This window comes from Methylosarcina fibrata AML-C10, from assembly GCF_000372865.1.
Lineage (GTDB): Bacteria > Pseudomonadota > Gammaproteobacteria > Methylococcales > Methylomonadaceae > Methylosarcina > Methylosarcina fibrata.
Map to the genome: position 1 here is coordinate 1528910 of NZ_KB889965.1, position 57671 is coordinate 1586580.

A 57671-nucleotide genomic window follows, 5' to 3' on the forward strand; every position below is an offset into this window, starting at 1 on the left:
CCATCGCGAACATCACCACGTGATCGCCCTCCTCGAAGATCAGATCGTGGTGTATCGGAACCACTTCCTGGTTGCGGATCAATGCCCCCATGACGATGCCCGACGGAAAATGGATGCTGTCTACCCGTCGTCCGACCACCGAATCGAAATTCTGATCGCTGCTGTAATGGGCGATCGCCTCGATCGCCTCGGCCGTGCCGCCGCATAACGAACAAACCTGGGCCACGTCGCCGCTGCGCACGTGCTTGAGGATGCTGCCCAGGGTTTCCTGATTGGGCATCACGGCGACGTCGATGTCGCTGTCTTTCAATAATTTATTGTAAGATTTATGGTTGAGCAGACAGATGGCCTTGCGCGCGCCCAGGCTTTTCGCCAGCGATGCCGAAATGATGTTGACTCCGTCGTTGTCGGTCACGGCGCAAAACAGATCGGCGCTGCCGATCGATTCGTCGAGCAGCAAGGTCTCATCGGCGCAGTCGCCGACCAATACGACCGTCTTCGCCAGGTCATTGGCGATTTTGTTCGCCCGTTTCGGATCTTTCTCGATGATCTTGACCTGGTGGTCCTGTTCCAGAGCCAGGGCCAGACGCTTGCCGACGTGACCGCCGCCGGCGATGATCACCCGTTTTATCGGCGCTTCGAGTTTATGCAGCGCTTTCAAGACCCGCCGGACTTCTTCGCGCGGCGCCACTAGAAACACTTCGTCGCCCGCCTCGATCACGGCGGAGCCGTTGACGATCAACGGTTTGCCGCTGCGGAAAATGGCCACGACGCGAATTTTGGCGTCGGCCAGGCGTTCTTTGATCGACCGGATCTTTTTGCCGGTCAGAAAGCCGTAGGACGTCACTTTCACCGAAAACAAGCGGACCAGGCCGCCGGCGAAATCGGAAATGTGCTGAACTCCCGGAAATTCGACCAGCTTGTGAATGGCTTCCATGACGATCTGCTCCGGGCTGATAACGAAATCGACCGGAATGCCCTTGGGTCCGAACAGATCGGGATTTTTCAGATAATCGATGGCCCGCACCCTGGCTATCGTCTTGGGACGGCTGTACAAGGCATTGATGATCATGCAGGCCAGCATGTTGGTTTCATCGCTGTCGGTTACCGCGATGACGATGTCGGTATCATGGACTCCGGCCTGCTCGAGCACGCTCGGATGCGCCGCATTCCCGGCCAGCGTGCCGATGTCGAAGCGCTGTTTCAACCCATCCAGGAGTTCCGGCTTGAAATCGATGACCATGATGTCGTTCTCTTCGCTCGCCAAGGCCTCGGCAACCGCCGAACCGGTAACGCCCGCACCCAGAATAAGTATTTTCATTAAAACAAAGGCCGCATTAAAGAAAAAAAGAAAACCGTGCCACTTTATCGCCGGCAAATCGTAATATTCTAACCTAAAAGAAAAAATCCACAAATCAGGAAAAAGGCGGCCTTATCACCTATCACTTCGTTCAATGAGTTAGCGCCCTATGCCGGATGCTCTTCGCTTATCCGGCCTACGAAGTAATCCGTGCCGGAACGGCAAAGCCTTATGACTTGGCGCGTCTTCATTTTTTTATTACAAAAATCAAACGTCGAAAACAAGTGGAAATGGCGAATAGTCCGTGGCGCCGACTATAATTGCAGTTTTCCATAATGTTTCTTCCCGCTCCGGAGAATTCCATGAAGCAGTATAAAGTTGTGATTTATCAGGAAGGCCTGCTCGGCTCGCTTTTGCTGGGCTCATCCAAGGTCGATCCGATCAAGTTTTCGGAATTTTTGAACGCGAACGCCAAACAAGGCTGGCGCGTGGTCACCATGGAGAAAGACATCCGGAGAATGCTGCTGCTGTGGAGCCGCGAGGCCTATCTGGTCATTATGGAGCGGGACCAATGAGAATCGGCGCCTTCATTTGCCTGGCCATCTTTGTGGCCTGGGTATTCATGGCCTTGCTCCAGTTGTGGTTCGGTTTAATGAGCGGGGCAATGTTCTGGAAACTGACGATCACGGCGGGCGCGCTTTTCATCGTCGTGCTCGGAATCGCACTGGTGGCGCGCGAATATCTGACCGAAAAAAAATTGAAGGACGGCGGCTACATCGACAGTTAGCGGCTTTTGCCGGAAGACGCCTCTTCGCACGACAAGGGACGGCCGGGCGCCGTCGATGGTCCAGGATCAGTAATGCGGAGGAATTTCCGGAGCGGACGGCTCCGCGCTCCCGATTTCGGCGGATAGGCTTTTGATCCGCTCGTTCAGCAGATGGCAGGTGGCTTCCAGGCGGTCGATCTGCTGCTGTTGCCGGCTGACGGTCTCGTTCAACGCCTGCAGCAGATCGTCCTGATAAGCAGCCTTGATTTCCAGCTCGATGATGCGTTCGTCGCTCATGGTAATCGAATCCTCAACGTTTAAATAACCTTGGAAAACTGCTGTTGTTTTTGCGCCAGATAACGGTCGAAAACCATGCAGATGTTACGGATTAAAAGACGCCCCGCCGGCGACACCGAAATGCCGTCGGCCGACAAAAGCAACAGACCGTCGGCCTGCATCGGCTTTAAAGCTTCGAGTTCTTTGGCGAAGTAATCGGCAAAGCCCAGCGAAAACCGTTGTTCGATCATGGCAAAATCCAGAGCAAAATGGCAGATCAACTGCGTGATCACCGCGCGGCGAATCTTGTCGTCGGCATCCAGATCGACGCCCTTGAACACCGGCAGTTTGTGGTGAGCGATCAGCCTGGCGTAGGAATCCAGGTCCTTGACGTTCTGGATGTAGGCATCCCCGACCCGGCCGATCGACGTGATGCCGAGACCGATCAGGTCGCAGTCCGAATGGGTCGAATAGCCCTGAAAATTCCGGTACAGCTTGCCTTCGCGCTGAGCGACAGCGAGCTCGTCTTCAGGCTTGGCGAAATGATCCATACCGATATAGACGTAGCCGGCCTCGGTCAGCCTGAGTCCGACCATTTGCAGAATCGCCAGCTTGACCTCCGGCGAAGGCAGATCGGCGTCATTGATCTGCCGCTGGGTTTTGAAGCGCGCCGGCATGTGCGCATAATTGAAGACCGAAAGCCGGTCGGGCTCAGCCTCGATAATTTTATCGAGCGTTTGTGCAAAACTTGTCACCGTCTGCAGCGGCAAACCGTAGATCAGATCGATGTTGGTCGAGCGGAAGCCCTCGCTGCGGGCGGATTCCAGCACGGCGAACGTCTGCGCCTCGCTCTGCAGACGATTGACGGCCTTCTGCACGCGGGGATCGAAGTCCTGCACGCCCAGGCTGATGCGGTTGAAACCGAGGCGGCGCAGCAAATGGATCGTATGCGCATGAGTTTCCCTGGGATCGACTTCGATCGAATATTCGCCGGCATCGTCGTCCCTCAAACGAAAGTGCTCCCGAGTCGTCTGCATCAGCCTGGTCATCTGCGCGTCGTTTAAAAAGGTCGGCGTGCCTCCGCCCCAATGCAGTTGATTCACCACCCGGCTCGAATCGAACAGCGCGCCCTGCATCGCGATTTCCCTGCACAGATTGTCCAGATAGGGTTCGGCGTGGCCGCGGTTTTTGGTAACGATTTTGTTACAGGCGCAATAAAAGCAGACGGTGTCGCAAAAAGGAAGATGCACGTACAGCGACAAGGGGCCGCCGGCGGCGTTGGATTTGGCGATATGCCAGCGGTAATCGGTATCGCCGAAGCCTTCGTGCAGCTCGAGCGCGGTCGGGTAAGAGGTATAACGCGGGCCGGCTTTGTCGTAGCGATTGATCAGCTCGGCATCGAAGATGATTGATTGATCCATGAGGTTGCGGGAAAAAATGGAACGGTAAGGAAGGATCGGCCGACCAACCGACCGAAAAATAACCCTTGAAAATTGACGTTATTGTATCGTCAGTACCCGCTCGTCGTCCATTTCGAATACTCTAACACATGAATTTAGCCGCACGATACCTCCGACTCAACCGCGTCAAAAAGCTCCGATAAACACCCGGCCGATCGTTCCGTCCCCAATGACCACGGTTTTACGGCCCGGTCCAGCAACCTCGGAACATTCCTGATTAACGCAGAGGTCCGGCGCGGGCTTTTCACCGGTCGGCTTCGGCAATTCCCGGCTGACTTCGAAAGGCGATTCCACCCTATAAACCCGTTTCTGCGGCGCCGGATATTGCATCCCTTTTCCGGTTGACTCCGCTGTTTTCAAGAAAGGACCGCCGCAGTGGCAATCGTATAGAATCGAACGCTGAATCAGGCGCAGGCGCATGTCCAGCAGATTCAACTGACTGAGTTTGTTATTCAATTGTCCCAGAATAAAAAGCGGAACTCCAATCGCAACACCCAGGACAACGGCCATCACAACATGTCTGGCATTCATATTTTTATCCTTGAAGGACGATGCATTATCCGGATAAGCTTGAATATAGGGACTTCCGAATTCCTCACTGAATCACGGCCGAGATCGGCGCAACATCCGCTTCAATCATCCGTTTTCATTTGCCGATTTCGAGCGGCCGGCTCAGGCATTTTTTATTTTTGGGCAAGACGACGGTCAGCACTTCCGCTTTGAGAGAAGCAGTTACACGATCGTTGCCCGCATGATCCGGTAAAAACAGGATCTGACCGGGCAATGCAACGGTACGCTTGAATTCATCCCCCGTCCGGTCCGGATTCAACGTCTCTTGCGCAAGACTTTTCCTGCGACGGATGCCCCGGATCGTGATCGCCCGAGTGCTGATCGACACATACAGATCGGCGATATCGACGCCGGGCAGCGCTGCCCTGACTTCGATGTCCTGATCGTGGTCGGTAACATGGATGATGGGAAATTCGCTATCCGAATCTTCGGTGACGGCCCAGTCTATGAAAGAAGGCCAAATGCGGGATAAAATATCGTCAAAGGAACTGTCCGGTTCTTCATCCGGAGGCTCGTTATCGTCCGTCATGGGAAGAGCCTCGGCACCGCTTCTCTTCGTTTGTTTTTCATCGGAATTCATGATTTTCAGCCCGCGCATCGTCGACTCCATCCGATATTTACGAAAAAAAACCAATGCCGTCAGGTACGGCGAATATATTTTTCCCCCATCAAAAAGCCAGGATTGAGATGAATCACAAGTAATTTATCATTATTATTATCCTTCTCCATTCTCATCCCTACCGCCCTCCAACCGAAGGTATAGTTCTTAACCTGACGACACTGGGTTATTTGAAAAAACCCGAATGCCGAAGATAAAACGAGCAGCCGCACCCATGCGCTTCACTTTGTTCGGCACATCCTATCCTAGAGTTCCGGATAGAAAATTATTTTTGACCGTATCCTAAAGACGGGCACTGTCGGAAGGTCGTCCTCGAGTAAAATCGATTTCCTGCGCCGCCTCGAACCAGTCGGCCAGTTCATAGCCGGGTTCGAATCCTCTTTTTTCCGCCTTGAAATAAGCCAGCTCGGCAATTCGGGCCTCGCGGTCGTCGGCGGCATTCAAGGTTTCTTGCTGAGCCTCGGGCTCGTTTTCAATAGGAAAGGATTCGGAAACTTTGCTTTCTTCCGGAGCCGGACCGGTTTCCGTTCTCAATTTTTTAACGGTTGCAGCAGCCATTTTCCATACCTCATTTGCATAAAGTCATAGGGGATTGCCGCGAATTCACTTTCATTTCCAATAAAAAGAATCGCAACGCTTCGTCTCTTTCGGCCAATAGCATCGCTCACAAAAATAAACCATTACGATGGTCCGCCATCATTGCGGCGACACGGCCAAGGACGCTTCAAATTCCTCATTCTGGAGGCTTAATTGTATAAGGAATTAAAAAATAAGATATGATTTGAAATAAAGTAGGAGAAGGTAGGAAATGGATATGAAATTTATCCATTATGAGAAGACATATCGATCAGTGAGAGTTTTTTTCCGCCAGAGACACCAGATAACTGTACAAGTTGAGCGATTTTTTGTCCAGACCGAGTTTTTTGCGGATGTGCTTGCGGTGAATGCTGACCGTTCCCGGAGCAAGCCTCAGGGAGTCGGCAATGACTTTGGTCGGCAATCCCTGGCGCACCAGCGTCGCCACCTGAATCTCGACCGGCGTCAGTTTCTGATAGGCCGAGGTCAGGCTGGCCGAACTGCCGTAGGATTCCAGAAGATGTTTCAGATTGGTTTCGAGTATGTCGATCAGCCGCAGCTCGTTTCTGTCGCGCGTTCCTTTTTTCAGCATGGTCAGAAAAGGCAGAACGGTCCTTTCCGCTTCAAAGGAAAGAGCGGCCTTCGTTTGGGCCAGATCGTTATTGCGCTGTTTGAGCAGCACGTTCAACGCGGTCGTTACGTCGGCGGCCTCCAGCTTGGATTGTTCCAGTTCCGTCAGGGTAACATTCACCTGTTGCTGCAGATACTGATGATGACTCATCAGGATTTTCTCGGCCAGCTTCTGTTGGGTGACGTCGATGAAGCAGCCGACATAATGGGAAATTTCTCCGTCTTCCCCCAGAACCTTGGAAAAGTTCAGCAACAAGGCAAAGCGTTCGCCGTTTTTACGCTGGTTCCAGATTTCTCCCTGCCAGTAACCGTCATCGGCAACAGCGTTCCAAAACGCTTCGTGAAAGGGTTTGTCGCTCAGGTTGTCTGCCAGAAAGAACGGCACTTTGCCGATGATTTCTTCGCCGGTAAAGCCGGTGATCCGGCCACAGGCGCTGTTGGCGCGCAGCACGGTCATATGGGCGTCGGTCACGAAAATGCCTTCCTGCGTTTCAAAAGCCACGGCCGCAATGCGCAAGGCCTGCTCGGACTGCTTCCGTTCGGTTATGTCGGTGAGCGCGATACGCCAACCCAAAGAGGCGTCTTCGCCCCGGACGCAGAGACTGTCGAGCAGAACCGGAACCTCAATGCCGTCGGGGCGGCAGACGACCCATTCATGAGTTTGCCTGGTCTGAGGATTAGTATGATGTCTGCAATGCAGATACCATTCGTCCCGGTCTTCCTCGGCGATGAATTCCGTAAAAGGCTGACGAATCAGCGCCGCACGTTTCCGTCCCAAGAGATCGGCGGCGGTCAGATTGCAATCGTCGATCATGCCTTTCCCGTTGACGATCAGATATCCGACCGGAGCAAAGTCGTACAGATCGATGTAACGATCCCGCGCCTTTTCCAGTTCGATCTGGGTCCTTCGCAATTCCTCGTTTTGCATTTCCAGTTCGATCTGATGGACATGCAGCTCGTGCAGGATTTTGTCGACGGACATCAAAGGCCCTTTTGTTTTTCCCTTCGACGCCAGTTGCGCCTCGGCTTTGTCCCGCAATTGTTGCTGCAGGCGATCGAATATTTTTTCGCTGGAAGACGTCATGGATTAATCTCCATCGATAAAAGGATCATCTGCGGCGTGCCCGCCTTGCCCAGAAGGTGGCTGATGTTGATTTCCACTCTGCGCCGGCCGACGCCGGGGACATCGCGTTCCATCATGTAAGCATCGGATGTACCACCGTTCGCCAAAATAGCCTCCAGTATTTTACGCAGCTCAACAATATTCCAGAGACCGTCTTTTAACTGAAAGAGTTCATGGTCTAAAGTTTCTTCCGAAGCCATTTTGAATTCCTGGTAAAACGACTGGCTGGCGGATACGACCTTGAGCGCGCTGTTAAGCACCAAAAAAGGGTGGTGTATCGTATTGACGATGCCTTCGGCCAGCGTCAGCGCCTGTTGTACGGCCATCGCCTTGATTCTCGAGGTAATATCGGTAAAGGTCAGCACGACGCCGTCGATCATGTTGTCCAGAGTCCGGTAAGGTTGAATGCGCGCCAATACCCAGGTATCTTCCCCGATGTACAGCTCGCGCTCATAAGGAATCAGCGTTTCGAGCACGTTCTCCGTAGCATTGAGCAAGTCGTCGCCGTCCGCCAGGGATTTGATGTCGTTCAAGGACCGGCCTACATCCGAAGCCACAAGCCGGTAAATGCGCATCGCCTCGCGGGTGAACCTTCGAATGATCAGGTGCCGATCGAGGAAAATGAGGCCGACGTTGATATTGTCCAGCAGATTTTTCATGTCGTTCTGCATGCCGGCCAGTTGCTCGATTTTGGCCTGAAGCTCCGAATTGACGGTGACCAGCTCTTCGTTGAGCGATTGCAGCTCTTCCTTGGAGGTTTCCAGCTCTTCGTTGGTCGATTGCAGCTCTTCATTGGTCGATTGCAGTTCCTCATTGGCGGACTTCAGCTCTTCATTGGACGCCTGCTGCTCTTCCAGACTGGTCTGATAGTTCAGCTTCAATTGTTCGAGTTCGATTTCCAATTCTTCGAGACGCTTTTTTTCGCCGATTTTGCCGGAGCGTTTACGCAACGATTTCACGGGATTTTCGGCCACCTCCTGAAAACTGACCAACAGCAGATTCTGTTTCCCGTCAGGATCGTCCAAAGGGCGTACGCTCAGATTGACCGAACTGAATCCGCCGTTGGTCTTCACCTGAACGCACCGGTTCACAATCGACATTTTCTCGGTCGCAGCCGCGTATAATGCGTTGCGTAACTCCATGGCCAAACCTTCTCGCGCCATTTCGATGATGTTGTGCGTCGGCTGGCCCGGAGCCGGGCGCAGGAATTTGCCGGTTTCGCCATGGATAAAAAGAATCTCGCCTTTACTGTCGGTGATGATCGAGGCCGGGGCAAAATACTGCACCAGAAGGCGCCGGGTCAAATCGGCGAAATTGGTTTCCTTGTAGGCGGATTTGTCTTCCGGTGCCTTGACGCCGGCGCCGGCGCTCCAGGCCAGCCCGTGGCTGAGCATCGTCCGGGAAGACAGAACGGAATGAGTGGTGCGGTAAAATTTCCATTTCCGGTTGAGAACCTTGAACAGATCGCCATGGTTGCCGATGCTTTCCGACGGCGACAGAAACAACACCCCCTCCGGCTTGAGCGCATAATGAAACTCGGGGATCAACCGATCCTGCAGTTCCGGCTTCAGGTAGATCAGAAGATTTCGGCAGCATAAAAGATCGAGCTTGGTGAACGGCGGATCCTTGATCAGGTTCTGCACGGCGAAAACCACCATTTCCCGAAGCTCCTTGCGGACGCGGTAACCGGCCTCTTCCTTGATAAAAAAGCGGCGCAGCCTCTCCGGCGTAATATCCTGAATGATATTGGGCGGATAACAGCCGGTTCGGGCCATTGCGATGGCTTCGTCGTCCAGATCGGTGGCATAAATCTGCACCTTGAAATCCCGATGCATCGTGTCCATCAATTCGCGCAGCAGGATGGCGATGGAATAGGCTTCTTCGCCCGAAGCACAGCCGGCCACCCAGACGCGGAACACGTAATCGTCCGGCTTGTCTTTCAGTATGGGGGGCAGAATTTTGTCTTCAAGCACACTGAATGCTTCGGGATCGCGGAAAAAGCTGGTGACGTTGATCAGTAACTCCTTGAACAGCGAATGCACTTCGGCCGGATTTTCCTTGAGATAGCGCACATAGTCGTCGGTATTCTCGATGGCGTGCTGAAGCATCCGGCGGGCGATGCGGCGGCTGATCGTGCTCTGCTTGTACAAGGCAAAGTCATGGCCGGTAATGGCGCGCAACTGCATCAGAATGCGGGCGATGGTGCTTTCGACTTTCGCTTTGGCGGGCGCAACCTCGGCATCCAAGAGCACTTTTCCCTTCTCCGCCAACAGGGCTTCCGGCATTTTATCGGGAGGCAACACCAGCGTGGCGTAGCCCGACCGGATGGCGCTGGACGGCATGCCGTCGTATTTGGCTGTCGACGGCACCTGCACCAGCGTCAATCCGCCCATGCCGAGAATGGCGCGCAAACCCAGCGTGCCGTCGGTGCCGGTGCCGGAAAGAATGATGCCGACGGCATTTTCCTGCCGGTCGTCGGCCAACGACCGCAGAAAACCGTCGATCGGCAGACGCTGTCCGCGCGGCACGGTCAGCACGCTGAGTTGAAGTTTGCCCTGATAGATTTCCATATTGTGATTGGGCGGTATGACGTAAATGCAATTGGGACAAACCTTGACCTGGTCCTTCGCTTCGACCACTTCCATCGTGGTCGAACGTTGCAGAATTTCAGTGAGCAGGCTGCCGTGGCTGGGATCCAGGTGCGGCACCAGAACGAAAGCGATGCCGCTGTCCACAGGCATGTGGCGGAAAAACTCTTCGAATGCCTCGAGGCCCCCGGCGGAGGCACCGATGCCGACAATGCGGAAATCGGAAGGATTTGTTGAGGATTTAGCAGCCGGCTCGGCGGTGACGGTGGACGTTGAATTTTGCTCTTTGGGACTCACAATGGTCTCTGTACAGTGCTAAAGGGGTTATCTTGGCCGTTCTGTCATTATATGCTATGGGCATGTCGAGCGTAACGCCGAATTTTTCGGACAGTAAAGACTAAAAACAGGCTTCGACAGCCATGACGTTCTTTCCGTGGCCATTTCAAGCGGAATCATGCGATTACCCGGCAGAGCAAAAGTGCGTCGAAGGGAGACGGCCATCCTGCAGCTAAAGATCCGCCGGTAAAACCGGATAACCGGTGCGTAAGAGAAGACCTGCCGGGTTTTTTAAACCCGGCAGGTCTTGCGTTCAGTCCGGACGTCCCGGTTTGACGCTATTGATCAGGCCGCCGGCAAGCACCGCATCGATTTGCCGCCTGCTCAGTCCGTGCCGCATTTCATAACGCCGGCCGCGAGTGACGTTTTCAACCACAACCGAAGCTCCTCCGGCGAGGGCACTGCGCAGCGATTCGATGCGCAGCACGTCTTCCTGCCCGATGTCGCCCCAGTTTTCCGGATCAAGAAACACCAGGGGAACGATGCCGAAATTGACCAGATTGCCGTGGTGAATCCGCGCGAAGCTCTTGGCCAGCACCGCCCTGAGCCCCAGATAGCGGGGCGCCAGAGCCGCGTGCTCCCGGCTCGAACCCTGGCCGTAGTTTTCGCCGCCGACTACGAAGAATCCCTGTTCCCGGTACGGCAGCGTCCGTTGATAAAAACCGGTGTCGATCTGAGCGAATACGAATTCGCTGATCGCCGGAATATTGCTGCGGAACGGCAGGACCTTGGCGCCGGCGGGCATGATTTCATCGGTGGAAACGTTGTCGCCCACTTTCAGCAGCACCGGTCCTTCCTGGGTCTCTTCCAGCGCCGGAAAGCGCGGCAAGGGCCGGATGTTGGGACCGGTATCGAGCGCGATGCCGGCATCCTGAGGATTCGGTCCGACCAGCATGTCCTTGTTGACCAGCACGGCCTGCGGTTCCTTGAAGATCGGATAAGGCATCGGCAGATCCCTGGGATCGGTGATCGTGCCCATCAGCGCCGAAGCGGTGGCGGTCTCGGGGCTGCACAGATACACCAGATCGTCGTGGGTTCCGGAGCGTCCCGGAAAATTGCGCGGCACCGTGCGCAGGCTGATCCGGTGGGTCGCCGGCGCCTGGCCCATGCCGATGCAGCCGTTGCAGCCGGCCTGGTGCAGACGGGCGCCGGCGCGGATCAGCTTCGCCAGCAGACGGAGATCGATCAGGTTTTCCAGGATCTGCCTCGACGTGGGATTCACGTCGAAGGACACGCGCGGATGCACCTGCCGGCCTTCCACCATCAGCGCCGGAATCGCAAAATCCCTGAGCCCCGGATTGGCCGAGGAACCGATGTAGGCCTGATAAATTTCGCGCCCGGCAATTTCGCGCACCGGCACCACGTTGCCGGGACTGCCGGGCATCGCGATCAGGGGTTCGAGGCCGGACAGATCGATTTCCTCTTCCTCGTCGTATTGCGCTTCCGGATCGGCGATCAATTCCCGGAAATAATGCTCCCTGCCCTGCGACTTCAGAAAAATCCGGACCGCATCGTCCGCGGGAAACACCGTGGTGGTCGCGCCGAGTTCCGCGCCCATGTTGGCGATGACGTGGCGGTCCATCGCCGTCAGTTGCTCCAGGCCGGGGCCGTGGTATTCGACGATCTTGCCGAGCCCGCCGCTGACGCCGTGGCGGCGCAGCATTTCCAGGATGACGTCTTTTGCGCTCACCCAGTCGGGCAGTTTGCCGACCAAACGCACGCCCCATATTTTCGGCATGCGCAGCCGGAAAGGTTCTCCCGCCATCGCCAGCGCCACTTCGAGCCCTCCCGTGCCGATCGCCAGCATGCCCAGGGCGCCGGCGGCACAGGTATGGCTGTCGCAACCGAGCAGCGTCTTGCCGGGAACGCCGAAGCGTTCCATATGCACCGGATGACTGACGCCGTTGCCCGGCCGGCTGTACCATAAACCGAACTTTCGGCAGGCGCTGTAAAGAAACAGATGATCATCCGGATTCTTGAAGTCTTCCTGCAGCAGATTGTGATCGACGTACTGCACCGACAATTCGGTCCGGACTCTGGGCACCGACATGGCTTCGAACTCCAGCATGGCCAGCGTGCCGGTGGCGTCCTGGGCCAGCGTCTGATCGATTTTCAGAGCGATCTCGCTGCCGACGTCCATCGTTCCGTCCATCAGATGATCCGCAATGAGTTTCCGGCTGACGTTCGTATTCATCCTCGACCTCCTTCTGTAGACAACAGAATTTCGCGCTCTCTCGAGCGAGGGTGGTTAATTGTACTGATGGTTAGTTATTTTCAGACAATTTCCGGAGGAATTAACTCAAAGATTATTTGAAAAGAAGGCGAATCTTCTCTTGAGATGCAGGCAGAGGTGTAAGGCATTTTTTAGCCGTTCGGATTTTGTTAAGGTACGCGGTGCGTACTACGGTTCTATTATCCGCCGATAAACACCGCAAACCAAAAAACCCAGCAGAATGCCGACCACATCCGCGCCGATATCGCCCATGCTGAAATGCCTTTGCGGCAGATAAGCCGCTTGATACCATTCCGAAAATCCGGCAAGAAAAAACAACGGCAATTGAGTAACGGAAGGATGCGTCGTCAGGAAGACAAAACTGCCGCCAAAAGCTAACGCAAAGAACAAAGCGAAATGGGCCAGCTTGTCCAGATTCTGCACCGTTTCGAGTATTGTCAAGGACTCCTGCCGGAAAAGCACATAGACAGCGAATAAGCATAACAAGACAAAGACTAACCGGAACAATTTCAGCATGTGTAAGAAAAATATAGGCAAGAGCTTATCTGTTACATTTTACAAGTCAAGCGTTCCGGCGGCTTGACGGAAATCCGGAAAGAATTCGATATTTTCCTATTAGGCCACTATTTTTGCAGGATTGGCGGTGACCAATTCGAATGTCCGTTCATCGCCGATTAAAGATTTCAATACCTCCACGGCCCGCACCATCGTCGGCTGCCTTTTATGAAGATTATGGGCATCGCTGGCCAGTACGGTCACGTGATTATCCTGAATCAGTTGCAAAGCGCATTTTTGACTGGCCGCACCGAACAATCCGCTGACGGAACTGGCGGTAACCTGCAACAAACAGCCCATCGCGATGAAAGGCATAATTCTATCGGGCTGACGGACAATCGCCTGATTGCGCTCCGGATGGGCTATCAACGGAACGATGTCTTTGGTGAGAAGCCACTGTACCAGTTTATCGACGCCGACCGGGATATGGTCGTGAGGAAATTCCAGTAGCATGACCCGTTTGTTATCCCATTGCCCGAGAAACGGGATCTTGTTCTGGCCGACCATCAGGGGCAGTTCGGCGCATACCCTCACCTCCGCCGCCATTCCGACTTCCAGAGGAATGTTGTGTTTTGCCAATTGATCCCTGAAAGCCTCGTATACCAACCTTATGTTCTCAATCGTGTTGTCATAACAGCCGGGCTGAATATGAGGCGTGACCACGCATCGGCGGATACCCTGATCAATCGCATATTTTGCCATATTGAGCGCATCTTCCATGGTTTTTGCGCCGTCGTCGATACCCGGCAACATATGACAATGCAAGTCGATCATTTGAACTCCTCCTTCCTAAGAAATTTCCGCTTCCAGGGCCGTCTCTTCGTCGCCATAGGAAGATTGATAATAATAACTTTGATAATAGCCGCCATAGCTGGTGCTTTTCTCCAGATCCACCTGACTTAGAACGACTCCGGCCAAAGGCGCGCCGAAACGCTGCAAATGCTTCAACCCTTCCTGGATAATCTTGGTAGGCGTCTGGTCCGCCTTGACGACATACACCACCGAACGCACGTGCTGGGCCAGAAAGTGGGCATCGCTGACGCTATGGATCGGCGGGGAATCGATCATGACAATGCTGTAACGGCTTTCCAGTTCTTCGAGCAGACTGGCGAATACTGACGAGGATAACAACTCCAGCGGATTCGGAGGAATCATGCCGGCAGGCATCAAATCGATGTTATCGCCGATCGGATGAATGCAGTCTTCCAGTTTGGCGGTTTTGGTTAAGGCATGGGCCAGACCCAAACTGCCGGGCGGCAGACTGCGCAGGCGCTTCATCAGCGTGGGCCTGCGCAAGTCGGCATCGATCAGCAGGACTCTGCCCGATTCCATCTGCGACATCGAAAAAGCCAGATTGATCGACAACGTACTTTTACCTTCGCCGCTGAGCGAAGAAGTAACGAGCCAAGTATTTTTCGGACTCCCCAGCGCAGATAAAATCAACCCGGTGCGCACGGTGCGAACCGCTTCGGCAAAAGGCGACTTCGGATACACCACGACCATTTTGCCGACATCGCTCAGCTTGCCCGACTCCTCTTTTTTGATCTTGTAATGAGGGATCAATCCCAACATGGGCACGCCCAGTTTGTTTTCCACGTCTTCCGGCGTTTTGATGGTCATGTCCAGATATTCCAGCAGGAAAGCCAGCATGACTCCGCCGAATAATGCCGCAAAAAAAGCAAGCACTACGATAAGTAATTTTTTGGGCCTGACCGGCTCGTAAGGATAACTGGCGCGGTCGACGAAACGAATGGTCGCTTCCTTCAGAGCCGCGGCTTCCGAAGCTTCCTTGTACCGGGTAAAAAAGGTTTCATACAGATTGCGGTTGGACTCGACCTCTCTTTGCAGTTCTCCCAGTTGAGTCTGCTTGTATCCTATGGCCTGCACCTGAGCCTTGTTGCTTTCCAGACTGCCGGCAACGGCGCGTTCGTTGGCCAGGGCGATCTCGTAACGGCTGCGGATACCGCTGACACTGCTGGCGATATTATCCTTGAGCTGCTTTTTGACGCTGGCAAGCTCCGACCGGGCCGCAATCATCGTCGGATGTTCGGAACCGTAGCGTTGGGACAATTCGGAAATCTTGCGGATGATTTCCTCTTCTTTCTGCTTTAAGGCCTGCACGACAGGATCGGAAAACACTTCCGGAACGATTTCGACGCTGCTGTACAGCCGATCGCCCAACGATCGCACCTTGTTGTACAAACTTTCCGCTTCTATTCTGGCTTTACGGGCTTCGGTCAAACGATTCGAGTTTTGTTCGATTTCTCCCTTGGTCAGGGTCAACACGCCTTCCAGATCGACCAGATGTTCCTTATTAAGATAAGCTTGCAACTGCTTTTCGGATGTGGTCAGTTTCTCCTTCAGAAACTGCAACCTTTCCGCCAACCAGTCGGCAGCTTTGCGTGTCTCTCCCAAGCGAGCCGACATGCTGGATTCAATAAATGTATCGCCCAGGGTATCCACCACCAACCGCGCCAGTTCGGGGTCGTATGCTTCGAAAGAAATATCCACCAACTGGGTCATTTTTCTTGGCTTTACCGATAGCTTCTTCAAGAAAACTTCCAGCAGTTCCTCCCGTTGAACATATTCGACAGCCGCGTTTTTTTGAGATTTTGCTTCGTCGGCTTGCTCGAACAGTGCGGGCAGCGCCGAGAGCCATTTCTGCCATAAGGAGGGTTCTTCTTTTAAATCCTCAAGATCCTCTGTAAATTCCGGGTTGTCTTTCAATTTCAGTTTATCGATAACCTGCTGCGCCAGATCTCTGGATTTCAGTATCTCGTATTGCGTTTGAAAATATTCGTCATTCATGGACTGCATCTCGTACGCATCGCCCATAAGCAACACCTTCGACTGCTGCGACTCCACCATGAGCGTCGCGGAAGAAAGATAAACCGGTCGAACGGCATAAACGATCAGAATGGCCAATAAGACCGCCATCACCGACAAACCCAGTATAACCCGGAGATGTCTCTGAATAACTTGCCAGTAACCTCTTAAATCGATCGATTCATCCTGATCTTCAATAAGCTCGGGAACAGTCAAATTTCTTTGCACGAGGGCATTATGAGATACGCTCGTATTTATTGAGTCGTTAAAATGATTCATCAAAAAAAGCTCTCTTCAACAGTGATGACGTCGCCCGGGGCAATAGGCGTATCCAATTCTACATCCTGAGGAGTGTGCGAAGCGTCTTTATCGGCTACCACAGTAATACTGGTCCTCGAAGCACGCTCAGTAAACCCGCCCGCTATCGAGACGGCTTTATGGACCGTCAATCCGGGCTCATAATGATAGGCGCCCGGCTTTTCGACTTCCCCGCTTACGTAATAGTCTCTGTATTCCGTTACGTTGATGGTTACCTTGGGATCTGTCAGATAGCGTCCTTTAAGACTATCGGTGATAAATTCGGTCAACTCCCCGATGGTCAGACCCGAGGCCTTGATTTCGCCCAGAAGCGGATAGGTGATGGTGCCGGCATCGGTCAATTCGGTCTCGAGCCCCAATTCTTCTTCTCCATACACGTGGATTTTTACTTTATCTCCGACACCTAATTGATAATTGGAAAAACTGCTGTTAACGGAATGTTCATTTTGTTGATTCGCGAAGAGCGGCGGGGTTGACCCCAGCAAGCACAAAACGATCAGCATACAATTCGACTTATTTTTCATCAAAAAACCATTTTTAAACATCGTGAAGCTCTATCAACTATTGTAATTACGCAACAGCGCAGCAATAACGGTGGAAATACGCTTCCACGTAACAATTCTTATCGTTTCGTGGTCCCCAACCTATGAATCTTACCGTCCATTTTCGACTGGAGAAGATTGCAGATGAGAATAAATCAAAAATTTAAAATCCGAATCTTGCCCTTTCCGAAGCTCATCATGACCATTCTTTAAGACTCGGAAAGACACACTAGCAGTGTAGTTGGACTACCTGCTTTTGCAAGCCGATCAATCAGCGGTTTTTTTCAGATTCGGCAGGAATTGCCGGAATCCCGATGTCATGATGACACTCCGAAGAGATTTGGGATGTTTCAGGAAAAGCTATCTGCTCTTTTTTCGAGAGTTTTACCACCCTTCCGGCAATTCCGTTGCGCTCTTTGAGTATGCCGGAATGACGGCTTTTTATTTTCCATATAGCGCGACCGCTCCGTCTTTCGGATCTAATCGGCTGCAACTGCTTGCGGAGTAGCCGTTATATAGAACATAAAAATATTCAGGGTGCTGTTGGCGTCGTTCGTATCGTATTGAAAATCCGAATACGAATATTTCATCCCCAAATTAAGCCAGGGTTTCATCTCGTATTTTGCGTCCAGACTGAACGATACGCCATTCGACTTTTGCGCACTGCCCTGATTCTTCGCTTCCTGGTAGGATCCGTTCAATTGAGTGGTTACGCGCCATGGCCATTCATGTTTCCAGCCAGCTCTGTAAACCTGAACCTGTCTTAAATATCCGGCGCCTATCGAGGGCTGTATATCTCTCAGCATACCGAAATTAAACGTGGAGTAAGTCATAGGCGACCATAAAATTTTTCCGTCCCAGGTAAGCGCGTTGGTCCCTTCCAAATTGGAATCGGTGAATTCCTGCTGCTGGTAGCCGGCACGAAATATGCCTTTCGTTTTTGACGACTGATCCCAGGTCATGCCCAGCAAATATCGGCGTGTTACATAATCCACTCCGAAAAACTGCGACGAATTCGTTTGAGTATTGTCCGGCTGATTCATATACTCAATCACGCTGGTTTCCACTTCGGAAGTCAAATAAGTTTTAGGCATTACCCGGAAATAAAAACCGGGCGTTATTTCAAACCGCGTCCTGTCCCATTGGGCCGTTCTTTCCGGATGATTATCGAACTCCAGTTGCGACCAGCCGAATTGCAAGCCCAGATTTCCTTTCGCATCGACTCTTCCATAGCGGTACTTCATTTCGGCAGTGTATTCATGAAACTGATCCGGCTCCTTGAGATCGGTCGCCAGATCGCCCTGGCTGAAAAGCGTCCCCCGCATGTAATGCCCATAAGTAACGCCGGCATTAAAATCAAACCGGTTTCGGCGAGTCATTTCGACATGCGCGTTGGCATTCAGGAAATGGTCGTCGTAGTTATCCGCCGGGCTGGAATGGTATTGTGAATGGAGGATGGAATAACCCACGGCGTACCGATCCAGTTTGCGCCGTAACGCCAATTCGCCCCCGCCCTGTATTTGCGTGACAAACGACGATTTCCGGTTATTATCGTTATGAAAGATATTGTCGTTATAGCTCTCTTTAAAACCGAGATAAGGCACCAGATCGAAAGGCCCGATCGGTATCATGCCTGGATAAGTCTCTTTGTCTCTGGCCTGGACATTTAAAGCTTGCACGAAGGCAAACAACATCAACACAACCTTAATTTTCGGTTTCACTGCGGTATTCCGCCCGATGGTGATCAACAGATAAAGCGATAGTCGGAATCGCCAGCATTGCAATAAACAGCATGGCATTGGCCGGTATCTGCAAATTAAAATCGACGGAAGAATGAATCAATATACTCAACGTGCCCATAAAACCGGCGAACCCCATGCCGCGCACGAAACTGCTGCGGCGATACCGTATGGCTTTTACCGCCTGCCACAGACCGATCAACACCACAACGGCCAGACAGGCAAAGCCGATCATCCCCGAATCGCTTAGAATTTCGAGATAGTCGTTGTGAGCGTGATCATAACCGCCGAAATTGCCGTTCAGATAGCCGGGAAATACAGAGATAAAAGTTCCGGCACCGCTCCCCATCCAACTGAAATCGGCAATCATCGGCAGAATATACTGCACGATTTCATCGCGCGATTCGGATACTAAAGCCGTCTGTTCGATACGGTTGACTACCTTTTCCAGCCCAAACCAGCTCCCTAACAACAACACATCGACGGCAACGATGCTCATCAGCAGGAAATACACACGCGGTTTACGAAACGACCGGGAAGAAGCGATCGCAATCAGGCCGGTAACCAACAGGCTATTGAAAAACGCGGCATTGCCCATTCGTGAATGGCTCAGGATCAACCCGGTGACCATAATAATCAGCATCAAACGCAATACCGCCTTGCCGCTCAGCAAAAGCTCCAATGCACTGCGCAGCCTCGAACGCCAAAGGCGGCCTGCTTCGGCTTTACGGTTATTCCGATCCACCATCAGCAAGCCCATGCCGATGGCCAGAGCCATTTCCAGATAACCGGCAAAGTGGTTGCGATTAACAAAAGTACCGGTGGCGTTTCCCAAATAAGCGGTTTTTTTCATACCGATCAGATATTCGATCCCCGATAACGTCATAAAGCTGCCGTAAACCGCCTGAAACACTCCCGACACGACAATAACGTAGCACAACGTGCGCAATCGGCTGCGAGTGTTGCAAACCAATAGCAGTAATAAATAAAGTGAAAAATACGCCGCGCTACGCAATGCCAGTTCGCGGGTAACGCTTGAGTCGACCGACAAAGGAATTGCTTCCGGCCTTTCCTGTGGAGAAACAGCGAAAGCCGCCTTGCTGTAAAACGTTGCAGTCGGCACAGGCAAGGCTTCAACCCAAGCAGAAGGGAATGAACAAGATTGCAAGAAAACCCAAATCAGGCCGCCGAAAAAAAATCCTCCGGCCATTCTGACAAGTCCCGAATACAAGGAACGGGGAACTTGCGCATTTCCTTTCAGGTACATTACCAACCAGGCCGCCACCATCAGAAAACACAGGCCGGACATCATCAGCCATGCCCAGGGGCGATTCGTCCCGATAGGCAAAGGGGAAAGCGCAAACACACAAAATAAAACAGTGGCAAGGACGCGCACTTTAAATTCCTTTAAAAACCCAGAAGAAAAAACAAGTATTACTTTAGCAAAAAATAAATATTCTTCTGAAAAATCTCAAAAATATCCTTTTATTACAGGAAAATTTTAAAGTAATACAATAAATAATAATCCAACCTCCAGATTTTTCCTGGAGAGGCTAAAAAAGGGGGAAATGAAATAAGTATGAAACTTATGCTCGAAGAGAGCCTGAGGCAAGTATCAGCAAAATTGCTAAATGATTATTTAAAAAGATAAATAATCTCCATCCGCAGAGGAATGGAGATTATAAAAAATTAAGCTTCCACCTAATCTATAGCTGTAGTTTCCCATTAATGGGGAGAAGGACCACAGTTTCTCCTGCACACGGGCGGCCGATGAAATGGCGGCCGATGAAATGGCGGCCGATGAAGCGGTCTTCTCAACTTTAGATTCACAGAAGTATCGGGCAAATCAACAAGCGCCGATTTTGCCGAAGCATCCGAGGAATCTGCCGTTGCCGATTTCGCCCACACATTCGAGGAACCAACAAATGCAGCCAGCAAAATAAAATGGAGCAGTGGTTTCCAATGTTTTTTCATTTTGGAACTCCTTTAAATTGTTTGTAATGTAAATACTGGATAAATTCTTTCATTCTTTAATACCTTTAACTCCCATGCTAAATTTAGTTCAACATGGTCAAATTGCAACATCAACCAATCATTGATTCTAGAAAATGATTGCTGCAAAACTCTAAAAAGCGCAGCCCCGAAAAATTGCACCTTAGCCTGCAAGATAAGACAATTCAATAGAATGAGCTGATTGATATCAGATCACAGTTAAATGCCCGTGACCGATGTAAATTACCATGATGCGATCTTCGTTTTCCTAACTATTCTTCAAATATTAGACAAAAATCACAAAAATTCTAAACTTGTAGAAATCCTCATTGCCATTCACTTTCTAGAAATGATAAAAGCATCACATAAATTTTCATGGCCGGCGGTAAGACGATACTTGCTGGTAACGCTTGCGCTCCTTCTGATAGGACTAGCTTATCTCAGTTTCCGCTGGGCGCTAGCGGATGTGTTAGCGCAGCAAGTCTGGCATCAACTGGACAAAAGTCAAATGCCCGGCCACGAGCTTGACGCCGCCCAGTGGCAGCAGACCCGGGACTGGCTTGAAGACTCGGTTCGGTTGCATCCGAATTATTCGGCAAACCTGGAACTGGCGGAAATTTTCTACCTCTCCGCAGGCAACCAGCCGGCCGGATTACAGGATGAACTTGGATGGCACGACAGCAACGAACTGGCCCTGAGTTACACTCGCCGAGCCCTGATGATCAAACCCACCTGGCCTTACCTGTGGAACGATCTGTTTCTGATTAAAGTCGCTCTTCGTCAATTCGACCGTGAGTTAACAAACGGCATCGAACGCGCCGTCACTCTGGGTCCATGGGAAAAATCGGTGCAATACGATATCGCTTTGACCGGCCTCGACTATTGGGACAACCTAGAACCTGCTGCACATCAATGGGTAGCCATAGCGATGGATAAGGCCTTAGTCATGCAAAAAAATCCGCAGCCATTGGCAGACGACATACTTGTTCACCCCAACATCGGCAAGTTGTGCATGAGCGTCAATGAAATGCCTGAAAACAATCTCAAAATGCTTGCTCGTTATTGCAAACAACCGCAAGACGGTTAGAGTTGTATTTTAAAACCGAACCTCTAAAAAAATTCGTTTCAAGTTAAGACAGCTCCACTCGATTTCTCCGATTCTATTCGCAAGATTGTGTATCATGTATTCTTGGCAATCAGGCATCCTTGGAGAAAGCGAGGGGCGGCAATCCAACGATGGCGCCCTTCCCTTTTATGTCCGATTAGGAGATAACTTATGACCATACTCGATTGGGAAGATTTGCCCCGTTACACCTATGATGACTATGTGCAATGGGAAGGCCGTTGGGAACTGATCCACGGTTTGGCTTACGCCATGACACCTCCACCCAGCATCAGGCATCAGTCCATAAGCCAGCACATTGCCAGTCAACTGGAACGCGCTCTGGAAAACTGTCCGGAATGTCATGCCCTGCTCCCTGTGGACTGGAAAATCGACGAAGAAACTACGGTCCAGCCCGACAATCTGGTGATATGCGGGGAAGTGGAAAATTTGGCTTACCTGAGTAAGACCCCAACGCTCATTTTCGAAATAATTTCCAAGTCTACCGCACATAAAGACCGTACCACCAAATTCAAACTCTATGAAAAAGAAGGCGTTCGCCATTATGTTATCGTCGATCCTTTCGAAAACATTGCCAAAATCTATCAATTGCAGGAGGACCGCTATAGCGAAGTACTGGATGCCGGCAACGACACCGTGGAATTCGACCTAGGAAAATGCCGCCTTCTCTTCGAATTCGCTAAAATCTGGGTTTAAGAAATTACTCCAAAATAACTTCCGCTTATAGATCCAATCCTCCGGGCCGCGACCATTCGGTTATCCCCCTTCCCTATCGAGCCATGCATTCTTCTGATAAAATCCAGTCATTCATTATTAGCGCCATAACTTCATCACTACCTCATGAGTATTGAGCCTAATTTTCACCAGCCAAACCCGAACCTCAAGCAAGCCATCCTGTCCGCTCTTGCCAAGCAAGAAGATGTTCGGCTAGTCATCCTGTTCGGTTCCTTGGCGACAGATCGGGAACGCGCAGACAGCGATCTTGACTTGGCAGTGGATGCCGGCCATCGGCTCGACCCGGCCGAGAAAATAAAAATGATCGACGCGTTATCAATAGCCACCGGCCGTCCTATCGACCTGGTGGATCTTCAGTCTGTAGGCGAGCCGCTTTTGGGCCAGATTCTTCGGCATGGAAAAAGGCTTATCGGCAGCGACACTCGCTACGCCGAACTGATCCGTAAACATCTTTTCGATCAAGCGGATTTTCTGCCTTATCGTAACCGAATTCTTGCCGAAAGGAAGAAAGCATGGATCGGTAAGTCATAGAGCAGAAACTGGAATCCTTGCGTCGCTGCCTGATGCGTGCGGCGCAAAAATGTCCTACCGATCCGGAAACGCTGGAACGAGACCCCAATCTCCAGGACATCATGACGCTCAATCTAACGCGAGCCATACAACTATGCGTGGATATCGGCGATCACCTGATAGCCGGAATGGAAGACGTGCCGCCACCGGAGACTATGGAAAAAACCTTCGACCTCTTGGCCGAAGCAGGCGTTATTTCGGAAGAATTGAAGTTCCGCCTCCAGAAAGCGGTCGGCTTTCGGAATATTGCAGTGCATAACTACGAGGCAATCGATTGGAATATCGTGCATGCCATCGCCAGCCGGCACCTTGACGATTTTGCCGAATTCGCCAAAGTCGTCGTTGCCAATCTCGAGAATTAAACATTTTCCAGGACTTGCCGAGGTTGTTATATTTTACCTTCCATTGTTTTTTTTAGAGGTTCCCATATGCAAATTAGAAAAATTGGACCTAATTCAAATTTAAATCTGAACTCTCTGCTATATTTATAAACAGATTCGATAATAGGATTGTAAGGAGAAGCCTCTTAAAATCTAGCGATTGTCCCTTCAATAAACAAGGCGACTCAAATTTCGACCGATACTCTTAATCATATAAGAATCGGCCATCTCTTAAAGCCCCTCAAGCTGCTTGTTGTCTAACATTGGCACATCTTTATGTGGCGCAAGTTAGCGATTGGATATCGAAAAAGACGATTTATCTGACACTAATGTAGAACAGTAATGAGTAAATATGCATAGCCGTTTTTAAAACTTTTAGCGACAAAGCTAAAGCTCGTTGAATGGTGGATCGGAGCGGGGTTGTGAGTCGGTTTTAAAATCAGTTAAGCGCTTTTACTTAAAAGTAAGTATTGCCAAACAGATTTCAAAATAACAACATTGAAAACCCTTAGCAGATTATGGTCGAAGAAACTACCTCATTAAATTTCAGACACGTACATATTGCCGGCTGGCCCATAGTACGACTTAACCGTGAAAATTTTGCCAAACTAATGGTCGCCGACTTTTTCGCAGTCAACAAATCCTCTATTAAACCGCCACCTAAATTGGTTTTCGACGCCAACGGACAGGGGCTTTCTATGGCTCAAACCGATAAAAAATACATGGCATCACTGCAAGAAGCGGATTATATCCATACGGACGGCCAGCCTTTGGTTTTTGCATCCCGGTATTTAACATCGACTCCTTTGCCCGAGCGGATTGCGACAACTGATTTTTTTCACGATGCGGCATCAGTCGCCCAAGAAAAAGCCATCAAGTTTTTTATACTAGGAGCATCTGAAGAAATAAATCGTCTGGCTTGTGAAAATATTCTAAAACTATACCCCAACCTACAAATCGTAGGCCGACGAAACGGCTATTTCAATGAGGCGGACGAAGAAGCCATATGCAAAGAGATTGTTGAATCTGGAGCCGATGTGCTTTGGGTCGGTATGGGCAAACCTCGCGAGCAATTGTTCTGTGTCCGTAATCGTGAGCGGCTTCGGGGATTGACCTGGCTCAAAACCTGTGGAGGCTTATTTGATTTTCTTGCTGGCCGCAACAAACGCGCCCCACAGTGGATGCAGAATATCGGATTGGAATGGCTGCACCGAATGCTGCTCGATCCGCGCAGATTTTTCTGGCGCTATTTGACAACCAATTTTCATGCCGTATATCTGCTTTTGGCTCATCGAAATAAACGGCATGCCAACTAGAGTTAAGAAAAATAAAACAATTTAGCTAAAACAAGGACTATTAGTGTTTAGGCGTTTCATCCTTGCGATCGGCGGTTCCGCAGGCGTCGCGTTATCCGGTTTTATTTTATCGGTATTATTGCTGCGAACCGTTACTCCTGCCCAATTTGGCGTATACGGCTTTATGCAAGTCGTTGTCGCGCTGGGGTATGGCGTATCCAATGCCTTGTTTGGCTCGCCTTTAACTGTCGCATTAAACCGTACTGAACCCCCCAAATCGGATACGGCCGAAAGCTACTTTAAAGCAAGCTTTCTTATCAGCCTTATAACTTCGCTATTGCTTGCCCCGCTCACGATCGGTTTTGGCGAATTACCCGAAACCGGAGCCGCTTTTTCTGTTTCGGCCATGCTGATGTGGACACGCTGGTTTGGCCGATCTTATGCCAATGCTGTTCATCAGCACAAGAGGGTTGCAGTATCGGATGCCTGTTATACGGTCATTACCTTAATTGGTGCAGCCTTTATTTTTGTACTGAATGAAGTATCCATTAAAAATGTAGTGAGTTTGCAATCGCTGGGGGCCGGATTAGGGGTGCTGGCATTGGGATTCAAGCCCTTGGCAGTTCAGCTCCGCGGTATTTGGAATGGCCCTGCCGCTCCGTTTCGCCAAGGGTTCAAAGAGCAAGGCAGACACGCTTTACTAGGAGTAATCACTACTGAAGCTACCGCCAACGTTCACTCGTATCTGGTTACGCTAATGCTCGGCCCTGCCGCCTTCGCACCATTAGCCGCTTCGGTTTTGCTATTCAGACCGGTTCCGCTCGCGATCCTCTCGCTTACGCAATTGGAGCGCCCCCGTCTCGCCCAACTATTACGGGATACTCAAATGGAGGCCGCATGGCGCGCTATTCGTTTCTTTCGGGGAACCGTGCTCACATTTTGGATCTTTAATTTGGCGCTAATTTACTGGATAGTGACCCATTACCTGAATGTCGTTACGCGCGGCCATTACGATTCACAAATTATTATTCAGGCCACCTATTTCTGGGCGGCCATCATGGGATTGCGCTGTCTGCGGGGACCGGAAAGCGCTTTATTGCAGGCCAATGGCGATTTCAAGCCACTGGCTCGCGTCACTGTAATCTCCAGTTTAGTAACGATACCTCTTGTAATAACTCTCATATATTATTTCGGTGCTATTTGGTCTCTTGCAGGGATTTGTATTGGTGAATTCATAGCCACAACATTATGCACCCTCCTCGCAGGTAAAAAATTGCGGGTATTAAAGATTAAAAACGCATCAGAAACAAAATTAATGAAAGGAACGTAATGAAATTATTTGATCATTTTATCCGAAGTATTGATACCTTTGTTGACGAATATAAAAGTTTAAATCTTGTTAAGGCTGGAATAAATGGACCACATCATCATCAAGAAACACCTGTACGGAACACATGCCATTGGGCATTATCACTTTGTCGTGCCTATGAACTAACTGGAAAACCAGAATATAAAGAGATAGCGATACAATTAGGTGATTATCTTTTGAGCGAGGAAGCGAGGCCCTTTGGCAGTTCTTTTCATCATAGAAATGAAATAAATGTCGATAGATGTAATGGCCTAATTGGTCAAGCATGGGCATTTGAGGCTTTGGCTGCCCTAACAAAAATAACTGGCGATTTAAAATATACTTTTACTGCAGAAGAAGTATTTTTCAAACATAAGTTTAATCAAAAATTGTCACTCTGGCATTCATTAGATATCAACGGTACATCGCTTAACATAGATAATGTTTTTAACCATCAACTTTGGTTCGCAGCTACAGCCTCAATCCTGAAAGGCAATCGACGGCATGAGATATTAAATTATACGACAGCTTTTTTAGATGCTTTACCTTACAACCTTACTATTCAAAATACAGGGTTGATTGAACATAATGTTCATAGGGTTATGCGATCACCCAAGCAGCGATTTCTCGGTTTTATAAAGCATCTAAGAAATGGCACTTTATTTTACAGACTGTTTAAACAGCCTTTAGAAAAAGTAAATAACGAGTCATATGGAAAAGTTGCTCGAGAGAACGGTTATCATGCTTTTAATACCTATGCGTTAGCCATTTTTAAAGAAGAAATTCCAGAACATGACTTCTGGAAGTCAGCAACATTAGGGAAAATAATTAATTATTTGGAAACGGATGAGTATATATCTCAATTAGATAATAGCGCCTATGGTTATCCTTACAATCCACCTGGATTTGAAGTTCCCTATTCGCTATACACTCTTGCCGATATAGAGAATGAAAAATTATTAAAAATAACTGACAAGTGGATCAATGAGCAATTTACAAGATGTTTTGATTTTACAAATAACCTAATGCTAAAAAACTGCCCAGATCCAATTACACAAGCTGCGCGCATTTACGAGATTACACGTTTTCCAAAAGAATTACTTCTCAACACTGAGGTTAAACAATGAAAGTTGCAGTTCTTATTATTACTTGTAACCGAACAAAAGGTTTAGAACTTTTACTTACATCAATTGGCCAACAATCCTTTCCTGATTATAAAGATATCGAACTATCAGTTTTTGTAGTTGACAATGACAGCAATGGGTCCGGTAAAAGTGTCATTGAAAAATTAAAACAAAATTATCCTTGGTCTATTCACTACGATATTGAACCCATTCGTGGCATTCCGCATGCACGTAACCGTGCTTTTAGGCTAGCTGAGAACGATAACGAATTTGTTATTTTTGTCGATGACGATGAAGTCGTTCCTCAACACTGGGTTAATGAACTTGTTAAAGTTCAGTCGCTTACCGATGCTGATACCGTATCAGGTCCAGTATACCCAAAATTCATGATCACACCACCGAAATGGGCAATTGCAGGTAAATTTTATTTAAGATCAAGATACGACCTCATGAAAACCGGTGATGTTTTGCCATACGAACCAGTCAAAACAAATAATCTTTTGGTCAAAGTTTCAACCCTACAAAAACTAACTCCACCCTTTGATTTGCGCTGTGCACTAAGCGGAGGTTCAGACACCTTGCTCGCCATTCGGCTTGAAAAGATGGGATGTAAAATGGTATGGGCGGCAGAAGCCGGCGTTGAGGAATTGATACCGGAAAGCCGTATTAAGCTAGCTTGGTTATTTCAGCGGGATTACCGCAACGGTGTTATGAAAAAGGTATTTGACTTGGAGTTTATGCCTCGACATAAATCCCAGATTTATAGATTTGTGGTTGGATTCGGTAGAATTTTAAGCGGATTAATACTCACAATTCTGTCCCTACCCTTGTTAATTGCTGGAAAGCCTGAAGTAGTTATAAAGAAGTGCCGAGTTATTTTTAGAGGATTAGGCATGGTTGCTGGGGCAATTGATTTAAATCATGAAGAGTATCGACGTATTCACCAGGTTTGATAAAAGTATATTATAGTCTTTCTAATAAGTATTATTTAATATTGTTAACCTTTTGATTAGTGGATGAGCTTTTCTAATATTGTGTTTAACTATAGGTAGTTTTAAGTATTATCTTAAAGAAAGATTTTTGTAAAATTGCAAAAAAATAATGTCAAGAAAAATAATGTTTAATTAAATATTAGAAAGGTCATATTAATGATAACTCTACGAAGACTAAAATTAATCTCTTTTGTTCGTCATGCTTAAATCATTATTAGCTGTTATTGATCAACACATAGTCGAAATCAAAGCAGATGCGCGTGGTTATAAATCTGGCTACCAATCTAACAGGGTAAATATATATTTTGACAAGCAACTAAGAACTTATGAAATCATTCATAGCAAATAAACAATTCTATAATTCACTCGACATGAAAAGCCAGCCTAGTCATCGTTTGCTGTCATTGGTCTTCATCGTATTTCTTTTTATTACCTTTGTAGGGTTAAATCTCTTTGCCGAACGCACTCAACTTGAAGATCTTTCAGAAACCGGCGAAGGCGACACAACCAAACAAGTTATCTTAATTGGCTTGGCACTTCTGGTTAGTTATTTGGTTTTATTCAGAAAAAAAAATGACTTGCGCATACTTCCTCGGTTGATTCCAGGACCTATTCTTGTGGTATTGGCATGGTGTGGAATCACATTGTTATGGTCACCGGTTCCACTGATTGGGCTCAGGCGTTTAGGACTAACAGCATTAATCATTTTTACAATATTTACATTTGTACAAGGACTGGGCCCTTGGCGTGCTTTGCGATTGCTAGGTTTTTGTTTGATTGCTTTTGTAATGGCCAGCTTGATCTCGGGTCCCATTGTGCCCAACGCCGTACATCTTTCCGGAGAAAGAGATGCTGCACTTATTGGTGCTTGGCGTGGTATTTTCTATCATAAAAATCATGCAGGGATGGTTGCTGCGCTTTGTGTAATTTTTGGTTTTTTTCTTTGGCGAAGTGAAAACCGCAAAATTTGGTTAATCGCGATAATTTGTGGCGCGGCATTATTAATTCTGTCAAGATCAAAGACATCATTAGGTTTATTAATACCGTCTATATTAATTGGGTATTATTTCGAACAATACAAAAAAGCTAGAAGCAATAAACACCTATTGCTTATTTTACCTTTTTTTTTGTTAGTGTTGATTGGAATTGCAATTCTTCCTCTGAGTGACCAAATAGGTGACATATTTGATGACCCAGAAGCTTTTACTGGAAGAGTAGCTATATGGGATGCACTTGCTATGGTAATTAGTGATTATCCTGCCGGAGGAATTGGCTTTCAATCTCTTTATCAAGTTGGGGCTGATACCCCTTTACTGAATTACGCGTCAGGATGGATTTCATTATTAGCTCATGGACACAATGGCTATTTAGATATATTGGCTGCAACAGGAATTATTGGTTTTGCATTGTTTTTATTTGCATTTTTATTTAGACCATTGCGTCAAATAATTAAATCAAAACATATGCATCCTAAGGTTTCTGGGTTGATATTTTCTTTAATTACCTTTGTTATATTTCATAACTTTTTAGAATCCTCATTGCTAAATAAGGAAAAAGCGCTTTGGGTTACGCTTTTAATAATTTGTGCTATTGCGCAATCAGTTACCTACAAATCAAAAAATATTGGTTTTATTTATGGTTCACCAAGTAAAATATAGCGTCGTTGTTCCTGCTTATAATAGAGGGGAATTTTTGCATAAGCTGTTAGATTCAGTTTTTAAACAAACTTACCAAAACTTTGAGTTAATTATTGTTGATGATGGTTCTACTGATAATACCAGAGACTTAATAAAATCAAATCAAGACGCCAGAACTAAATATATTTATCAAGATAACGGTGGCGGCTCTAAAGCACGGAATACTGGCATTGATGCTGCCCAAGGTTATTATATTGCTTTCCTGGATTCCGACGATGCATTTATGCCAAATCACCTAGAAAATGCATTAACTGTTTTAGAATCAGGCGACAATCTTTGCACCTATACACAAGTTATCGTCGATCGTGGCGACGGTGTGACATTTCTTAAACCACCACGCGCATTAAATCCTAATGAGCCTATCTCGGATTATTTAATGCGCGATAGGGGATTTATACAAACAAGCACTCTGATCGTACCAGCAGAACTTGCAAAAAAAGTTAAATTCAATGAAGAAATCAGCTTTGGTCAAGATACCGATTTCGCCATACGGTTAGCAAGCGCCGGTGCAGAATTTCGCATGCTGCCTGAACCTGGGGCAATTTGGAATGATGAATGGAACCAAAACCGTCTATCGAGTAAACGTAAACATGAGCAGCGGATACTCTGGCTAAACAAAATCAAGCCCATGATCACCAAAAAAGCTTATTGGGCCGACATGGGATGGCATGTTGCCAAAGGATTCGCTCAACATGGCGAACTATTCAAAGCGCTTAATCTTTATTTGAATGCCGTGGTTAGAGGCAGCTATCGCCTAAAAATGGCAATCGTTGTTTTCTTGCAGGTAGTGCTGTCCGCTAACGCCTACCGTAAATTGGCTGATTCCCTTGCTCGTTTTGGAGTTGCGCCTTGACCAAAAGTATCCAGCAAATTTTCGTGCTATTGTTCGTTATTTCAGCCGTTCTATTGGTAATGACCACTCAGGCCGCCACCTATGAAGGCCGCGAACCCGATGCGGAATGGCGGAAACAAGCCAACCAGAAGATAGAGGCTAATCGAAAAGCTGATGTCACCGTCATTGTCTTGAACAAAGACGGCAATGCAGTTGAAGGTGCCCAGGTTCGAGTCGAAATGACCCGCCACGCCTTTCCTTTCGGTGCGGCAGTAGGCGCCACACGGTTAATGTCCAAAGGAGACGATTCCGACCGCTATAGAGAACTTATTTCCAAGCGATATAACAAAGTCGTTTTGGAGAATGACTTGAAATGGGATCAATGGGATCAAAGCAAGATTAATCCAGCCGGCAGTAAATATTATTATCCGGAGACAATGGCCGCCCTCAAATGGCTCAGGCAAAAGAATATCCAAGTTCGCGGACATTATATAGGTTGGGGACCGGTGGAGCGACTGGAGACCTACAAGAAATATAAAAACGATTCAGATGCGTTTCGCAATGCGCTCTTCAATCACATAAAGGAAAAAATTCCCCGAGTGGGTGATCTGGTGAGCGAGTGGGATGCTGTCAATCATCCCATTGGCTGGAGTGAACAGCTTATTACGTTAGGGAGTATGTATGGTCAAGGCATCTATGTCGATATTTTCAAACTGGCTGGAGAACTCAATCCTCACGCTCGACTTTATGTCAATGAAGGCAGTCTTCTGCCGACTGCGAAGTACAATCAGACCATGCGTGATAACTATGCCAAGCTCATCCGTTTTCTTCTCGACAGCGGAGCGCCTTTGGGCGGAATAGGCTTCATGGGGCATTTCGATCACGATAAGTTGACTCCGCCCTCGAAACTTATACAAATCTTCGATAGCTTCGCTGCATTCGGACTGCCTCTGCAGGTGACCGAGTTCGATGTGCGGTTCGGCAAGAAGGGTGAGCCCTACGATTTTTCCGATGATGAGCTTCAATTGCAAGCCGACTACACCCGCGACTTTATGACGGCGGTGTTCAGCCATCCGGCGGTAGAAGGCATCGTCATGTGGGGATTTTGGGAAGGTGCCCATTACAATCCGAGCGCCGCTTTATATCGCAAAGACTGGTCGATCAAACCCAATGGCAAAGTCTGGGAGGATCTGGTTTTTAAGCAGTGGTGGACGGATGTGCATGGCAAAACCGATGCAGACGGCACTTTTAAAACCCGCGGTTTCTTGGGAGAGTATGAAATTACCGTCGAACATCAAGGCAAAACGCTTACTCAATCAGTCCGGCTGCAGAAAGGCGGCAGCAAAATTACCGTTACTCTTGAATAATCACATGGATTAAAAGGATTGATATTATGAAAATTACAGTATTTGGCAGCGGTTACGTAGGTCTTGTCACGGGAGCCTGTCTGGCTGACGTGGGCAATCAGGTGATGTGTATGGATGTCGATCAAACCAAAATTGATCGTCTGAAAAAAGGGATTATCCCGATTTACGAACCGGGCCTGGATGAAATGGTCAAGAACAACATGGAAGCCGGCCGCCTCCATTTCACCACCGATCCTAAGGAGGCGGTGAATTTCGGCCTGTTCCAGTTCATTGCGGTGGGAACGCCTCCGGATGAGGACGGTTCCGCCGATTTGCGCTATGTGCTGGCGGTAGCAAAAAGTGTCGCCGAACATATGAATGATTACAAAATCATCGTCGACAAATCCACCGTTCCAGTGGGGACTGCCGACAAGGTTAGACAGACAGTCGCTGAGGTATTGGCGCAGCGCACCGATTCATTGGAATTCGATGTCGTATCCAACCCTGAGTTTTTGAAAGAAGGGTCGGCACTGGACGATTTTATGAAGCCTGACCGTATCATCATCGGCACTGACAATCCGCGCACAACCGAATTATTGAAAGCGCTGTATGCGCCCTTCAATCGCAACCGGGAACGGGTCATTGCAATGGATATCCGCTCGGCCGAACTGACCAAATACGCCGCCAATGCGATGCTGGCTACCAAGATCAGCTTCATGAACGAATTAGCCAACCTTGCCGAACGGCTCGGTGCTGATATCGAAAATGTTCGCCACGGCATCGGGTCCGACAGCCGGATTGGTTATAGCTTTATTTATCCCGGTTGCGGCTACGGAGGTTCCTGTTTCCCAAAAGATGTCAAAGCATTGGAGCGTACGGCCAGGGAAATGGGTTATCACGCCGAATTGCTCTCCGCGGTGGAAAATGTCAATGACCGGCAAAAACAAAGACTGTTCGAAAAAGTCTCCTCGCACTATCCTGGCGGGATCAATAAGAAAATATTCGCGTTGTGGGGTTTGGCCTTCAAACCCAATACCGACGACATGCGCGAAGCACCCAGTCGCGTATTGCTGGAAGCATTGATCGACGCCGGCGCCACCGTGCAGGCCTACGATCCGGAGGCACTGCAAGAAGCCCAACGCATTTACGGCAACAAGGCCGGCCTGAAATATTGCTCCAAACAGGACGATACCTTGAAAAACGCCGACGCGTTGATCATCTGTACCGAATGGAAGCAATTTCGCAGCCCGGATTTCGACAAATTGAGAGACGTGTTAAAAGACAAGGTCATTTTCGACGGCCGCAACATGTACCCGCCGAAGCTGGTGAAACAAAGTGGGTTGCAATATTACGCCATTGGACGGTGAATAGTTTATAAATTTTCTGTTAAGTAGCTGTCATTATGCCCTTCTATAAACTCAGGGCAAACGGCATGTTGTTGATTCCGGTTATGGTGAGCTTGCCGAATCCTGAGGGAATCAATATATTCCGAGTTTCCTTAAAAATACCTTAGCTTTTTATTTTTAGAGAACCAGGTTAGAAACTTTTTTCATGGCCTGATTCTTTGCTAGGGTTTATTCAGTGCCGCCATAGTTTGGAGTGAGAACAATGAGTAACAGATCTCTTTGGGTTGATTATGCTAAAGGCATAGGAATTATTTTGGTTGTATATGGACATGTTGCGCGCGGTATATTCAAAGCGGGTATACAATTTGATCCTTCTACCTACAATTTAGTAGATAGTATTATTTATACTTTTCACATGCCCTTGTTCTTTTTTTTAGCCGGTCTGTTTTTTCTTCAATCAAATCAAAAGACCAAGTCCATCAATCTGATACGCATTAAGGCCGAGACAATTCTATACCCATACGTATTGTGGTCACTCATTCAGGGCGGAATCGAAATTATACTTTCAAAATATACCAATGGACATATAGAAATAAATGAAGTACTCGCGTTATTGTGGAAGCCCCGTGCGCAATTCTGGTTTTTGTATGTTCTATTTTTTATGTTTGTGCTCTCAACTCTTCTTTATCGAAGATCTAATCTATTTTGGATAAGAAGTGTTTTTGTTTTTAGTTTATTAATGTACTTTGTGGGTACAAACATTCATTTAGCTTACCTTCCAAATAAATTGAGCCAATATTTTGTGTTTTTCACTCTTGGTGTTTTAGCCGCGTCAACAATGTTGAAAAACAATAACTCCTTAACCGGTTGGCTGACTTTTTTGTATGTATTGTTCGTTATAGGGCAATGGGTATTTCATTGGGTACTTAAATTACGATTCGACAGTAATGCGCCTACTGAAACTTTACTGATTGGAATAATTAGTGTTTCATTTGTCGTAGTGGCTTCGCAAAAATTGTGCCAATTGAATTTACAATGGATCGCCTATTTGGGCCGGAATTCGATGATTATTTATCTCATGCACATTCTTGCAAGCAGTGGATGCCGGGTTGTTCTGCAAAAAATATTAGGCGTGTCCGATACTGCTATTCATTTGTCAGCAGGCACTGTGGCCGGCCTTATTATTCCTTTACTTGTATTTTGGTTATTCAATCGCATTGGCTTCGTGGCTTTGCTCAAACCGCCAAAATTGCTCAGGTTTAGTAGAGCTGGAGCCCATTCATAAGGGGTTCCCGCCCAATTCGATTATGGACACCTGACTAAAGAAGGTGCGATGTACCTGGTTAAACAAGCCGGTTTAGCTGCTTATGGCGCTTTATAGCTCCTTCTGAGCGGAATGGAGGCGCAATTTCTATCCTGCCCTGGAGTTTCGGTTAAAATAACTTCCCTCTCTGCGTTTCCGCATTCAGCACCCCTAGCCGGGAGCGGCCTAGACGGCATTCCCTGCAATGCCGGGAATAGAGAAAAGTTTTTTTAATTCAAAGAATGGAAAATAAAGATGGCTAAAAAAACAGCATTAATTACCGGCATTACAGGACAAGACGGCTCCTATTTAGCCGAATTTCTGCTGAAAAAAGGGTATGAGGTTCACGGCATCAAGCGCCGATCCTCTTTATTCAACACCGAGCGTGTGGACCATCTCTATCAGGATCCTCACGTCTCCGGCCGCAATTTTATTTTGCATTACGGCGATCTGACCGACTCGTCCAATCTGACTCGCATCATTCAACAGACACAGCCCGATGAAGTTTACAATCTGGGCGCGCAATCGCATGTGGCGGTCAGTTTCGAATCGCCGGAATATACTGCCGATGTTGACGCCATGGGAACTCTACGCCTGCTGGAATCGATTCGCCTTTTGGGCTTGGAAAAGAAAACCCGATTTTACCAGGCTTCGACCTCCGAACTGTATGGCCTGGTGCAGGAAATCCCCCAGAAGGAAACCACGCCGTTTTACCCCCGCTCCCCGTATGCGGTGGCTAAGCTGTACGCTTACTGGATTGTGGTCAATTACCGCGAGGCTTACGGCATGTACGCCTGCAACGGCATTCTGTTCAACCACGAGTCGCCGCGCCGTGGCGAAACTTTCGTTACCCGCAAGATTACCCGCGCTCTGGCCAATATCGGCCAGGGTCTGGAAGACTGCCTGTATCTCGGCAACATGGACGCACTGCGCGACTGGGGTCATGCCCGCGATTACGTGGAAATGCAGTGGCTGATGTTGCAACAGGAGCAGCCCGACGATTTTGTCATCGCGACCGGCGTGCAATATTCGGTTCGTCAGTTTGTCGAATACGCCGCGGCGGAAATCGGTGTGACCTTACGCTGGGAAGGAAAAGGCGTCGACGAGTACGGCGTTGTGGCGAGCGTGACCGGCGGTAAGGCGCCGAAAATTGCCGTCGGCGACAAGATTGTGGCGGTAGATCCACGTTATTTCCGACCTGCCGAAGTGGAAACCTTGCTGGGCGATCCGACCAAGGCGAAGGAAAAGCTGGGCTGGCGGCCTACAACTTCGCTGGAGGAAATGGTCCGGGAAATGATGGTCTACGATCTGGAGCAGGCACGGCGCCATGCTTTGTTGATCGGCCACGGCTACAATGTGACGGTTTCCAAGGAGTAGCGCATGAACCAGGACACCCGTTTTTTTGTCGCCGGCCATCAGGGCATGGTGGGTTCGGCCATTTGCCGGCAATTGCAGGCGCAGGGTTATCATAACCTCATTACCCGCACCCGCGGCGAACTCGATCTGCTCGATCAGCAGGCGGTCCGCGATTTCATGCAGCAAGAAAAGCCGGAGTACGTGATCCTGGCGGCGGCAAAAGTCGGCGGCATTTACGCCAATAACGAGTATCCGGCCGACTTCATTTATGAAAATTTGATGATCGAGGCCAACGTCATCCATCAGGCTTACCTGGCCGGCTGCAAGCGCCTGTTGTTTCTGGGCAGTTCGTGCATTTATCCGAGACTGGCCGACCAGCCGATGACCGAATCGTCGCTGTTGACCGGCACGCTGGAGTCGACCAACGAGCCGTATGCGGTAGCCAAGATTGCCGGCATCAAGCTGTGCGAATCCTACAACCGACAATACGGCATCGATTACCGTTCAGTGATGCCGACCAATCTGTACGGACCTCACGATAATTTTCATGCCAAAAACAGTCACGTGATCCCTGCCCTTTTGCGCCGCTTCCACGAAGCCAAACTGGCGAATCTCGCCGAAGTGGAAGTCTGGGGCACGGGCCAGGCCAAACGGGAATTTTTGTACGTCGAAGACATGGCGGCCGCCAGCCTGCACGTGATGCGGCTGAACTCGGTCACCCTCGCGAAACATACCCATCCGATGCTGTCCCATATCAACATCGGCACCGGCAAGGACATTACGATCCGGTCGCTGGTTGATGAAGTGGTGCGGGTGACCGGTTATCAGGGCCGGGTCATCTGGAATACCCAAATGCCCGACGGCACGCCCAGAAAATTGATGGACGTTTCTCGCCTTGAATCCCTGGGCTGGAAATACCGTACCGAACTGCCGGAAGGTTTGCAATTGACTTACCAATGGTTTTTGGAAAATCAGGATCGGTTTCGGGATTCCTAATCGGGATTAGGAGTTTATTTTTCCTAGAACCTGGGCGGGACGAAGACTTGCCAGGTTTTAAAAACCTGCAGGTCTATGTTGGCAAGGGATGCAATGTTTCTGATTCAGAATATAGCTGAAAACTCTCTTGTGCCGGACGGGACATGCCTCCCGTCCGTAATCTTTGATGGTTTTGGCATTCAGGATGATTCGAGCGGGTATGCAGTTTTCAATCGTTTGGGACGGGATTATACCCCCCCGCCCCGCTCAGAGTAAAAAAACAATTCAACAGGAGCCAAGTATGCCTACGATCAGTATGTTTTATGGCATTTTAGTATCGATGTATTTGCTTGATACGCAAAAACATCATTCGCCGCATATTCATGTGCGTTATGCTGAATTTAAAGCGTCTATCGAAATACCTTCAGGTAATGTACTGGAGGCAGTTTGCCTGGCAAACAAATGAAGTTGGTTCAGGCTTGGATTGTCTTGCATGCCGATGAACTGATGGCTGACTGGGAACTTGCCGTTTCCGGTGAAACTCCTTATAAAATCGACCCACTGCGCTGAAACGTTTATCTTATGACACCCGATATCATTGCCGTTAAAGATTTGGCTAATTATGAATTGCTTGTCACTTTTGCCGGCGGAGAAAAGCGTCGTTTTTCCATGCGCCCATATCTTAACTACCCCGGTTATCAACTATTAAGGCAACCCGGAAAATTCCAGTTAGCGCACGTGTCGAATGGCACGGTGGCTTGGTCCGAGGATGTCGATATATCGCCTGATACGTTGTATATCAAAGGAGAGCCTGTTCTGTGACGCAGCACGCAATTAACCGACGCAAGGCAGCACCCATGCTTAGTGCAGGAATCGACACGCCTGTGCCGGACGGGACATGCCTCCTATACGTAATGTTTGACGGTTTTAGCATTCAGGATGATTCGAGCGGGTATGCAGTTTTCAAACGTTTGAGACGGGATTGCTATCCCCGCCCTGCTTGAGTTATGGCAAGGAGGTAAACAAGAGGGCATGCGCGAAGACAGGCGGGAGGACTGATAATTGTCCCCGTCTATTTGTTTATGTACAATATGTCTGTACAAATAATGGAGGTATTATGACAATTGAAACCACTTATAGCCAAGCGCGCGAGCAATTGAAAACGTTGATGGATCGCGCTGTGGATGATCATGAGGTGATTGTTGTGCGGCGCAGGAGCGGAGGGGCAGTCGCCATGATTGCGGCGGACGAACTTGAAAGCTTGCTGGAAACCGCACATTTACTGCGTTCACCCAAGAATGCGGAACGCTTGCTGACGGCATTGGCGCGGGCACGGTCGGAAAACGTGGCGCCGATATCGCTTGCAGACCTTGAGCAAAAGCTGGGGATCGATGAGTAACAGCGACCGCGTCGCTGTTTTTCATCCGGAATTTCTGGAAGACTTGCAATATTGGGTTGAAACTGACCGGCGCGTCGCCAAGCGCTTATTGGAACTTGTGAAAGCTGCGTTGCGCGCTCCCTTCGACGGCATTGGCAAACCCGAACCGTTAAAATATTTGGGACCGGAGGTGTGGTCCCGGCGTATCACGCAAGAACACCGCTGCGTTTATTTGGTCAAGCAAGACCGCATTGAATTCTTGCAGGGGCGTTATCACTATTAACAATACTTCTACGCCGGACAAGATATACATCCCGTCCGTAATGCTTGGAGGATAGGGAACTCAAGATAATCCGGGAGGTCGGCAGTCTTCAAACGTTTGCGGCGGACTTGTCCCCCTGTCCCGTTCGGAATTGAAGTTTTATCATACCAAAAGCTGACCTGCCAAAACTTTAGAAGAGTTTTTCATAGCCGTGCAGAGATATATTCTTTCGCCCAGGTTGGTGTACGAAGAGCAAATGAATTCGTTTCTTCTTAACAGGCAGTACTTTATCTGGCCCAGACCGGTGTGAAACCAATAAGATAAAGTGTCATGCCGGACTGCTGTAAAGATGTAACTTATTGACGCCACGGCTCTCTATTGCTATTGCCCTATTACTGATAACGCTCGTCGAACCTCCGTAACCAACCGAAGGCAACAGTTGTTGACTCATAAATTGTCGGCTTATCGTGGCCGCTACCATGGCTTTATTCTTACCCAAAGAGACGAGCCAGTTTCCGGGAATGCAATCCTTAACCTCATAATAGATATATTTTTTTGTTAGGCTTTTAAGCAAGAAACATTAAAAAGATCACATTTTCTTGAGGATGAGTTCGTTATGATTAGTCCATACCGGATGTATAAAGAATGTCGATAATAAATGACTTGGGTTGATTTAATCCGTTAGTCTAGCTGATTTATTCATGCGCAGCCTGTCACCCATGCATTTTGCACTATACTTAAGGTAACTAAACATTTTGCCATGTAGTTTAATGACTCACTTTGAGGAAATACTATGGGACTCAGAGGATTAGCCAAAGAATACGCATTTTATTTAAACTTGATCGCCCGCGTCATAGATGCAACATTGGTCTTTGTTGCAGGCTATCTGGCCTACTATCTGAAGTTTGGACTATCCTTGCTTTTGAATAGCGATTACAGCTCCGCAGTGATGGTGCAAATTTTGTTAACGTCCACCCTCTTTCCGTTTTTCGGCGTCTATCAATCCTGGCGGGGTAAAAATCTGACGGAACAGCTGTTTACAGTGATCAAAGCGTGGGGATTATCCTTTTTAATTTTAATCGCAATCGGAGCCTTATTTAAAAATAGCGAGGCCTATTCCAGAGAATGGCTGATTTACTGGGGCACTTATTGCTTAGTCCTGTTGCTGGGTTCCAAGCTGTTCATCTATAAAGTGATGCAGTCGATCAGAAAAAACGGAAGCAATGAACGGCGCGTGGTGTATATAGGTTCCGTAGAATCGATAAAAAAAATGCATCAGCGTATCGAGCACTCGACCTGGACCGGTTTTAAAAGCGTGGCCGGCGTCTCGCTCTATGAAGCGGATCGGGATAAGAAATTGCCCATCCGGCATGTGCACGGCTTGAACAACCTGAAACAGGCCATCAACGATTGCCGGCCGGATGAAGTGTGGGTTGTCACCCATATTACGGATCTGGAAATCGTCGGAAAGGTCAACAGCCTGCTGCATAATTGCACGGCCAATATCCGGTACATCCCCGACTTAAGCGATACCAAACTGTTTAATTATCCTTCCACTCAATTTCTCGGCATGTTGTCGTGGGAAGTCAGCGTCACGCCTCATACCGAAAGCCGCTACTTGATTAAATGGCTTGAAGATATCTTGCTGGGCACCTGCATTTTTATTCTGCTGACGCCTTTAATGCTGTTGATTGCTCTCGGCATAAAAATCACTTCGCCCGGTCCGGTCTTGTTTAAACAAAAACGGCACGGCTGGAACGGCAAGATCATCAATGTCTATAAATTCCGCTCCATGCACGTTCATCAGGAAGCGGAAGGGACGGTTACCCAGGCGACCAAAAACGATCCGAGAGTCACCAAATTCGGCGCCTTTCTAAGACGAACCAACCTGGACGAACTGCCGCAGTTCTTTAATGTGTTGCAAGGACGATTGTCGATTGTCGGCCCAAGGCCTCACGCCTTGGTGCACAATATGGAATACAGTGAAAAAATCACCGAATACATGCGCCGGCATAAAGTCAAACCGGGAATCACCGGTTGGGCTCAGGTGAACGGCTGGCGCGGCGAAACGGACACACTGGAAAAAATGAAAAATCGCGTCGAATGCGACTTCTATTACATTCACAACTGGTCGATCTGGCTGGACTTTAAAATCGTGCTGCTCACTGTGTTGCGTTCCTTTGTCGATAAAAACGCGTATTGACCGATTTGAAGCGGGTCGGCTCATTCAATAATTTATCTAATTTTTCAATACGATACGCGGTGCGTACCCTATATGCGAAAGAGCTATTTTGTAGGGTACGCATCGCGTACCACCTTCCGATTTTGGCGCATGACAAGCCTGAATTTCAGCCACTTTCGTCCTTCTTCCAACAATAACAGCCCCAACGCAAACGGCACCATGAACAGCCATGCACTCAGGCCAAGCGGCGCGGTGCCGAAAATCAGATTGCCCCAGGGGGTATAGTCGATCATCAGGATCAATGCGATTTCCAGCACGACTCCCCATAAAATCATTTTATTGTCGAATAAGCCGCGATGGAACACGCTTCGTTCCGGCGACTGGCACAGAAACACATTGACGATCTGCATCACGATGATGGCGCTCAGGCAGGCCGTGGTGGCCTGGAGATAGAGGGTTTCTTCTTTGGCAAGACTTTCGCCCCATTGCCAGCCGCCTTGATAAAGCACGAAGAAATACGCCGACATGGCGGCCGCCGCTTCGATCACCCCGAGAAACAAATAACTGCGCACCAAAAGGCGGACATCGATCAGTTTTTCCCTGGCCGGACGCGGCGGCTTCGACATGTTGCCGGCCGCCGGCTTGTCGGCACCGAGACCAAGCGCGGGCACCATATCGGTCCCGAGATCGACGGCCAGAATCTGAATGACGGTCAAGGGCAGCGGAATCTTGACCAGCGAAAAAGCCAGATACGGCACGATCTCGGGTATGTTGGACGCCAGAATATACGTCAGAAATTTGCGGATATTGTCGTAAACGGCGCGCCCTTCCTCAACGGCTGCGACAATGCTGGCGAAATTATCGTCCAGCAACACCATATCGGCGGATTCCTTGGCGACGTCGGTTCCGGCGATGCCCATGGCGATGCCGATATCGGCCATTTTCAGGGCCGGCGCGTCGTTGACCCCGTCGCCGGTGACGGCGACAATTTCCTTTTTCTTTTTCAAAGCGCTAACGATGCGCATTTTCTGATCGGCGCCGACTCGGGCAAAAATAACGTCGGATGCGTCCAGCGCCAGTCTCAGTTGTGTTTCCGACAGTTTGCGCAGGCGCTCTCCGGTGATGATCACGGGATGTTCCGCCTCAATTAGCCCGATCTGACGCCCGATCGCCAGCGCGGTATGAGGATGGTCCCCGGTGACCATGATCACCTTGATGCCCGCCTGACGGCATTTCCGTATGGCTTCAGGCACTTCCGGACGGGGCGGATCTTCCAGACCGACAAGGCCGCCCAGAATCATATCCCGTTCCATTGCTTCGCCGCCGTGAATGTTTTCCAGATCCCTCCAGGCAAAGGCCAGAACGCGCAATCCCTGCCCCGCCATCGTTTCCTGAGCCTGAATGAAATCTTTTTTGATCTCGTCGGAAATCGCCCTGACGTCGCCGTCCAGTTGGCAATGCGAGCAACGCTGTAACAGGACTTCCAAGGCTCCTTTGCAATAAAGAACCTGCCCGGCCGGCGTTTGATGGATGGTGCTCAACCGTTTGCGGTCGGTATCGAACGGCACTTCGTTGATTTTGGGATAACTGACCGTTTCGCCGAGGCACGTCTTCGCCATGCGCACCAGCGCAATTTCCATCGGATCGCCCAGCAGTTGAAGCCTGCCGTTGCTCATCGTTTCCTTCAGGTTGTGGCACAGCAGGGCATTTTCGAACAAGCGCCGGTATTCCTTGGCTATAGGGCGCCGGGACCTCGCTTCCGCCGGCGTAAGAAAGCTCCTGTTGAAATAAAGCGATTTCGCTTCCATGCGGTTCTCGGTCAGGGTTCCGGTCTTGTCGGTACAAATCACGGTCGCCGAACCCAAAGCCTCCACCGAAGCCAGATGGCGGATCAAGGCGTTTCGGTGCGCCATGCGCTGAGTCGCCATGGCCAGCGATAGAGTTACCGTCGGTAACAGCCCTTCGGGTACATTGGCGACGATGATGCCGATCGCGAAAATGAAGCTGTCCCAGAAAGCCAGTCCCATCCCCTGCCCTATGAAAAAAAAGACGGCGCCTAAAAACACGGCGAGCAGAGCCACAAACCGGCTTAACCGGGTGATTTCCTTCTGCAGCGGAAAAGTCGTATCGCCTGCGGTTTGCGTCAGATGCGCGATTTTGCCGAACTCGGTATGAAGGCCGGTGGCGAACACGACCGCTCGCCCTTCACCCGCAACAACGGTGGTCCCCGCCAGCAGGATATTGCGGCTGTGGATCAGGTCTTCTTCGGCTGAAGGACTGGCATCGCGCGCCTGGGGCAGCGATTCTCCGGTGACGGTCGCATTGTTGACGCGCAGGGAAAACGCGTCCAGCAGACGGCAATCCGCAGGCACGTTATCGCCTTCCTGTAGGCAGATCACGTCTCCCGGTGCCAGATCGGCGGCCGTAATCAGGCCGATCGATCCGTTCCTTACCGCTTTGACGTAGTGAGGCAACAGTTTCTGCAAGGCGGCGATGGCTCGTTCGGCCCGGTACTGCTGCCAAAATGAAAACAGCCCATTAACGACGATGACGCCGAGAATGGCGTAACCCAACGTGGACATATTGCCTCCGGGTTGCTGCGATTCGGCGAAAAAAGCCAGGGCCGCCGCCAGCCATAGAATCAGGGCGAAAAAATGAGTAAACTCCTTGATGAATTCGAGCCACAACGGCTGTCCTCTCGCTTCTTCCAACCGGTTCGGACCATACTCGTCCAGGCGCCGCACCGCCTCATGCGGAGACAGTCCGTCAAAGCCGCTGTTCAGGCTTTCAAGCGCTTCTTCAACGGAGATCTGATGGATTTTCATGGACGGACGGCTAACGCTACGTAAAACGGTGTCCGGAAGAATACCGGATTGAGGGAATGAAAATCAAAAATTGTTCAAACCGTTCCCGGTTTCCACGGCCATAAATTCAGCGAGAAAGTCTAGACCGCAGGCTTGACATTGCCGGTGGATTGCATAAGAATCCTTCCATACCCCTACCCGGATAAAATTCCTGTATCGACAGGGGTGTGGCGGTATGAGTTTGTTGCGCGCCGGCTCTGGTAGGCCGGACAAGCTTGTCCTGAGCCCTTCGCCCATGCTCAGGAAAGCCCTGCCGAATGGCGAAGCGCACTTTTGTCCCATGGGTATCCGGCATCTTTTTGGTGGATGCGCTTCGCTTATTCACCCTACCACTGCCACGAACTTAGAACATTGCAAGAAATCAGAAACCGGAGCTTTATTCGGTGTCCGATAAACATTTAAATATCAACCATGGAAACCAGACCCGTGTCCTACCCCGTGCTTACCCGATTTTCTTTATGCTTTGTTCTGATGCTGTCTGCCTGCCTTATCTTTTCAGCGCGTGCGGACGATAAAGACGACCCGTTCGAAAATGCCATTCAGGTCAGCGGCACCGGCCGCGTCTCGGTGACTCCGGATAAAGCCGATCTCAATTTATCGGTCGAGGTTCAGGCCAAAACTGCGCAATCCGCACGGAATCAGGCAGCCACGGCGATGACCGCGTTAATCAAAGCGGTCAAGAATCAGGGCGTGGCGGACAAGGACATTCAGACCCGATACGTTTCGCTGTATCCTCTCTATGCGCCCGATACCGCCAATAAAGTCAGCGGTTATCATCTCGCCAACCAGGTGACGGTGATCGTTCGCGACATCAGCAAGATCAGCGACATCATCGACGATGCGGTCATGGCCGGCGGTAATGCGGCCCGCGTGCAGGGGATCAATCTGGCCATCGATCAACCGGACGTCGCGCTTTCCAAGGCTCGCGAAAAAGCTTTCGCCGACGCCCGCGCCAAAGCCGAACAATATGCCGGACTGGCCAACGTGAAGCTGGGCCGGGTCATGTTAATCAGCGAAGGCGGCGGCATGCCTCCGATCCCGGTCCCTTTCGCGGCGATGAGTGCCATGAGAAGCAAGGAAGCCGCCGATGCCACGCCGGTTCAGGTCGGCGAACAGGAAGTTTCGGTTACCGTGAATGTGGTTTTCGCAATTAAAAATTAGACGGGGCGAGTCTGGCCGATCGATTCTTCGAAACAATGATCCGTACAACAAGTTATAGGGAATCCTTTTGAACGGTCATGCCGAACTTTTGTGCCACCCCGGAGCGGGCTGCGCCTCTGTCCGGAGCTTGCAAGCCGAACTGGAATTTCGCCCTGACGGCGGCGTGCATCTGTGCTATACGCTGACGGCCGACCTGTCCCGAATACTCATTCCCGAGCCAAGGCAGCCTCGAACGGCCGACGGTTTGTGGCGTCACACCTGTTTCGAAGCCTTTATTGCGGCGGAGGACGGCTCCCGCTATCACGAATTCAATTTTTCCCCGTCCGGCCAGTGGGCGGCCTACGCCTTCGATAATTACCGGGTTCCAAGGCCGTGGGCAGCTCGACAACCGCCGGATATCCGCATTCAGCGGACCGACGTCCGTCTCAAACTGTGGGCGGACATCGCCGCAGCGGATTTGCCGCCGAACGAGCGCCGCCAGCCCTATCGCCTGGGCTTGACGGCGGTCATTGAAACCGTGGACAACCCTCTTTCCTATTGGGCTTTGCGTCATTCTGGCCCCCGTCCGGACTTTCATCGGAGAGAAGGCTTTACGCTGTCATTCGCCGCTCTCGGTTAATTAAAAAGCATGTCATAAGCCCGATCAGGCGAATTTGCGATGATCTCGCTCTCGGTCTGAAGGCATCCCCGTCAATTTTACCGGCACATTTTTTAACATCCGGTTAAACTATGGCTACTTCACCGTTTTGACCCATACCCTCGAAAACCTGCTTTATCAATGATCAAATTCGGAATTGACCGTTTACTTGACGAAAACGAACTTCGCAGACCGCTGGCCGGCCGGCGGATTGCCTTGCTGGCCCATCCTGCCTCGGTCACAAAGACCATGACGCATACTCTGGATGCGTTGGCCTCGCTGCCGGACCTGAAGCTTTCCGCCGCTTTCGGCCCGCAACACGGCCTGCGCGGGGACAAGCAGGACAACATGATGGAGTCGCCCGACTTTGTCGATCCCTTGTACGGTATCCCGGTGTTCAGCCTTTACGGAGAAATCCGGCGCCCGACCGAGGCGATGATGGCGACGTTCGACGTGCTGCTGGTCGATTTGCAGGATCTCGGCTGCCGCATTTACACCTTTATCACCACCCTGCTTTACGTACTGGAAGCCGCCGCGCAACACAACAAGTCGGTATGGATACTGGATCGGCCCAATCCGGCCGGACGCCCCGTCGAAGGTTTAAAGTTGCGTCCCGGCTGGGAAAGTTTTGTCGGCGCCGGCGAATTGCCTATGCGCCACGGGTTGACTCTGGGCGAACTGGCCCAATGGTTCATCGCAAGATTTAACCTGAATGTGGACTGCCGGGTCGTCGCCATGCAGGGCTGGCAGCCGGAGGCCGCTCCGGGCTACGGCTGGCCGCTGGGCGAGCGCGGTTGGATCAATCCCAGTCCGAATGCGCCCAATTTGTGGATGACCCGCTGTTATGCCGGAACGGTGATGCTGGAAGGCACCACGCTCTCTGAAGGCCGCGGCACGACCCGGCCTCTGGAACTGTTCGGCGCTCCGGACATCGATGCCCGGCTTTTGCTTGAATCCATGCAGGCTCTCGCTCCCGAATGGCTTACAGGCTGCCGCCTTAGAGAATGCTGGTTTGAACCGACGTTTCATAAACACGTGGGGAAACTGTGCGGCGGCGTGCAAATCCATGTGGACGATCCGGCTTACCACCACCGCGATTTCAGACCGTGGCGTCTGTTGGCGCTGGCGTTCAAGGCGCTGCGCCGGCTTCAACCCGATTATCCCTTATGGCGGGATTTTCCTTATGAATACGAACTGGACCGTCTGGCCATCGACATTATCAACGGCTCGCCTCTGCTGCGGGAATGGGTCGACGACGACCAGGCCGAGCTGGGCGATCTGGAAGCTCTGACTCGGACGGACGAGCAGGCCTGGGAAGAAGAACGCCGGGCTTTCCTGCTGTATTAGCAAAACATAGTCGATGGCAACGGATGAATTAAGACTGCCGGCCGAACGGGCTGCCTGGGCGTTAACCCAGGCAGCCCGTTCTCGGATTACTGCACTCTAAACGCTTGCTGTCTGGTGACGGACAAACCGTTCGGATTGGTCAGCGTGAGTGACTTGGTTCCTCTCGGTGCATTAAAAGAAACTTTAATCACCAGTGACGCGCTGGTTGAGCTGTTTACCGTCAAGGAGCTGAGGGTAATGCCGGAAGACGGCGAAACCGAGGCTGTCATGCCCGTTTGCATGTTGATCCCGCTCAAGGTCAAGGTGGTAGTTCTGCCACGCCCTGCTACGGTAGGAGAAACGAAATTGAGCGCCGGTGCATCGCAAACATCTCCGACGCCATCGCTGTCGGAATCCACCTGATCCGCATTCACTGCCGTAGGACAATTGTCGAAAGAATCTTCAACACCATCGCCATCGGTATCCACAGAAGGCAGTTCGCAGGCATCGCCAATACCGTTGCCGTCCGTATCCGTTTGATCCGGATTCGATACCGTAGGGCAATTGTCGAGATCGTCCGCCACGCCATCGCCATCGGTATCCACAGAAGGCAGTTCGCAGGCATCGCCAACGCCGTTGCCGTCCGTATCCGTTTGATCCGGATTCGATACCGTAGGGCAATTGTCGCTATTGTTGGGAATGCCGTCGCCGTCCGAATCTGGCAAGCCTCCTCCTATATCCCGAACGCCCACGCTCCAGGCGCCCTGGGCCGTCGTCACCGTGCCGGCAACGGACAGGGTATCGGCATCAAGAACAGTCACATTGCCGGCAGGTGGACTGGTCACATAGCAATGCTTGCCCTGAGGATCGAAAGCCGCCCACATGGGTGCATCGCCCACCGGCAGGGCCGCCCGGATCTTCTTGCTGACCGGATCGATAATGACGCCGGTATCGTTCGCGGCAACCGCCACGCAGACTTTCGACCCGTCCGCGGAAAAAACCAGAGTCCAGTTTTGCCGCCCAACCGACGAGATCGTATTTTTGACCTGATTGGTGGAGGTGTCGATAACCGAAACGTCCCCGCTGTCGGTATTGGCAACCCAGACTTCGGTTCCGTCGGGAGAAACGGCCAGACTGGCCGGCCCTCCTCCCACAGTCACCGTCGCGACCACGCTTTGGCTCGCCGTATCGATCACGGAAACGGTATCGTCTTGGAAGTTGGTGACGTAAATATGCGTGCCCGTCGGATTGATCACGATTCGCCGGGGCCCCCCTCCGACCGTGATGGTTTTATCCACAGTATCCGTAGCGGTGTTGATGACACTGATGTTTGCGGAACCTTCATTGGCGACATAGACCCATTTGCCGTCCGGAGTAATTAACGAGAACCGCGGGTTGGTTCCAGCCGATAAGGTTTTTTTAACGGTTTTTGTCGTCGTGTTGATCACCGAAACGTTCGCAGATTGCCGATTGGAAACGTAAATTTTGGCACCGTCGAGGGTTGAAACAATGCTTTCCGGCGTACTCCCCACCCTTACTGTTCCGGTGATCGTATTGGTTTGGGTATCAATGAACGAGACGGAATTGCTTCCCATGCTGGAAGCATAGACGGTGCTCGAATCCGGAGAATATCCCATATGCGATGTGCCTTGCCCTGTCGACAGATTGGCCAGCACCGACAGGGTGGCGTTATCGATGACAGTGACGGTGCCGCCGCTCGAGTTCGCTACATAAGCTCGGGTTGCTGCATTGGCGTGGAAGGGGACTGTATTCAGTACAATCAATGCCCCCCATAAGATCTGTCTGGTTACTTTCTTCATAAATGCTCCTGACTTAAATACTCTAACTTTGAAATAACCTTATCAACCGAGACAGAAGCCAGTCTTCCCCAAGCCATAAGACTTTCCGTTGTTGAAGGATATGATAAATCGCAGCCTTATTAACGCCCAAGCTCTGGGCTTTTCCAACTGATTTCCTAACGCTCGCCGTATCCCGAGAAAAAAGGACTCATAAGGCGGAGCACAATCCCCTCCATCCGTTAATAAAAATTAAAAAGTTTCTGCTGCCGACAGAATCGGCTTGCTTGGCCTTTCCATCCAAACAAGCCGGCTCTTTATCGGCAAAAAGCCGTTTTAAATCCCAAAATCGTGCCGAAACGGTTTTGCTTGGGATTTTGGACCGGGATTACTTCACCGTAATGGCTCGCTGTAAGGTGGAAGTCTTGACTCCGTCCGGGCTGGTAATTTTTATTCCCCGCGTACCGGTGAGAGCGGTCGACAACACGTTTACCGTCAACGTGGCGCTGGTGGCGCTGTTGACTACCAACGACTTGACCTGGACGCCCGCAGGAAACGGCGTAATCGACGCAGTCATGCCGGAAAGGAAGTTTTGACCGTTCAACGTCAGCGAACTGGTGGTGTTGCGCGTTATCGTATTGGGCGAGACCGAGCTGAGCACGGGCGCTTCACAAGCATCGCCCACGCCGTTGTTATTGCTGTCTGCTTGATCGGCATTGGCCACCGAAGGGCAGTTATCTTCGCTGTCGACTACCCCATCGCCATCGGTGTCGCTGACGTTACCGCCGCCGGTTTGCACGTACTCGACCACCCACGGATTCTGGTCGGTGGCTATCGTAGCGATGACCGAGCTAGTGGTCGTATCGATAATCGATACCGTGCCATCGGGCGGATTGGTAACCGTATACCGAGTTCCTTCCGCGTTGACGGCGCCCCAGTACGGGCCTTTTCCTACCGGAATAGTCGCCAGCACACTTCCGGTGGCTGCGTCGACAACGGCGGCTGCGTTCGATTTTGCCGCGACGGTATAGGCCTTGTCGCCTAAGGGCGCCGAATTGACCACCCAAGGCCATTCGCCAACCGAAGTTGTCGCCAGGAGCGTGTCGGTAGCGGTATTGATCACCGAAACCGTGCCTCCCGTCTGATTCGAAGTAAACAATTTCAAGCCGTCCGGCGAGATGTCCATGCCGGTGGGGCCGGTGCCTACCGTTATGGATTTGGTAACGCTTTTGCTGGAAGTGCTGAAAACGCTCACCTTGCTCAACGCGCGTACGGCGACATAAACGCGGGAACCGTCCGGATGCGCGACGACTCGCGTGGGATTGCCGCCGACATTAACCGTTTTATTGACCTGAAACGTATTCGCATCGATGATGGAAACATTGCCCGAGTCGAGATTCGACAGATAAAGCCACTGGCCGTCCGGAGTGAAAGCCATGAATTTGGGGAAGGCGCCCACGGTAATCTCGGCCAGCACGGTGTAAACAGTGGCGCTTTCCGGATCCGTATCGATCACCGATACCGTTCCGGCGGCCGTATTGGCGACGAAAATGCGCTTGCCGTCCGGCCTGACTCCGACGAATTCGGGGGCATCGCCCACTGCTACTGTAGCAATGACCGATTTCGTCGCGGTATCGATGACCGAAAGCGTGTCGGACTCCTTGCCGGAAACATACACTCTGCTTTTGTCGGGAGCCACCGCCAATCGATTCGGATTATTCCCTACGGTGAGTTTTTTAAGAACCGTATTGGTATTTTCATCGATGATGCTGACCGTTCCCGGCACCCTGTTATTGGCTACGTAGATATCCGCCTGGCCAATCAGCGGAATGCCTGCGAACAGCAAAAAGTAAAGAAGTTTTTCAACAGGTTTATTCATGAATATTCTCCAATTTTAGTTAATAACGACTCACACGGAACCGGACCCGCTACCTCTTCAGGCAATACATCCCTAACAAGCCCAGTCCCAACGACTGATTTAAATATCAATTAAAAAGAATGAAAACGATAACGCGTCTTAGCTACTCGATCGTCCCGCCTTCCCCCACCAACAATAGTCCCGGTTCCGCCGCCCTCAATTCATTACCAAACTCGGGAACCCAAGCATTTCTCAACCTGATCCATCTTACCCCTGCCAATACGATGAACCCGGCAGAAATTTGGGTTAATTCGTCCATGAAATTTTGTTTCGCTTTCGAACCTTCAATGCCACGAAAGCTGCTTTCATCGATGATTGCCCATCCCCTATGAAAGACCTTGCATCCTTTCATTTCGCACGCGTAGAGTATTCGAACCTTTCTGCCCGAGTCCCTTCGTACTGAATTTCTCACACAAAAATTCCTTGCGGGAAATCGTTAATCTGCTCGCCATGACCAAACGATTTTTAATTTTTGAATTCTGTGCTCCATTTCACGGTTTTATTCTTCATTTTGTGCTTTCTTCTGTCAATTGTACTTAAGTACGATGTTAGGCAATCCGGCTTTCCTCCCGAACTTTTCTCTCTGCTAGGATAGCGGTTCTCATCCGGAAACCTCTGCTAAACTCTTTAGTAAAAATTCTTGAAACAACCGTACGGAAATGATGTAATGGTTTTTTTAGCGAGAGATCAATACCGAAAATGAGGATCGATAGTTTTGAACGGAGCCGCCTGCCGAGCGTGCGTTTTACATTGAAGGGGCTTCGAGTCTTCAGTATGGAGCACTGACCGTATGGTAAGCCTCATTGATGCCATCAAAAGCGATTTTGCCCGAAAGAGCGGACATTATTTTTTAGTTGATACTTTTTTCGAAAGATACGTTAAAACGGCTTTGCAATTGGGGACGTTAGCGGTAGTCGTTTATCGCTTCGGAGCCTGGGCGGAACACATTCGTTTCGCTCCTGCCCGCTGGTCGTGCCTAGTGCTCTATCATTTCTTCAATCTTCTTTCGGAAACTTTGACGGGCATCCATATCAACCGGAAAGTGCCGATCGGTGACGGCTTCATCATCCACAATTTTTCCTGCATTCGCATCAATGCCGAAACGATCGGTGATAATTTCACCGTTAATCAAGGGGTTACCGTCGACCACGACTGGCGCCGCAACGGCAGGCCGGCCATCGGCAATAACGTATTTTTAGGTTCCGGTTCCAAGGTATTGGGTCATATCACCCTCGGCGATAATGTGGTCGTTGCCGCCAATGCGCTGGTCATCGATTCCATACCCGACAACTGCACCGTCGTCGGCGTGCCGGCGCGCATCATCTCCAGGGATGCCAGCAGCAACTATTTGCAGTTAAAAAAATAGGCTTCCACCAGGCAAGATTAACCGGTAGCGGCTTTATCCTCAATCCAGCGGAGACCCTGTCTCTGCCGATACGCGAAGAACATGGCTTCCCCCATTGGACATACTCTCTGCGGCTTTACCTGCCTGGTAGCGGTAGAGATCGCACAATCGCCCAAATTTCGGGCGCTCGACTGGAAAAATGCAGCACTTTTTGCTTTTCTGGCAAACTTGCCGGACATTGATTTCTTTATCGGCTATCTTTTTTCATCCGATCCGCATCGTTTTCACAGCGGACCTACCCACAGCCTCGTTTTTGCGTTGACGGCCGGCGTTTTTTTCGGATGTCTTTTTTTTCGACGGCTGGGACCCGTTTTAAGCTGGCTTATCCCGACGGGGGTTATTCTGTCCCATAGCCTGATCGATTTATTTACCGGGCCGGCGCTGGGTTTCCATACCAGTTATGGGGTCTCGCTGCTATGGCCGCTGGAAGAAGGCCGGATTCGAATGCCGCTGAGTTTGTTTCTCGGCGTGCACCATGACAACTGGGAACGATTGCTGAGTCTGCATAATGTCTGGGTGATGGCCACCGAAATAATCGGCTTTCTCCCTCTGATATTCATATTGTCGATCTGGTCGGCAAGAAAACGAACTCCTCGCCGCCCCTTCTCGAATTAAGAGCAAACGATCAGTCCTGGTCGAAAACAGGGCTGCAAATCACTAAGGATATCGCTACAAATAACCTCCCCCCTTGACAAGAGGGGAGCCATCATCGTGTGATTCAGAGCCATCCAAATTCCGAAAAGTTATTTGGGACCCCATCTTAAAGCACCTTCGGTTCGCATTTATCTTATACGTATTTGATGGACCTGATCCCGCACGGAAATTTACTCGCCAGGCGAACCGCCGGACTTACCGTTTGGCCGTTGAAGCCAGCATGCCTGCGCCGTATTGAAGATCACCCTGCAGATTCGGACTCAAAACATCGCTTTCATAGACTTCGATGTATTTGGCTCCGAGCCCGATGCCGTTTTCGAGAGCTCCGCGCAGGGAACCCTCCAGCCGGTTATGGGGATCCCTGGAAGCACTCCAAATCATCTGGAAACCGAGATTCGCTTTCTTTCCGTATTCTTCAAGCAGGGAATAAATATGGATCATCGGCGGAAAACGGGAGGGACGAACTGCTTTAAGACCGGCGCTGAATACCCACAGCTTGTCGCCGAACCGGTTTGACGCGTATTCCAGCACTTCATCGGCAAAATAGGCATCCTCGAGCACGATGCCGGGAGCGACAAACTTGGGCTTATCCGGAAAGGCCTGTTGGTAGACGTCGATCATCTGGCGCCAGGCGCTCAGATAAGCATCCCGGTTGTACATGGCCTGCAACCGTTGAAAGCTTTCCCCATGCGGAGGAAAACTTCCCGGCAGCATCATTTCCGGCGCGGGGGCCGTGACGCTGACCGCGAAAATGGTAGGGTCGCTACGGTAGCGGGCGCCGAATTGTTCGATCAGCGTCGTCCACTTTTTCAGAAACACCTTGTCCCAGGGGACGTATTCGGTGACCTGTTCGCCTTGTCTCGGATTTCCGGGCACTCGGATGGTAAACGTGAACGGTTCTGCACCCGCGTCAAAAACCCATTGAGGAGGCTTCAGCGGCAGCAGGTGCAGAGTGATTCGCTTGTTGGCGAGCTTCGCCGTATTAATGTATGAATCGATTTGACTCCAATCGTATTTACCGTCTTCCGGCTGGACGTCCCGCCAGCCTATCTGAAGAGCGATGCCGTTCACATAGCTTGAATTGAGCGCCGAAGGATCCAGCGGTCCCCGCATGACGTTGTGCAGCACGAACAAACCCGGTTTTTCCGCACCGGCTGCCGCAATCGCCGGGGCTCCATAAACGAGCAGAGCGAAAATCAGCGTTAGCCAGGATAAGGCAGGACAACTGAAAATCTTGATGCCGTTTCCGGCCGATACAAGGGCTTGTTCATAAAAGATTTTGGCAGTCATATCATTGATTCTCTTAATATTGTTCAACATGAATTCCTAACGCCTTTTCGGCTGACGTATCTGTATACAGAAAAGAGCGAATTGTGTCGCTTTCGATGCGCATCTGGGCGAACGAGTTCGCCCCTGCACGCCATACAAAAACGCTCCGGAACGAAAAACCTAATCCCATCAGGCTTGAAACCTTTCAATACTGCGTGATCAGATGCATAAGATCTGCTTATTTGAAAACCGAACTACGAATGTATTCGTAAAACCGGAAATAAAAGTTTTTTAATTCTATAACATCGAATAAAATGTGTCTAAGTTTTGAGGCAGTCCCGGGCTACCCTAAGACGGCCGCTTACTTTTTTTAATATCTGCATTTCTCCGAGAATGGAACCGCTTAGAGTTTTATGCCGTCTTTTCCAGGCTCATTTCCCCCATGCCTGACGTAAGTATTTTCCTCCCTATCAAACGCAAAGCGGTTTTAGCAGATTCGCTAACTCTTTATGCTCCTGGTCTTGTTAAATCATGACAGCGAGGCCCAGCGATAATGCGGGTCTTTTATTGCCGCCACAGCTTGCTCGGGACAAACGTCTCGTTTGCATTTTATCCGAACAGGATATTCAACACAGAAATCTCGGGACATTAACCGGATGCTCCAAGCAAGGATTTTGCATACATTATTGGCCAGTCTCGGTTAAGCGTTTCATCAGTTTACGAGAATCAAGTTGGCTATTAACAAACCGCTGACCAATCCAGGATATAGCCGCTAATTTTGAAAACTTTTTTACTGATGATCAACCGGGCTTTTCATACCAGTTTTTATCTTAATTCAAACCATGCTTATTTTGAACTAAAGGTAATTCGGCAGGGACCTTGGGATCAGATTCAGAGCTATGAGTCTTTACAATAAACAATCGGAGTGTATAAATCATGAACAAGCTCGTTAAACAACTGTTTTATCTTTTACTGATTTCAGGCTGCTCATTGACTGCCCAGGCCGTTACCCAGAGCCGCGTGTACGTAACCAATAATAATGCCCCCGGTACGGTCAGCGTCATCGACCCCGGCACCAACACGGTCATCGCCAGTTTATTCGTAATGAATAATCCGACCCGCCTCCTGGTTGCTCCCGACGGCACCAAGGTTTATGTTTCCAACAAGGAATCCGATACCGTTCAGGTCATCGATACCGCGACCAATACGATCAGCGCTACGGTTACCGTGGGAGACGGCCCCGAGCACATGGTCATTACTTCCGATGGTCATACCCTGTTCGTCGCCAACGGCTATGCCAACACGGTCTCGGTCATCGATACGGCCAGCAACAACGTGACCGGCACCATTGCCACCAAATCCTATCCAAAGTTCATGGACATTACTCCGGATAATCACTGGGTTTATGTCTCCAACAAGAACTCCGGTTCCGTTACGATCATCGATGCGGTCAACCGTAGCGCGCTCAAAACCGTTCAGGTCGGACTCAGCCCGAGCCGGGTCGTCGCCAGCCCGGACGGCAGCCGGGTCTATGTCTCGAATTTCGGCGCGCTGGCGGTAACGAACTCAAGCTCGGTCGCCGTTTTCGAAACCACCAACCACAGCGTTTTAACCACCATTCCGCTCGGCACAGGCTTAGGCACCACCAGCCTGGACATCACGCCCGACGGAAAAACCCTGTTCAGCGCCAATCAGACGGGCGGATCGGTCTCGGTCATCGACACGCTCACCAATACCGTGATCGGCACCACCACGGTCGGTGGCTCGCCCTGGACGGTGAATACCGCACCATCCAATGACAGAGCCTATACGCCTCCGGCTATCGCCAACGCAGCCGTGGTCGTCGATGCGACTACCGCCGGCGTGCTCTCGACCATCCCGGTAGGCAAAGGCCCTTACTGGGGAGCAGTGAACGCGTCCGGTTCCCGTTATTATGTAACCAATCCGCCTGACGGAACGGTTTCGGTCATCGATACCGCCAGCAACACCGTCATCGCGACCATTCCGACCGACCTGAATCCCTGGGTAATCGAAACCGCCGAGATTCCCGTGGCCGACAGCGACGGTGACGGAATTATGGATACCCAAGACAACTGCCCTGCGGTAGCCAATCCCGATCAAGCCGACAGCGACGGCAACGGCATCGGCGACGCTTGTGACGTGCTGCCCGCACCGCAAATCACCGGTATTTCGCCTTCCTCGGCAAAACGCGGAACGTCGGCGGTAGTTACCCTGGTCGGCACCGGTTTCCAGGCTAACGCAAGCGCCGCCATGACCCCTCGCGCCGCGGGCATTACGATCAATTCGGTACAGGCCGTCGGTTCGACCAGTTTGCAAATCAACCTGACGATCGCCTCCGATGCCTTGACCGGCCTTCGCGGCTTCAAAATAACCAATCCCGACGGCCAATCCGTCACGAAAGACAAAATATTCACCGTGGTGCCTTAATCCGAAATAAACAGAGCAGAAGCACCGGCAAAATTTCCGTCGTATAAAAAAGACCTGCCAGGATTCAAAAACCTGGCAGGTCTATTATTTAAAACCGGCCTCTGACTGTTTGAAACCGTTCGTCTAGAGTTCTTCGGCACGAACGGAGTTAAAATTTCATCGGTTCGGAGCAAATCACCTGAAAAATTGAGCAAATCGAGTTTTTTGTCGGCCCTTCCTTTCCCGGTCGAGGGCGACAAGCAGACGGCTTTGGATTCTTTCTTGTCCGGATAATGCTCAAGAAGCCGTTTCTACAAATGAGACTGTGGCCGAGAAGTCGTTGGCGAAAACTCTTTTTCCGGACCGGCAACGCCGGGCTCATTCTTTAACCCCACCCGGAATGAACGATAATTTTTCCTGACGGATCCGCGGTCTTTCCACACAGAAATTAATACGATTGGGCTGGTGCCTGCCCAGGTTATAATGAACCCGGGCAGGTCAAAATGAAAAGCAGTTTTCTTACCCGGCTGCGCATGATCTCAACTTTCTTGTTTTGGCATTCCCCAACAGCGACGCGATCCTCCGGCGGAGTCTTTATGGAACATGATGTGATTGCTTTTGCAGTGAGTGCACTGCTGGTTCTGTTTTATTATTCGTATTTGCGCTGGAAAACCCGGCGTCAGCCTCACTTTACCGTCCATGCGATGAATGCAAAAGTTCGTCAACGCTGGGTCGAAATGATCATGAGCGGCGATAAAAAGGAAATCCTGGCGGTACAAACCCTGCGCAATTCGGTGATGGCCGCCAACTTCATGGCCTCGACCGCCATTCTGCTGATCATAGGCATACTGAACCTCAGCGAAAATCCGGAAAAACTGATGAACGCCTGGCAGCCCTTTCTGGTCATAGCGAATACCTCCAGGGAATTGAGCCTGATCAAGCTCGCCTTGTTGCTGCTGGATTTCTTTATCGCTTTTTACTGTTTCTCGATGGCCATACGTTTCTTTAATCACGTCGGCTATATGATCAATCTGCCGCCGGACAGCAGCGTCGAGCGTCTGTCGCCGAAACAGATCGGAATCTATCTCAATCGCGCCGGCACCTATTACACGTTCGGAACGCGCGCGTTTTTTTTCAGTTTGCCTTTGATCCTGTGGTTTTTCGGTCCTTATGTGCTGGTTTTAGCAACGCTGATATTGATTGTATCGCTTTATTCACTCGATCGGGCGCCCTCTCCTGAAAGTGAAACGTAGCAAGCGCACTCCCGCCACCCAAAAACAGATTTTGGCCGAAAAAATCATTTAACCTTGTCAACCCAAGCTCATAAGGATTGTCATGCCGAAACCCGAATCTCCATCCCGTTGCCAAACAGACCGGCCGGCCGATATTGCGCATAAGTTGCAGCACTGGCTCGACCAAAACGTTTACGATCTGGCCCGGCAGATGCGCTTGAGTTACGTGCCGCCACTGATGGTCTATCTGGCCGCCGGCATTTCCGGTTTGACCGGCATCGTCGGCACT

Annotated in this window: 49 protein-coding genes and 1 pseudogene (2 of these 50 running past the window's edge); 30 read left to right on the forward strand and 20 right to left on the reverse strand. The window is 50.2% G+C overall.

The annotated features are described in order from the left end of the window. Window positions 1-1321: the 5' portion of a Trk system potassium transporter TrkA gene (trkA, locus tag A3OW_RS24345; RefSeq protein ID WP_033412240.1), read on the reverse strand. 80 nt of this gene lie to the left of the window's left edge; the window shows 1321 of its 1401 coding nt (coding positions 1-1321); its start codon is at window positions 1319-1321; its stop codon lies off the left edge, out of view. A 341-nt stretch (window positions 1322-1662) separates the two neighbouring features. On the opposite strand from trkA, the gene A3OW_RS0107350 reads away from it, so the two are divergent. Together A3OW_RS0107350 and A3OW_RS0107355 are read left to right on the forward strand one after the other, a co-directional pair. Further along, window positions 1663-1875 (forward strand): DUF4177 domain-containing protein, encoded by a 213-nt coding sequence (locus tag A3OW_RS0107350; RefSeq protein WP_020562784.1) that lies wholly within the window; start codon window positions 1663-1665, stop codon window positions 1873-1875. Then, window positions 1872-2087 (forward strand): hypothetical protein, encoded by a 216-nt coding sequence (locus A3OW_RS0107355; RefSeq protein WP_020562785.1) that lies wholly within the window; start codon window positions 1872-1874, stop codon window positions 2085-2087. The genes A3OW_RS0107350 and A3OW_RS0107355 overlap by 4 nt, the downstream gene beginning before the upstream one ends. Window positions 2088-2153: 66 nt before the next feature. Here the strand turns inward: A3OW_RS0107355 and A3OW_RS0107360 are convergent, their stop codons facing one another. The 14 genes from A3OW_RS0107360 to A3OW_RS24365 all read right to left on the reverse strand — a co-directional run bounded on the left by A3OW_RS0107360 (window position 2154) and on the right by A3OW_RS24365 (window position 19853). After that, window positions 2154-2363: a SlyX family protein gene (locus A3OW_RS0107360; RefSeq protein WP_020562786.1), complete on the reverse strand. Its 210-nt coding sequence runs from the start codon at window positions 2361-2363 to the stop codon at window positions 2154-2156. Window positions 2364-2383: 20 nt separating this feature from the next. Further along, a complete protein-coding gene (hemN, locus tag A3OW_RS0107365) occupies window positions 2384-3763 on the reverse strand; it encodes an oxygen-independent coproporphyrinogen III oxidase (RefSeq protein WP_020562787.1) in 1380 nt (459 codons plus the stop codon). 165 nt (window positions 3764-3928) lie between these two features. Beyond that, window positions 3929-4333, reverse strand: a complete 405-nt coding sequence (locus tag A3OW_RS0107370) for a hypothetical protein (protein ID WP_020562788.1) — start codon at window positions 4331-4333, stop codon at window positions 3929-3931. Window positions 4334-4448: 115 nt separating this feature from the next. Continuing rightward, window positions 4449-4970 carry an Hsp20/alpha crystallin family protein gene (locus tag A3OW_RS0107375; protein ID WP_033411620.1) on the reverse strand — a complete coding sequence of 174 codons (522 nt, stop codon included), beginning with the start codon at window positions 4968-4970 and terminating at the stop codon, window positions 4449-4451. Between the two features lie 303 nt (window positions 4971-5273). Then, on the reverse strand, window positions 5274-5549 hold the full coding sequence (locus A3OW_RS24350; protein ID WP_020562790.1) for a DUF2934 domain-containing protein: 276 nt from the start codon (window positions 5547-5549) through the stop codon (window positions 5274-5276). Window positions 5550-5838: 289 nt separating this feature from the next. After that, on the reverse strand, window positions 5839-7281 hold the full coding sequence (locus A3OW_RS26320; RefSeq protein WP_020562791.1) for a PAS domain-containing protein: 1443 nt from the start codon (window positions 7279-7281) through the stop codon (window positions 5839-5841). After that, on the reverse strand, window positions 7278-10205 hold the full coding sequence (locus A3OW_RS0107390) for a CheR family methyltransferase (RefSeq protein ID WP_020562792.1): 2928 nt from the start codon (window positions 10203-10205) through the stop codon (window positions 7278-7280). The genes A3OW_RS26320 and A3OW_RS0107390 overlap by 4 nt, the downstream gene beginning before the upstream one ends. Before the next feature lie 292 nt (window positions 10206-10497). Beyond that, complete coding sequence (locus A3OW_RS0107395) at window positions 10498-12438, reverse strand: aconitate hydratase (RefSeq protein ID WP_020562793.1); 1941 nt, start codon at window positions 12436-12438, stop codon at window positions 10498-10500. A gap of 207 nt (window positions 12439-12645) precedes the next feature. Further along, window positions 12646-12918, reverse strand: coding sequence for a VanZ family protein (locus A3OW_RS24360; protein WP_157385822.1), 273 nt, complete (start codon window positions 12916-12918; stop codon window positions 12646-12648). 174 nt (window positions 12919-13092) lie between these two features. Next, the gene (locus A3OW_RS0107405; RefSeq protein ID WP_020562795.1) at window positions 13093-13806 is read right to left on the reverse strand and encodes a tyrosine-protein phosphatase; all 714 of its coding nucleotides are present in this window, start codon (window positions 13804-13806) and stop codon (window positions 13093-13095) included. A gap of 15 nt (window positions 13807-13821) precedes the next feature. Further along, complete coding sequence (locus tag A3OW_RS0107410) at window positions 13822-16074, reverse strand: GumC family protein (protein ID WP_026223396.1); 2253 nt, start codon at window positions 16072-16074, stop codon at window positions 13822-13824. Window positions 16075-16136: 62 nt separating this feature from the next. Then, window positions 16137-16721: a polysaccharide biosynthesis/export family protein gene (locus A3OW_RS0107415; protein ID WP_020562797.1), complete on the reverse strand. Its 585-nt coding sequence runs from the start codon at window positions 16719-16721 to the stop codon at window positions 16137-16139. Between the two features lie 476 nt (window positions 16722-17197). Beyond that, on the reverse strand, window positions 17198-18439 hold the full coding sequence (locus tag A3OW_RS0107420) for an outer membrane beta-barrel protein (protein ID WP_020562798.1): 1242 nt from the start codon (window positions 18437-18439) through the stop codon (window positions 17198-17200). Next, a complete protein-coding gene (locus tag A3OW_RS24365) occupies window positions 18423-19853 on the reverse strand; it encodes an O-antigen ligase family protein (RefSeq protein ID WP_157385823.1) in 1431 nt (476 codons plus the stop codon). Before A3OW_RS24365 ends, A3OW_RS0107420 begins: the two co-directional genes overlap by 17 nt. Before the next feature lie 819 nt (window positions 19854-20672). Between A3OW_RS24365 and A3OW_RS0107435 the strand changes: the two genes are divergently transcribed. The 20 genes and pseudogenes from A3OW_RS0107435 to A3OW_RS0107530 all read left to right on the forward strand — a co-directional run bounded on the left by A3OW_RS0107435 (window position 20673) and on the right by A3OW_RS0107530 (window position 40714). Continuing rightward, complete coding sequence (locus A3OW_RS0107435) at window positions 20673-21536, forward strand: hypothetical protein (RefSeq protein WP_157385824.1); 864 nt, start codon at window positions 20673-20675, stop codon at window positions 21534-21536. A gap of 189 nt (window positions 21537-21725) precedes the next feature. Beyond that, a complete protein-coding gene (locus A3OW_RS0107440) occupies window positions 21726-22268 on the forward strand; it encodes a Uma2 family endonuclease (RefSeq protein ID WP_020562801.1) in 543 nt (180 codons plus the stop codon). 144 nt (window positions 22269-22412) lie between these two features. Then, a complete protein-coding gene (gene mntA, locus A3OW_RS0107445) occupies window positions 22413-22838 on the forward strand; it encodes a type VII toxin-antitoxin system MntA family adenylyltransferase antitoxin (RefSeq protein WP_020562802.1) in 426 nt (141 codons plus the stop codon). A 17-nt stretch (window positions 22839-22855) separates the two neighbouring features. Next, a complete protein-coding gene (gene hepT, locus A3OW_RS0107450) occupies window positions 22856-23239 on the forward strand; it encodes a type VII toxin-antitoxin system HepT family RNase toxin (RefSeq protein WP_157385825.1) in 384 nt (127 codons plus the stop codon). Between the two features lie 536 nt (window positions 23240-23775). Continuing rightward, window positions 23776-24573, forward strand: coding sequence for a WecB/TagA/CpsF family glycosyltransferase (locus A3OW_RS0107455; protein WP_083918161.1), 798 nt, complete (start codon window positions 23776-23778; stop codon window positions 24571-24573). 43 nt (window positions 24574-24616) lie between these two features. Then, the gene (locus A3OW_RS0107460; RefSeq protein ID WP_020562805.1) at window positions 24617-25882 is read left to right on the forward strand and encodes a lipopolysaccharide biosynthesis protein; all 1266 of its coding nucleotides are present in this window, start codon (window positions 24617-24619) and stop codon (window positions 25880-25882) included. Then, a complete protein-coding gene (locus A3OW_RS26325) occupies window positions 25882-27027 on the forward strand; it encodes a glycoside hydrolase family protein (protein ID WP_020562806.1) in 1146 nt (381 codons plus the stop codon). Before A3OW_RS0107460 ends, A3OW_RS26325 begins: the two co-directional genes overlap by 1 nt. Beyond that, a complete protein-coding gene (locus A3OW_RS0107470; protein ID WP_020562807.1) occupies window positions 27024-27977 on the forward strand; it encodes a glycosyltransferase in 954 nt (317 codons plus the stop codon). The genes A3OW_RS26325 and A3OW_RS0107470 overlap by 4 nt, the downstream gene beginning before the upstream one ends. Window positions 27978-28342: 365 nt before the next feature. After that, a complete protein-coding gene (locus tag A3OW_RS27005; protein ID WP_020562808.1) occupies window positions 28343-29674 on the forward strand; it encodes an O-antigen ligase family protein in 1332 nt (443 codons plus the stop codon). Beyond that, the gene (locus tag A3OW_RS0107480; protein WP_051091850.1) at window positions 29652-30566 is read left to right on the forward strand and encodes a glycosyltransferase family 2 protein; all 915 of its coding nucleotides are present in this window, start codon (window positions 29652-29654) and stop codon (window positions 30564-30566) included. The genes A3OW_RS27005 and A3OW_RS0107480 overlap by 23 nt, the downstream gene beginning before the upstream one ends. Then, the gene (locus A3OW_RS24375) at window positions 30563-31912 is read left to right on the forward strand and encodes an endo-1,4-beta-xylanase (protein WP_020562810.1); all 1350 of its coding nucleotides are present in this window, start codon (window positions 30563-30565) and stop codon (window positions 31910-31912) included. The genes A3OW_RS0107480 and A3OW_RS24375 overlap by 4 nt, the downstream gene beginning before the upstream one ends. A gap of 26 nt (window positions 31913-31938) precedes the next feature. Further along, the gene (locus tag A3OW_RS0107490; RefSeq protein ID WP_026223402.1) at window positions 31939-33258 is read left to right on the forward strand and encodes a UDP-glucose dehydrogenase family protein; all 1320 of its coding nucleotides are present in this window, start codon (window positions 31939-31941) and stop codon (window positions 33256-33258) included. A 241-nt stretch (window positions 33259-33499) separates the two neighbouring features. Beyond that, complete coding sequence (locus A3OW_RS0107495; protein WP_020562812.1) at window positions 33500-34522, forward strand: acyltransferase family protein; 1023 nt, start codon at window positions 33500-33502, stop codon at window positions 34520-34522. A 273-nt stretch (window positions 34523-34795) separates the two neighbouring features. Next, complete coding sequence (gene gmd / locus A3OW_RS0107500) at window positions 34796-35917, forward strand: GDP-mannose 4,6-dehydratase (RefSeq protein ID WP_020562813.1); 1122 nt, start codon at window positions 34796-34798, stop codon at window positions 35915-35917. Between the two features lie 3 nt (window positions 35918-35920). Further along, window positions 35921-36892: a GDP-L-fucose synthase gene (gene fcl, locus A3OW_RS0107505; protein WP_020562814.1), complete on the forward strand. Its 972-nt coding sequence runs from the start codon at window positions 35921-35923 to the stop codon at window positions 36890-36892. A 319-nt stretch (window positions 36893-37211) separates the two neighbouring features. After that, window positions 37212-37333 (forward strand): annotated as a pseudogene (locus A3OW_RS28515) (DUF4160 domain-containing protein); the annotation flags it as partial. 120 nt (window positions 37334-37453) lie between these two features. Then, the gene (locus A3OW_RS0107515) at window positions 37454-37693 is read left to right on the forward strand and encodes a DUF2442 domain-containing protein (RefSeq protein WP_020562815.1); all 240 of its coding nucleotides are present in this window, start codon (window positions 37454-37456) and stop codon (window positions 37691-37693) included. 295 nt (window positions 37694-37988) lie between these two features. Further along, window positions 37989-38270, forward strand: coding sequence for a type II toxin-antitoxin system Phd/YefM family antitoxin (locus A3OW_RS0107520; RefSeq protein WP_020562816.1), 282 nt, complete (start codon window positions 37989-37991; stop codon window positions 38268-38270). Then, window positions 38263-38532 carry a Txe/YoeB family addiction module toxin gene (locus A3OW_RS0107525; protein WP_020562817.1) on the forward strand — a complete coding sequence of 90 codons (270 nt, stop codon included), beginning with the start codon at window positions 38263-38265 and terminating at the stop codon, window positions 38530-38532. The genes A3OW_RS0107520 and A3OW_RS0107525 overlap by 8 nt, the downstream gene beginning before the upstream one ends. A gap of 772 nt (window positions 38533-39304) precedes the next feature. Continuing rightward, on the forward strand, window positions 39305-40714 hold the full coding sequence (locus tag A3OW_RS0107530) for an undecaprenyl-phosphate glucose phosphotransferase (RefSeq protein WP_020562818.1): 1410 nt from the start codon (window positions 39305-39307) through the stop codon (window positions 40712-40714). 83 nt (window positions 40715-40797) lie between these two features. Here A3OW_RS0107530 and A3OW_RS0107535 read toward each other — a convergent pair whose 3' ends face one another. Continuing rightward, the gene (locus tag A3OW_RS0107535) at window positions 40798-43518 is read right to left on the reverse strand and encodes a cation-translocating P-type ATPase (protein WP_020562819.1); all 2721 of its coding nucleotides are present in this window, start codon (window positions 43516-43518) and stop codon (window positions 40798-40800) included. Window positions 43519-43983: 465 nt separating this feature from the next. Between A3OW_RS0107535 and A3OW_RS0107540 the strand changes: the two genes are divergently transcribed. The 3 genes from A3OW_RS0107540 to A3OW_RS0107550 all read left to right on the forward strand — a co-directional run bounded on the left by A3OW_RS0107540 (window position 43984) and on the right by A3OW_RS0107550 (window position 46702). Then, a complete protein-coding gene (locus tag A3OW_RS0107540) occupies window positions 43984-44718 on the forward strand; it encodes an SIMPL domain-containing protein (protein ID WP_033412247.1) in 735 nt (244 codons plus the stop codon). Window positions 44719-44785: 67 nt separating this feature from the next. Next, the gene (locus A3OW_RS0107545; protein ID WP_157385826.1) at window positions 44786-45337 is read left to right on the forward strand and encodes a DOMON-like domain-containing protein; all 552 of its coding nucleotides are present in this window, start codon (window positions 44786-44788) and stop codon (window positions 45335-45337) included. 159 nt (window positions 45338-45496) lie between these two features. Beyond that, window positions 45497-46702 (forward strand): exo-beta-N-acetylmuramidase NamZ family protein, encoded by a 1206-nt coding sequence (locus tag A3OW_RS0107550; RefSeq protein ID WP_020562822.1) that lies wholly within the window; start codon window positions 45497-45499, stop codon window positions 46700-46702. Window positions 46703-46788: 86 nt separating this feature from the next. On the opposite strand, the gene A3OW_RS26330 is transcribed toward A3OW_RS0107550, so the two are convergent. The 3 genes from A3OW_RS26330 to A3OW_RS0107565 all read right to left on the reverse strand — a co-directional run bounded on the left by A3OW_RS26330 (window position 46789) and on the right by A3OW_RS0107565 (window position 50747). Further along, window positions 46789-48501: a thrombospondin type 3 repeat-containing protein gene (locus tag A3OW_RS26330; RefSeq protein ID WP_020562823.1), complete on the reverse strand. Its 1713-nt coding sequence runs from the start codon at window positions 48499-48501 to the stop codon at window positions 46789-46791. 364 nt (window positions 48502-48865) lie between these two features. Beyond that, window positions 48866-50356 carry a beta-propeller fold lactonase family protein gene (locus tag A3OW_RS26335; RefSeq protein ID WP_020562824.1) on the reverse strand — a complete coding sequence of 497 codons (1491 nt, stop codon included), beginning with the start codon at window positions 50354-50356 and terminating at the stop codon, window positions 48866-48868. A 142-nt stretch (window positions 50357-50498) separates the two neighbouring features. Further along, window positions 50499-50747: a hypothetical protein gene (locus A3OW_RS0107565; protein ID WP_020562825.1), complete on the reverse strand. Its 249-nt coding sequence runs from the start codon at window positions 50745-50747 to the stop codon at window positions 50499-50501. A gap of 438 nt (window positions 50748-51185) precedes the next feature. Between A3OW_RS0107565 and A3OW_RS0107570 the strand changes: the two genes are divergently transcribed. Together A3OW_RS0107570 and A3OW_RS0107575 are read left to right on the forward strand one after the other, a co-directional pair. Next, window positions 51186-51761 carry a serine O-acetyltransferase gene (locus tag A3OW_RS0107570; protein WP_020562826.1) on the forward strand — a complete coding sequence of 192 codons (576 nt, stop codon included), beginning with the start codon at window positions 51186-51188 and terminating at the stop codon, window positions 51759-51761. A gap of 81 nt (window positions 51762-51842) precedes the next feature. Next, complete coding sequence (locus A3OW_RS0107575) at window positions 51843-52415, forward strand: metal-dependent hydrolase (RefSeq protein WP_020562827.1); 573 nt, start codon at window positions 51843-51845, stop codon at window positions 52413-52415. A 234-nt stretch (window positions 52416-52649) separates the two neighbouring features. Here the strand turns inward: A3OW_RS0107575 and A3OW_RS0107580 are convergent, their stop codons facing one another. Next, a complete protein-coding gene (locus tag A3OW_RS0107580) occupies window positions 52650-53744 on the reverse strand; it encodes a beta-galactosidase (protein ID WP_157385827.1) in 1095 nt (364 codons plus the stop codon). A gap of 915 nt (window positions 53745-54659) precedes the next feature. Between A3OW_RS0107580 and A3OW_RS26340 the strand changes: the two genes are divergently transcribed. The 3 genes from A3OW_RS26340 to A3OW_RS0107595 form a co-directional block, all read left to right on the forward strand. Then, window positions 54660-56171, forward strand: a complete 1512-nt coding sequence (locus A3OW_RS26340) for a beta-propeller fold lactonase family protein (RefSeq protein ID WP_020562829.1) — start codon at window positions 54660-54662, stop codon at window positions 56169-56171. 575 nt (window positions 56172-56746) lie between these two features. Continuing rightward, window positions 56747-57403 (forward strand): DUF599 domain-containing protein, encoded by a 657-nt coding sequence (locus A3OW_RS0107590; RefSeq protein ID WP_020562830.1) that lies wholly within the window; start codon window positions 56747-56749, stop codon window positions 57401-57403. Window positions 57404-57485: 82 nt separating this feature from the next. After that, on the forward strand, window positions 57486-57671 hold the 5' end (the start) of the coding sequence (locus tag A3OW_RS0107595) for an MFS transporter (protein ID WP_020562831.1). It continues 1500 nt past the right edge of the window; the window shows 186 of its 1686 coding nt (coding positions 1-186); it begins with the start codon at window positions 57486-57488; the stop codon falls past the right edge of the window.

What these genes read in the sequence shown, in the direction of transcription:
- A3OW_RS0107350 (WP_020562784.1), top strand. Translation starts at nt 1,663, where the DNA reads ATGAAGCAGTATAAAGTTGTGATTTATCAGGAAGGCCTGCTCGGCTCG.
- A3OW_RS0107355 (WP_020562785.1), top strand. Translation starts at nt 1,872, where the DNA reads ATGAGAATCGGCGCCTTCATTTGCCTGGCCATCTTTGTGGCCTGGGTA.
- A3OW_RS0107360 (WP_020562786.1), bottom strand. Translation starts at nt 2,363, where the DNA reads ATGAGCGACGAACGCATCATCGAGCTGGAAATCAAGGCTGCTTATCAG.
- hemN (WP_020562787.1), bottom strand. Translation starts at nt 3,763, where the DNA reads ATGGATCAATCAATCATCTTCGATGCCGAGCTGATCAATCGCTACGAC.
- A3OW_RS0107370 (WP_020562788.1), bottom strand. Translation starts at nt 4,333, where the DNA reads ATGAATGCCAGACATGTTGTGATGGCCGTTGTCCTGGGTGTTGCGATT.
- A3OW_RS0107375 (WP_033411620.1), bottom strand. Translation starts at nt 4,970, where the DNA reads ATGCGCGGGCTGAAAATCATGAATTCCGATGAAAAACAAACGAAGAGA.
- A3OW_RS24350 (WP_020562790.1), bottom strand. Translation starts at nt 5,549, where the DNA reads ATGGCTGCTGCAACCGTTAAAAAATTGAGAACGGAAACCGGTCCGGCT.
- A3OW_RS26320 (WP_020562791.1), bottom strand. Translation starts at nt 7,281, where the DNA reads ATGACGTCTTCCAGCGAAAAAATATTCGATCGCCTGCAGCAACAATTG.
- A3OW_RS0107395 (WP_020562793.1), bottom strand. Translation starts at nt 12,438, where the DNA reads ATGAATACGAACGTCAGCCGGAAACTCATTGCGGATCATCTGATGGAC.
- A3OW_RS0107405 (WP_020562795.1), bottom strand. Translation starts at nt 13,806, where the DNA reads ATGATCGACTTGCATTGTCATATGTTGCCGGGTATCGACGACGGCGCA.
- A3OW_RS0107415 (WP_020562797.1), bottom strand. Translation starts at nt 16,721, where the DNA reads ATGTTTAAAAATGGTTTTTTGATGAAAAATAAGTCGAATTGTATGCTG.
- A3OW_RS0107435 (WP_157385824.1), top strand. Translation starts at nt 20,673, where the DNA reads ATGCCCGTGACCGATGTAAATTACCATGATGCGATCTTCGTTTTCCTA.
- A3OW_RS0107440 (WP_020562801.1), top strand. Translation starts at nt 21,726, where the DNA reads ATGACCATACTCGATTGGGAAGATTTGCCCCGTTACACCTATGATGAC.
- mntA (WP_020562802.1), top strand. Translation starts at nt 22,413, where the DNA reads ATGAGTATTGAGCCTAATTTTCACCAGCCAAACCCGAACCTCAAGCAA.
- A3OW_RS0107455 (WP_083918161.1), top strand. Translation starts at nt 23,776, where the DNA reads ATGGTCGAAGAAACTACCTCATTAAATTTCAGACACGTACATATTGCC.
- A3OW_RS26325 (WP_020562806.1), top strand. Translation starts at nt 25,882, where the DNA reads ATGAAATTATTTGATCATTTTATCCGAAGTATTGATACCTTTGTTGAC.
- A3OW_RS0107470 (WP_020562807.1), top strand. Translation starts at nt 27,024, where the DNA reads ATGAAAGTTGCAGTTCTTATTATTACTTGTAACCGAACAAAAGGTTTA.
- A3OW_RS27005 (WP_020562808.1), top strand. Translation starts at nt 28,343, where the DNA reads ATGAAATCATTCATAGCAAATAAACAATTCTATAATTCACTCGACATG.
- A3OW_RS0107480 (WP_051091850.1), top strand. Translation starts at nt 29,652, where the DNA reads ATGGTTCACCAAGTAAAATATAGCGTCGTTGTTCCTGCTTATAATAGA.
- A3OW_RS0107490 (WP_026223402.1), top strand. Translation starts at nt 31,939, where the DNA reads ATGAAAATTACAGTATTTGGCAGCGGTTACGTAGGTCTTGTCACGGGA.
- A3OW_RS0107495 (WP_020562812.1), top strand. Translation starts at nt 33,500, where the DNA reads ATGAGTAACAGATCTCTTTGGGTTGATTATGCTAAAGGCATAGGAATT.
- gmd (WP_020562813.1), top strand. Translation starts at nt 34,796, where the DNA reads ATGGCTAAAAAAACAGCATTAATTACCGGCATTACAGGACAAGACGGC.
- fcl (WP_020562814.1), top strand. Translation starts at nt 35,921, where the DNA reads ATGAACCAGGACACCCGTTTTTTTGTCGCCGGCCATCAGGGCATGGTG.
- A3OW_RS0107515 (WP_020562815.1), top strand. Translation starts at nt 37,454, where the DNA reads ATGACACCCGATATCATTGCCGTTAAAGATTTGGCTAATTATGAATTG.
- A3OW_RS0107520 (WP_020562816.1), top strand. Translation starts at nt 37,989, where the DNA reads ATGACAATTGAAACCACTTATAGCCAAGCGCGCGAGCAATTGAAAACG.
- A3OW_RS0107525 (WP_020562817.1), top strand. Translation starts at nt 38,263, where the DNA reads ATGAGTAACAGCGACCGCGTCGCTGTTTTTCATCCGGAATTTCTGGAA.
- A3OW_RS0107530 (WP_020562818.1), top strand. Translation starts at nt 39,305, where the DNA reads ATGGGACTCAGAGGATTAGCCAAAGAATACGCATTTTATTTAAACTTG.
- A3OW_RS0107535 (WP_020562819.1), bottom strand. Translation starts at nt 43,518, where the DNA reads ATGAAAATCCATCAGATCTCCGTTGAAGAAGCGCTTGAAAGCCTGAAC.
- A3OW_RS0107550 (WP_020562822.1), top strand. Translation starts at nt 45,497, where the DNA reads ATGATCAAATTCGGAATTGACCGTTTACTTGACGAAAACGAACTTCGC.
- A3OW_RS26330 (WP_020562823.1), bottom strand. Translation starts at nt 48,501, where the DNA reads ATGAAGAAAGTAACCAGACAGATCTTATGGGGGGCATTGATTGTACTG.
- A3OW_RS26335 (WP_020562824.1), bottom strand. Translation starts at nt 50,356, where the DNA reads ATGAATAAACCTGTTGAAAAACTTCTTTACTTTTTGCTGTTCGCAGGC.
- A3OW_RS0107565 (WP_020562825.1), bottom strand. Translation starts at nt 50,747, where the DNA reads ATGAAAGGATGCAAGGTCTTTCATAGGGGATGGGCAATCATCGATGAA.
- A3OW_RS0107570 (WP_020562826.1), top strand. Translation starts at nt 51,186, where the DNA reads ATGGTAAGCCTCATTGATGCCATCAAAAGCGATTTTGCCCGAAAGAGC.
- A3OW_RS0107575 (WP_020562827.1), top strand. Translation starts at nt 51,843, where the DNA reads ATGGCTTCCCCCATTGGACATACTCTCTGCGGCTTTACCTGCCTGGTA.
- A3OW_RS0107580 (WP_157385827.1), bottom strand. Translation starts at nt 53,744, where the DNA reads ATGACTGCCAAAATCTTTTATGAACAAGCCCTTGTATCGGCCGGAAAC.
- A3OW_RS26340 (WP_020562829.1), top strand. Translation starts at nt 54,660, where the DNA reads ATGAACAAGCTCGTTAAACAACTGTTTTATCTTTTACTGATTTCAGGC.
- A3OW_RS0107590 (WP_020562830.1), top strand. Translation starts at nt 56,747, where the DNA reads ATGGAACATGATGTGATTGCTTTTGCAGTGAGTGCACTGCTGGTTCTG.